A 44,683-nucleotide genomic window follows, 5' to 3' on the forward strand; every position below is an offset into this window, starting at 1 on the left:
GCTCCGTACCGATGTAGTTGTGGTTGAGCATCCGGGCCTCTTCCTGGGCCAGGACGACAACCCGTCGCGCTCGGTCGGTGAACCGCTCGAACATGTCTGCCACCCCTGGAGAGTGACGCCGTCCCGGGTGACAGGAGGCCACCCGGGACGACGTCTTTCGGGACTACCAACGGCGGTTGGTCGTCACGCGCTGACGTAGGCTTCCGAGCCCACCAGCGCGTCACCCAGCTTCATCGACACACCGGTCAGGCGCGCCCGGGACTCGCCGTCCTTCGTCCGCAGCGCGGCGTCGGCGTGCTCGGCGGTCAGCAGCGTGCCGGTCGGCTCGATGTCCTTGAGCTGGCCGCTCAGGTGCACCGGGGCCGCCGCGTAGAGCGTGGCGGACGGGGTCACCAGCTCGAAGTGAGCGTCGAAGTGCAGCTCACCCGGGTAGCGCAGCCGGCTCAGGCTCTCCTCGTTGCCGTCGCCGAGCTGGCCGCCCGAGACGGTGAAGAAGCTGGCCCGCAGCATGACCTTGCCGCCGAGAGCCGGGCTGTTGCCCACCAGCGCCACGCGGGCGAGCTGGGCCAGCACCCCGGAGCCCTGGTCGTGCTTCTCCGGCCCGAAGAGGAGGATCTCGGCACCGGCGGCGAGCGGGTAGTCGCCGGCGAGCTCGATCTCCTCGGTGCGGCCGTTGACCTCGACCTTGATCTTCGCCTCGGTCGAGGCCTGGATGATGATCGACGGGTCGACCAGCATCGAGACGCACGGGCCGATGCTCGACGCGAAGAAGGCGCTCGGCGTGTTGCCGACGGCCTCGTTCTCGTCGTTCGACGGGTACCACGCGGCCGGGAGGTTGGTGCCCCGGACCACGTTGTGCGCCGGCATGACCTCACCCTGGTCGCCGTACGGGCGGCCGAGGAACGGCGAGGTGAGCGGGGTCTTGTACGGCGGAAGGCCGTCCACGATCCCCTTGACGTCGATGACACCCCGGTGGGCCAGCCGCATGGTGCTGGTCTCCAGGATGCCGAACCGCCGGATGTAGAACTCCGCGGGGAAGTTCTTGCCGGGCACGATCTGCTTGATGTGACCGGTGTTCGGCAGGTACGGGTTCGACAGGATCTGGATCCGGTCGTTCAGCGTGTAGCTGAACCCCTTGATGCCGACCTCGGGGGCGCTGATGAGCTCCAGGTTGAAGCTCGCCGTGCCGTCCTCGTCGACGGTGTGCTTGAACCCCGGCATCGGCCACTTGTTCATCTGCACGAAGCCCGACAGGTTGATCGTCTCCCGACGGCCGCCGTAGTAGTCGTCACCGAAGACGACCGTCGCCGCAGCCAGGATGTGCGGCCGCAGCGGCTTCGGCTCGATGTTGAGCGACTCGTAGGTCTCTCTCGCCGTGTCAGTCACGGCTCCACCTCCCTGTTTGCCCCGGATGCCCTGACGCCCTCTGTGACGCTCTGCTCAACCCGGGAGGACCACTGACCCGAACGCTATTGTTTTCTAAAGTGACTGTCAACGGGGCCACAGTGATCGTTTGCGAAATAATGTCCGGTTTCACTGATGGTTCAAGGGGATCATCCACTGGGGAGGGTTGAATCCTCGCAGGCGCATATCCCACTGACGCTATTTGTTCGTATACCGCTTCGGGGCCGCATGGTCGGGGTGCCCCACAGGCTCGGGTGAGGCCGCGCCCGTCCGCGACGGGCCGCCGGCGTCAAGCCGGGGGTGTGCCGGAGGGCAGCCGGTGTCAGCGGTGCGCCGGTCGGATCGGGCGCGGTCAGACCGCGCGGGTCGCCGCGGTGAGCCGGAAGTCCTGGACGCGCAGCATCGGCATGGCCGTACGCGCCACCGCGTCGCCCCAGTCGCGGGCCCGGGTCGGCACGGTCCGGCCCACCTCGGTGACCCGGGCGGCCATCGCCAGGGGGCTGTCGTTGAAGCGGAAGTTGTTGACCGCCCCGACGACCTCGCCGTCGCGCACCAGGTAGACGCCGTCCCGGGTCAGCCCGGTGAGGGCCATGGTGGCGAGGTCCACCTCACGGATGTACCAGAGGCTCGTCACCAGCAGGCCGCGCCGGGTCGTCGCGATCAGGTCGGCGGCCGACGCACCGTCCGGCCCCTCCAGGATGAGGTTGTCCACCGCGGGCGTGAGCGGCATGCCCAACTCGTCCGCGCTGTCGCGGGTGTGCACCAGCGACCGCAGCCGACCCTGGTCCCACCAGCGGGTCGCGCCCAGCGGAAGGCCGTTGTCGAACACCGACCTCGTCGGCGTCGACGCGGGCGCCACCAGGAACGGGGCGCAGCGCAGCCCGTCGGCCGCCGGGTCGCTGCGCAGGGTCAGCGGCACGCCGGCGAGTTGCTCCCCGATCCGGGTCCGGCCGCCCGGTCCGCTGTAGACCGTCCGCCCCTGCGCCGCCGCCCTGGCTCCCGCCGTGGTGTAGGCGTAGTTCATCAGGTCGGCGACGGCGGTCGGCGGCAGCAGGCACTCGTAGCGGCCGGGCGGCACCTCGAAGCGTCGCCGGCCCCAGTGCAGGCGCCGGTCCAGCTCGTCCTGCAGCGCGGCCACCGAGACGTCGCCGAAGTCGGTGGTCACGGCGTTCGTCCAGACCGGGAAGCCGTCCCGGTCGCGCGCGGTCAGCTCCAGGTGCCCGGCGGGCTCGTCGTGGCGCAGCCGCACACCCGTGGAGGTGCCGAGGAACGTGCTGCGCATCCGGTGCTCGGCGTACCCGTGCAGCACCCGGCCACCGCGCCGCGCCCGGCCGAACCCGGCGGCCAACTGGTCGACCAGCCCGGTCAGCACCGTCGGCGGCGCCGCCGGGACCGGGTCCTCCCAGTGCGGCGACCCGGCGCCGGAGGCCGGCAGGGGCCGCGCGTCCGGCGCCGGCGGCGCCTGGCGGGCGGCCGCCCGCGCCGCCTCGACCAGCGTGACCACCTCGGCCCGGTCGGCCGGCCCGCACAGCGACACCGCACCCACCCGGCCGCCCGCGACGGCCACCACCGACACCCGGCGTTCGTCGCCGCTCCCGTTGCCGGTCAGCGCGTTGTCCGCCCAACGCAGGTGCACGTCGGCGCCCTGCTCCACGATCGCCACGCAGTCGTCGCCGCCCGCCGCGCCGAGGGCGATCTCCACCGTCTCCTGCGGGCTCGGGGTCCTCACGCGGGCGCCTCCGTCCGGGTGCTGGTCACGCGTACGCCCCGGAACAGCGCCGAGGGGCAGCCGTGCCCGGCGGCGGCGAGTTGCAGCGGCTGCGCCTTGCCGCACTGCCCCGCGCCGGACAGCAGCCAGGTCTGCGGGCCGCCCACCGCCTCCAGCGACCGCCAGAACTCCAGCGTGGTCCCCGTGTACGCGGCGTCCCGCACCTGGCCGGCCAGGCGGCCGTCCCGGATCCGGTAGAAGCGCTGCCCGGTGAACTGGAAGTTCACCCGCGCCATGTCGATCGAGAAGCTGTTGTCGCCGACGACGTACAGCCCGTCCCGCACCCGGCCGATCAACTCGTGGGTGTCCGGCCCGTCCGGCGCGGGGCGGAGCGAGACGTTCGGCATCCGCTGCACGGGCAGGTGCCGGTACGACTCGGCGTACGCGCAGCCGGTGGAACGGTCCAGCCCGGCCGCGCCGGCGGTCTGCCGGTCGTGTTGCGTGCCGACCAGCACGCCGTCGCGGACGAGCGGCCACGACCGGGCGGCCACGCCGTCGTCGTCGTAGCCGATGGTGGCGAGCCCGTGGGGGGTGGTGCGGTCGGCGACCACGTTCATCGCCGGCGAGCCGTAGCGGAGCGACCCGATGTCGTCGGGGGTGACGAACGAGGTGCCGGCGAAGGCCGCCTCCCGGCCGAGGATCCGGTCCAGCTCGGTGGCGTGCCCGACGGTCTCGTGGATCGTCAGCCAGAGATTGGTCGGGTCGATGACGAGGTCGTACTCCCCCGGCTCGACGGACGGGGCGGCGAGCTTCTCGGCCAGCAGCCCCGGCAGCCGGGCCAGCTCGCCCGCCCAGTCCCAGCCGGTTCCGGTCAGGTACTCCCAGCCGCGGGCGGCCGGCGGCCCGAGGGTGCGCATGGTCTCGAAGGTGCCGCTGTCCGCGTCGATCCGGAACCCGACCACCATCGGGTGCAGCCACGTCCGCCGCTGCCGGATGCGCCGGCCCTCGCTGTCGTGGTACACGGTGGACTCGCGGAACACCTGCAGGTACGCCTCCGCCAGGTCGGCGCCGCCGTCGCGCAGGATCGCGCACCAGCGGGCCAGCAGGGCGGTGCGCTCGGCGGCGGGCACCGCGAAGGGGTCCACCTCGCACGGCGACTCCCACACCGCCGGCCCGTGGACCGGCTCGGGCGCCAGCCGGGGCGGCGCGCCGCGCAGTGGGCGCAGCGTCCGGGCCAGCTCGCAGGCCCGGGCGGCCAGCTCGGCGACGCCCGGCGGGGAGAGGTCCACCCCCGAGGCGAAACCCCAGGTGCCGTCGACGAGGACCCGCACGCCGGCCCCGGTCTCGACGCTCTCCTGGGTGCCCTCCGGCTGCGCGTCGCGGACCCGCTCGCGCAGCGCCCGCACCCGCCGCAGCCGCACGTCGGCGTACGAGGCGCCGAGCCGGCGGGCCCGTTCCAGCGCGGCCAGGGCCAGCTCCCCGGCCGGCAGCGTGTCGAATCCCGGTTCCGTGGCGGCGGCCGGGGCGGGCCCGGCGGTCACCGGAACCGGATGTCGGGGTACTGGGTGGTCCACTCCCCCGCCCGCACGGTACGCAGCGCCTCGGCGACCCGGTCGACCTCGTCACGGGTGCTGTAGACCGCGAAGGAGAGCCGCACCGTGCCGAGCAGCCCCAGGTCGTCGAGGAACGCGCTGGCGCAGTGCACGCCGGACCGCACGGCGATACCGTGCGCGTCCAGGTGGCCGCCCACGTCGTACGGGTGCAGGCCGTCCACCGCGATGGAGACGATGCCGGCCGGATCCGCGGCCGGGTCGCCGACGACCCGCACCCGGTCGACGTCGCGCAGGACGTCGACGGCGTACCGGACCAGGTCCGCGTCGTGTGCCCGCACCGCGTCCCGGTCGAGCCCGTCCAGCCAGGTCAACGCGGTGGCGAGCCCGACCGCGGCGCCGATGTCCGGGGTGCCGGCCTCCAGCCGCGCCGGGACCGGCACGTAGGACACCGGGGCGTCGTGCGAGACCCCCTTGACCGTCCCGCCGCCAACCTGGTACGGCGGGAGGTCGGCGAGCAGCTCGCGCCGGCCGTAGAGCACCCCGGAGCCCATCGGGGCGTACACCTTGTGGCCGGAGAAGCAGTAGAAGTCCGCGCCGATCTCCCGCACGTCGACCGGCAGGTGCGCGACCGCCTGCGCGCCGTCGACGACCACGGGCACGCCCCGGCCGTGCGCCACCCGGACCAGCTCCCGCACGGGGTTGACGGTGCCGAGCACGTTGGAGACGTGGCTGACCGCGACGAGGCGGGTCCGGCGGCCCAGGACGGCGGCCAGGTCCTCCGGCCGGACCGGCCCACCGGCCGGCGACGGCACGACCCGCAGCCTCGCCCCGCTCCGTTCGCAGAGCCGGCGCCACGGCAGCAGGTTGGAGTTGTGCTCCATGCCGGTGACCACGATGTCGTCGCCGGCGCCGACGATCCGCTCGGCGAAGGTGTCGGCGAGCAGGTTCACGGCGTCCGTCGTGCCCCGGGTGAAGACGATCTCGTCGGCGTGGGCGGCGTTCACGAACCGCCGGACCACCTCCCGGGCGTCCTCGTAGCGGCCGGTGGCCCGACGGCTGAGGTCGTAGAAACCGCGCCCGATGTTGCTGTTCGCCGTGGTGTAGAAGTCGACCACCGCGTCGAGGACCGACCGGGGCTTCTGCGTCGTCGCGGCGTTGTCGAGGTAGGCCAGCGGCGGGCCGTGCCCGGCCACGTCGAGGAACGGGAACTCGGCCCGCACCGCGGACAGGGGATGGGCAGCCGTGTCGGTCATGCTGATTCCTCCGTGAAGCTTGCGGTGAAGCGGTCGAGGAAACCCGGCGGGCAGGGGAAGAGCTTCTGCTCCGGGTAGGGCCGCTCGGACGGGGGGATCCACCCCGGCTCGCCGCGCCGGGGCCACCGCCCGGCCCGGTCCGCCAGGTGCGGGCCGTGGAAGAACCAGCAGATCTGGCTGACCTGCTCGGTGAAGACGACGGGATGCACCTCGGGCGAGTACATCGCCATGTGCCCGTACGCGGCCAGGAACTCGCCCGCCACCCCCATCGAGGCGCCGAGCATGACGTGACCGAAGACGTCGTGCACGGCCCGGAAGATGTCGTTGTGCAGCAGCGGTACGCCGCCGACCGTGACACCCGACGGGGCGCACAACGGATGGTCCGGGGCGGGCCCGTCGGGGCCGTGGCCGTCCCGGGTCAGGTAGACGTGCAGCACGCCGGTGCGGGCGAGGCGGTCGACCAGGTCCGCCGCGCCCCGGTACGGCTGCCCGGGGCCCCGCCACGGCTCGACGCGGATCCCCGCCCGGGCCAGCAGGGCAAAGTGGCGCAGGTTCTCCTCGGTGAACCGGCGGTAGCGGGCCGCCAGGTCCGGCCCGAGGTCCCGCCGGGGCGCCCGGTCGAAGTGCCGGGCCACCGTGCGGCAGAAATCCGGGTCGACGCGCACCCGGGTGCCGGGCAACCCACCCAGGTCCCGGCGGGGCAGCTCACCGCGGGCGGCGGCGGCGTCGACGTACGACTGGGCCAGCGCGAGCAGGCCGGGGTGGCCGGCCGGCGGACGGGCCGGGCGTGGCGCGCTCGGGCAGGCCGCGGTCATCCGGCCCTCCCCGACCCGACCCCCGGCGGGCCGGACCCGGCCGCCTCGGGCCGGCCGGCGTCGGCCGGCACGCCGGCGGCGTCGGCGGGGCGGCGCGCGCGCAGACAGAGCGCCGAGCCGGGCAGGGTGAGCACGCCGTCCGCGTCGGCGAAGGCGGCGGCGGCCTCGGCGAGCCGCGCCCAGCCCGCCCGCTCCGCGTCGGCGCCGAGCTGCCGCCGCACCGTGGCGAGCACACCGGGCGGCGTCACGTCGCGGGTGTACGCGAGGTACTCGTCGACGGAGGCGAAGCGCATCGCGATCCCGACGGACTCGGTGCCGACGTCCGTGAAGCCCGCGGCGAGCAGGTCGGCGCGGGTGCGTTCGGCGTCGGACATGCTGAACGGGCCGGGGCGGCCCGGCGGGGGGACCGGCAGGCCCGCGGCCAGCGTCCGGAAGCCCAGCGAGGTCATCGGGTTCGCCTCCGGCGGCCCCCAGACGGCGGCGGCCAGCACGCCGCCGGGAGCCAGGAGGCGGTGCAGGTCCGCGAGGGTGCGCTGCCGGTCCACCGCGAACATCAGCCCCCACCGGCTGAGCACCGCGTCGAAGGAGTGCGCCGGCAGGTCGAGGGCCTCCACGTCGGACTCGGCGAACTCGATCGGGTGGCCGAGGCCGGCGGCGCAGCGGCGGGCCCGGTCGACCATCTCCGGTGCGAGGTCGATGCCGAGCACCCGGCCGGTGGGGGCGACCAGCCGGCCGGCGCTGACCGACGGCTCGCCGGTGCCGCAGCCGACGTCGAGCACCCGGTGACCGGGGCGGAGCCCGGCGGCGCGCAGCAGCCAGTCGGTCACCGGCGCCGCTGCCCGCTCGTAGCGGTCCTGCCAGAAGTCCCACCCGGCGCTGACCGCGTTCCAGGTGTCACGTTGCTCGGCCTTGAAGGCCACGGAGTCGAACCGGACGGCGGTCATGTCGCTCTCCTCGCAGGCGAACTCGGCCTCAGCTCACTATATGATTGACAAGTTGATCGGGCAACGGCGTGAGCTTGCCATCACTTGCCCGCCGCCGACCCCCGGGCCCTCACCGGACGGCGGCCGGGCGCGCCGGACGCTCGCCGTCGAGCAGTTGCAGCAGGTAGTCGCCGTACCCGCTGGCGCGCAGCGGCACCGCCAGGCGGCGCATCGCCGCGTCGTCGAGCAGCCCGGCCCGCCAGGCCGCCTCTTCGACGCAGCCGACCTTGACGCCGTGCCGTTCCTCGATCACGCGCACGTACTCGGCCGCCTTCATCAGGTCACCGAACCGGCCGGTGTCCAGCCACGCGGTGCGCCGCCCGAGCAGCCGCACCTCCAGCCGGCCCTGGCGCAGGTACTCCCGGTTGACGTCGGTGATCTCCAACTCGCCCCGGGCGCTCGGCGTCAGCTCCGCGGCGATGGAGACGACGTCGGCGCCGTACACGTAGAGGCCGGGCACGGCGTACCGGGACGGTGGGACCAGGGGTTTCTCCACGATGTCGCGCACCGCGCCGCACTCGTCGAGGTCGAGCACCCCGTACGGCCGCGGGTCCGCCACCGGGAGCCCGAACACCAGCCCACCGTCCACCCCGGTCAGCTCGGCGAGCTGCCGGTCCAGCTCGGCGGAGTGGATGATGTTGTCGCCGAGGACGAGCATGGCCGGGCCGCCGGCGAGGAAGTCCGCGGCGAGCAGGAGCGCGTGCGCGATGCCGTCCGGGCGCTTTTGCACGGCGTACCGCAGGTCGAGCCCCCACTGGCCGCCGTCGCCGAGCAGGCGCCGGAACAGCGGCTGCTCGTCGGGGCGCGTGATGATGAGGATCTCCCGCACACCGGCCGTCACGAGGGTGCTCAGCGGATAGAAGATCATTGGCTTGTCGTAGACCGGCATCAGTTGCTTGGAGACCGCCCGGGTCACCGGCCACATCCGCGAGCCGGTGCCACCAGCGAGCAAAACACCACGCATTTTTAAAGCGTAGCGCATGGCGCCTGCGCGTGGTGGAAACATCACGTCGGGTGCCGGGCGGGTAGCCTGCCCGAAGATGGCCCGACCGTCGTGGAGGGAGCCGCGATGACCGACGTCGACCAGGAGACCGGGCTGCCGAGCTGGCCCGCAGGCGCCGACAGTGCGTACGTGGCCGCGCGGCGGGCGCTCGCGTCGGCCGAGCAGGACCTGCGGGACCAGCTCGAACGCGTGGCCGCGGCAAGGCGGCGGCTGCCACCCGGCCCGCTGCTGGGCGACTACCGGCTCGCCGAAGGGCCGGCCGACCTGGCCCGGCCCGGGCCGGCCCGGAGCGTCCGGCTGCGCGACCTGTTCGAGGAGCACGAGACCCTCTTCGTCTACCACCTGATGTTCGCGCCGGACGCCGCCGAGGCCTGTCCCATGTGCTCGCTGTGGGTGGACGGCTTCCACGGGGTGCTTCCGCACCTGCGCCGGCACACCGCCGTGGCGGTGGTGGCGAAGGCGCCGCTGCCCCGGCTGCGGGACTGGGCCCGGGGGCGGGGCTGGACCGGCCTGCGGATCCTGTCCAGCCACGGCACGTCCTTCAACGCCGACCTGCGCGCGGAGCACCCGGACGGCACGCAACGGCCGATGGTCAGCGTGCTGCGCGCCGAGGGCGACCGGGTGCGGCACTTCTACTCCGCCCCCGCGAGCTTCCCCGACGGCGGCGAACGCGGCATCGACCTGCTCAGCCCGGTCTGGCACGTCCTCGACCTGCTGCCCCAGGGCCGCGGCGACTGGTACGCCGGCAACGACTACGTCCCCGGCCCGGCGGCGTCCCCCGCACCGGCCTGACGGCCCGCCCTCGGACCGGCCCGGTGGCGTCCCCGGACCGGCACGATCGCGCGTCCGGCCCGGCGGCTCGCCCGGGCCGGCACGACACCGTCCCGGCCCCGCCCGGCGACGGCTGCTCGCCGCCGGGTCACGACCCGGTGGCGAGCAGGTCGGGCAGCCGCACCGCCGCCAGCCGGCGGCCGGCGAAGTCGGCGTACCAGAGCAGCGCGCCGTCCCAGGTCAGGCCGACCGGGCGGCCGGCCACCGGCGCCTGTCCGCGCAGCGTGCCGTGCCGGGCGTCGACCGCCCGCAGCATCGCCCCCTCGAAGTCGGCGTAGACCACCAGGTCACCGGCCACCGTCAGCCCGGACGGCACGCCGGGCACCGGGAACTCACGCTGGACGGTCATCGTGGCGACGTCGCGGAGCTGCACCACCGACGGCCCGCGCAGCCCCATCCACATCGCCACGCCGGTGGTCTCCACCCCGCAGAGCCGGCCGCTGGGCGGGGCCACCTCCTTCTCGCCGAGCGCCTCGCCGGTGAGCGGGTCGATCAGCAGGATCCGCTTCGGCCGGCCGCCGACCTGGCAGAGCGCGCCGCCGCCCACGGTGAGGTCGGCCCGCGCCCGGGGGCAGGACAGGGTCCGCACGACGGCGCCGGCGTCCGGGGCGAGGGCGTAGATCTCGCCGGCCTCCTGGTCGGAGTGCCAGAAGAACTCGCCGTCGAAGGTGAGGCCGCACAGGTAGCGACCCGGGGCGGGCAGCGACCGGACGACCGGCAAGGTCGTGTCGATCTCGCGGATGGCCATGGACGGCCCCTTTCGTGGCAGGCGGGTGGACGGCGGGACGCGGGCGGACAGCCGGCTCAGGGCCCACCCGCCAGCGCCCGGGACAGGTCCTCGGCGAGGTCGTGCGGGTCCTCGATGCCGACCGACAGGCGGATCAGCGAGTCGCCGATGCCCCGCCGCGCGCGGGCCTCGGCCGACAGCGGGCGGTGCGTCATCAGGGCCGGGCACTCCACGAGGGAGTGCACACTCCCGAGGCTGACGCCGCAGGTGAAGAGCGTGAACCGGTCCAGCAGTTGCTCGGCGGGGCCGCCGAGGTAGTCGAAGGAGACGATCGCGCCGGGGGCGCTCATCTGGGCCTTGACGACCGCGTGCTGCGGGTGCTCGGGCAGCCCCGGATAGTGGACGGCGCCGACCGCGGGGCTCGCCCGCAGCCGCTCCACCAGGACGCGCGCGGTGGCGACCTGCCGGTGCACCCGCAGCGACAGGGTGTGCAGCCCCCGGCGGACCAGGAAGCAGTCCAGCGCCCCCGGCACGTTCCCGGCCGTCGTCCGGTACGCCCGGACCGCGGCGTGCAGGTCCGCGTCGCGGTAGACGAGGGCGCCGCCCAGCACGTCCGCGTGGCCGGCGATGGACTTCGTGGTGCTGTACAGCGAGACGTCGGCGCCGAGCGCCAGCGGCTGCTGGAGCACCGGGCTGGCGAAGGTGTTGTCGACCACCACGCGGGCTCCCCGCTCGTGCGCCCGCCGGCTGACCTCGGCGACGTCCACCACGGTGAGCAGCGGGTTGGTCGGCGTCTCGATCCAGACCAGGGCGAGGTCCGGTTCCGCCAGGGCCGCCGTGATCCCCTCCGGGGTGGTCAGGTCGGCGTACCGCACCCGCACGCCCTGCCGCGCGGCCAGGTCGAACAGGCCGTCGGTGCCGGCGTACACGTCGTCGGTGCTCACCACGCACTGCCCGGGCCGCACCAGCGACAGCAGGGTCGCGGCGGCGGCCTGGCCGGAGGAGAAGACGGTGGCGAACTGGGCCCGTTCCAGCCCGGCGAGGCACTCCTCCAGCTCCTCCCGGGTGGGGTTCTCGCCCCGGCCGTAGAAGTAGCGGGGCTCGTCCTGCGCCCGGCGCTCGTAGGTGGTGGAGACGTGGATCGGGGGGACGACGTCCCCGGTGCCCGCCGACGGCCGGCGACCGCCGTGCACCAGCCGGGTGTCGAAGCGCATGCCGCTCACCCCTGCCCCACCGTGGCCGCCCGGAACGGGGCGAACGCCCGGACCAGGCCGGCCGGCACCCGGACCGGCTCGGTGCGCCCGTTCGGCCCGCGCATGCACGCGATGCGCTGGCGCCCCCGGGCGACCAGCAGGTCGTCGCCGCCGAGCCGCAGGTAGTCGAAGCCCAACTCCATCTGGGTCTGGCTGAGCTCGACCAGCCGCATCCGGACCGCGAGTCGGTCGAACGGCGCCAGCTCGGCGAAGAACTCGCACTCGGCCTTCAGGGTGAACAACTTCAGGTCGGCGCGCAGCTCGTCGAGGATCTCCGGCGCGTGCTCGTGCAGGAACATCTCGCGGCACCGACCCTGCCAGCGCAGGTAGTTCACGTAGTACACGTTGCCGACGAGGTTCGTCTCCTCGAAGCCGACGACGTGCCGGTACTCGTAGTAGCGCGGCATGCTCACCGCCCCGCCCCGCCGAGCACGGCGACCACGGTCGGCGCCGATGCTCCCGCCACCGCGACGACCCGGGTGGCGATCCGGACGTCGCCGGCGTCCAGCACCACCCAGCCGTCGGGGAGCGCCCCGGGCAGCAGGGTGAGCCGGCCCTCGGGGCGGCCGGCCTTCTGCAGGCACTCCTCCGCGCACCAGACCCGGGTGGCGGCCACGTCCGGCGGGTCGCCGACCTCCGCGACGAGCAGCGCCGCCACGGCGCCGTGCCGACCCACCAGGTCGTGCCGCACGTCCGCCGGGCGGGCGGCCACCGGCTCGGCGTCGCAGGCGAGCGTCCCGTCCCCGGCGACGGCGAGGTCGAGCGGCGCCGAGTGCGCCACGGAGACGGTGTACGGCAGGTCGACCTCCGGCCGTCCGTCAGGCCGGTGCCGCACCACCACGGGCTGACCCAGCGCGCGGGAGAGCAGCGCGCCGGAGTCGCGGGGCCCGCCGCCGGGCGCGGCGGCGACGGCGATGTCGCCGGGGAACACCTCGGCGAGCCGTCGTTGCAGCAGCGGCCCCAGCAGCGCGGGCGGCCAGGACCCACGCGGCGCGTGCGGACGCACGGCGCGCAGTCGCAGGCCCATCCAGTGCTCGATCACCGCGCCCGTGGCGTCCCGGACGACGACGTCGTACACGTAGGCCGTGCCGTGCTGCTCGCGTTCCCGCGCGGTCATCGTCACGGCCTCGGTGGCCGACAGCTTGGGGCCCGCCGACCAGATCCGGTCGATGCCCTCCGGCAGCAGCGTCGCGTCCGGCACGCAGACCTGGATCCCGTGCATGAACGCGTCCCGGGCGCCCGGGTCGCCGAGCACCAGCCGGCCCGGCAGGAAGGCGCTGAACCAGGAGGCGGCGTCGCTGGTGACCACCTCGGCCTCGGCGACCCGCGCCGCGACCTGCCGGTAGCCCTTGATCCGGCGGAACCGACCGGCCTGGAACAACACGTCGCCGTAGAGGTCGCGGGCCGGGTCGAGCGGTACGGCCGGCAGCTCCGCCGGCGCCGGCGCCGCGGTGTACGCCGGGTAGGTCTCGTCCGGCGCGAACCGGAGCCGGGCGCGGAAGTGGTCGGCCGCGAAACCGGTCGCCGCGCTGCGCAGGACGACGTCGATGACCTGCTCCGACCGGACCAGCGCGGCGATGCGTACGGTCGTGCCGGTGTCCGGGTCGACGACCACCGGGCGGTCGAACCGGACCTCCTCGATCACGGGCACCCCCGGGTGCCGGGCCAGGGCGGTGGCCACCTGGGCCATGGCCTCCAACCCGAGCACCGCCGGGAACAGCAGGTCGCCGTCGAGCCGATGGTCCTCGAGGTACGGATCCGTGGTGCGGGCCAGGTCGACCTCGCAGACCAGCTCGATGCAGTCGTAGCGCACCAGCGGCCGTTCGGTGAAGCGCAGCAGCGGCAGCTCGGAGCGGTGGTAGCGCAGGGTCTCCACGCCGCCGGTGCGCCCGGTGACCACCACCACCGGAGGCAGCGTGTCGTCGGCGACCACCTCGCGCAGGACCCGCAGGCCGTCGTCGGGGCTGATCGGGGTGACACCCGAGCCGCTCAACGACTCGACCACCGACAGCCGCTCCCCCATGCCGACCCCGGACCACACCGACCACTCCAGGCAGACGGCGCGGCACCCCGGCCGCGTCGCGGCCACCTCCCGGGTCAGCTCGGCCAGCGCCTCGTTCGCCGCGGCGTAGTGCGCCTCGCCGTGCAGTCCGGCCCGCCCGATGATGCTGCCGAACGTGACCAGCAGGCGCAGGTGTGCGGGGTCGACCGCGGCGAGGACCGCCCGCAGGCCGTCGACCTTGGCGGCGAACACGCCCCGCAGGGCCGCCTCGTCCAGGTCGACGAGCGCGGCCGGGGTGTTCTGCCCGGCGCCGTGCAGCACGGCGGTCACCGGGCCCCAGTCGGCGGTGACCGCGGCGACCGCGGCGGCCACCGCGGCGGCGTCGGTGACGTCGACGCGCAGGTAGCGCAGGTCGGACGCGGCGTCCGCGAGCCGCTTCAGGTTGCCGGCCAGGGCCTCGTCGGCCGTGGGGTCGGACCGGCCGAGGACGGCCAGCCGGGCGCCGCTCTCCCGGGCCAGCATCAGCGCGGACTCGGCGGTGATGCCCTTGCCGCCGCCGGTCACCAGCAGCACGTCGGCGGAACCCAGCGGCAGCGCGCCCGGCTCGCCGTCGGACGCGGGCAGCGGGCGCAGCACGGGCACCCGGCGGACACCGCCCGGGTCGTACACCACCTCGGTGAAGTCGTCCGTGGCGGCCACGTCGGCGACCACCCGGTCGACCATGGCCGGGTCGAGGGGGGTGGTCACGACGGTGGTCCGCAGCCGGTCGCCCTCCAGCCGGGCGGTCTTGGCCAGCGCCCCCGCCCGCGCCGCCGGCTGCACCACCACCAGCCGCCCGCCGGGCGGTTGGCGCAGCGCGGCCTGGGCCCCGCGCACCGCGGCGGCCAGGTGCTCCTCGCCGGGTTCGTCCGGCAGGCAGACCAGCACGCCGTCGCCGACGCCGGCCGCCTCCAGGGCCCGGCGCAGCGCGTCCGCGAGGGGGTGGTCGGGGCCGGCGAACACCTGCCAGCGGCCGCACGGCTCCGTCGGGTCGGTCACCGGCAGCGGCTCGTCGACCAGGTCGACGACGAAGGTACGCACCCACGGCGCGACCCCGGCGACGAGGTCCGCGCGCTCGTGCGGGGCCTCGCGCTCCCGGGCCTCCAGCGCCTCGGCCATCTCCCGGACGGTGGCGGTGGCGAAGTTGGTCGGTATCGCCACCGCGGACAGCCCCATGGCACGGGCGGCCTCGTTGACGAGCTGGCCGACGGTGATCGAGCTCATGTGCAGGTCGTCGAGGAACCGGCTGTCGTCCCGGAGCACCTCCACCGGCAGCTCGGCGCGCTGCGCCACGAGGTGCCGTACGAGTTCGAGCGCGCCGGTGGTGGCCGGCAGTGGGTCCTCGTCGCCCCGGGCCCGCGCCGGGACCGGGGCGACCGCGGCCGGTGCCGGCCCGGCCAGCTCGGGTGCCGCCTCGCACGGGCTCGCGAAGAAGGTGCGGGCGCGGTGCGGGTCGAACGGTCGGGTCAGCCGGTCCTCGAACAGGGCCGGGTACGCGGCCGGGCCGCCGAGCGCGTACACCGCGCCGACCGCGGCGAGCAGGCCGGACAGCGACTCGGCGTCGGTGTCGACCGCCAGCGCCGGCACGTCCGGCGCCTGCTCGCGGGCCAGCCCGGTGAGCACCCTGCCGGGGCCGACCTCGAGGAACAGGTCGACCTCGGCGGCGGCGCGTCCCAGCGCGGCGGCGAAGCGCACCGGAGCCTCGATCTGCCGGTGCAGGTGCCGCGGCAGGTCGGTGTCCGACGGGAGAACGGCGCCGGTCACCGTCGAGGCCACCCGGCGCAGCAACGGCCCGAACCGGCGGGACCGCAGGCGCTCGGCGAAGGCGGCGGCCGCCGGTGCCATCAGCGGCGAGTGGAAGGCGTGCGGGACCGGCAGCCGGGTGCAGCTCACCCCCGCCGTCGCGGCCCGCCGGGCCACCTCGGCCACGACGTCGTCGGCTCCGGCGACGACCGTCTGCCGGGGCCCGTTGTAGCCGGCGATCACCGCGTTGGTGCCGGCCAGCAGGGCGACCGTCTCCTCCGGACCGGCGGTGACGCCGAGCATCGCCCCCGGCGGGGCGTGCCTGGCCATGGCCTCGCCCCGGAGCGTGACGAGTTCCCGCAGCTCGTCCTCGTCGAGGCAGCCCGCCCAGTGCAGCGTGGTGAGCTCGCCGAGGCTGTGCCCGACGACGACGGTCGCGTCGATGTCGAGCGCGGCGAGGGCGCGCAGCCCGGCCAGCGAGCCCGTGACGATCCGGGGCTGGGCGAACGCGGTCGACCCCGCCATGTCGTCCCCGGGTGGCTCCCCGGCCGCGCGGTAGACGTCGTCCACCTCGGTGAACCGCCGGCGCAGCGCCCCGCCACCCCAGCCGCGGCCGGACCCCTGCCCGGGGAACAGGAAGCCGACCCGGGCCGGCCGGGTGACCCGGCCGACGAAGACGTTCCGCGCCGGGTCGACCAGTGTCCCGGCGCCCTCGGGCGCCAGGGCCCGGACCGCCAGTCCGAGGGCACGGTCGGCCTCCTCCGGCGACCGAGCCACGACCGCCGCCCGGTACGCGCGGCCGCGCTGGCCCCGGTGCAGGGTCGTGGCGAGGTCGCCCAGCTCGGCGAAGGCCAGCCCGGCCACGACCGTCCGCAGGTCGGCCAGCCGGCCGTGCAGCTCGTCGCGGGTGTCCGCGTCGACCAGGAGCAGCTCGGCGTCCTGCACGGACCGGGCGAGTTGCTGTGTCCGCCGGTCCAGCGACCGGCGGCGGGGGCGGGTGGGGCCGTCGACGACGAGGTGGGTGTTGATGCCGCCGAAGCCCATCGCGGTGACGCCGGCCCGCTGCGCGGCGCCGGCCGGCCACGGCTCGGCCCGCCGTACGGCGCGCAGCGCGGGCCGGTCCGCGGCGAGTTCGGGGTGCGGCTCGACGCATCCGACGGTCGGCGGGACGACCTGGTGGTGCACGGCCAGCACGGCCTTGATCAGGCCGGCCACCCCGGCCGCGGCCTTGGTGTGCCCGATCATCCCCTTGATTGACCCGATCGCGGCGGGGGCGGCGTCCGGGTCGGCCGCCCGGCGTTCCTCGCCCAGGGCCCGCAGCTCGGTGCCGTCGCCGACGGCCGTGCCGGTGCCGTGCCCCTCGAACAGCGGCACGGTGTCCACCCCGAACCCGGCCCGCTGGTACGCGCGCCGCAGGGCCAGTCGGTAGCCGGCCGCCTCCGGCCGGGTGATGCCGCCCCGGCCGTCGGAGGAGACGCCCCACCCGGCGACCGAGGCGTAGATGCGCCGGCCCTGCGCGAGCGCGTCCCGCTCCCGCATGAGCACCACCATGCCGCAGCCCTCGCCGGGCCAGAACCCGTTGGACCGGCGGTCGTAGACGCGCATCTCGTCGCCGGCGAGCGCGCCGGTCTTGGCGAAGCCGACCATCTCGAAGGGGTCGATGGACAGGTCCACGCCGCCGGCCACCGCCACGTCGACGTCGAGGTCGGTCAGGCTGCGGCAGGCGGTGACCACCGACAGCAGCGAGGAGGCACAGGCGCCGTCCACCGTGTACCCGCCGCCGTGCAGGTCGAAGTGGTTGCAGATCCGCCCGGCGATGGTGTTGGACAGGCCGCCCGCGAGGCTGTCCTCGGTGATCTCGGCGAACGGCGCCTTGTAGGAGCGCTCCAGGTCGGCGAGGAAGGCCGCCAGGCGGTCGTCGTCCCAGCCCTGCTCGCCGAGGGCGGCGCCCACCACGCGCCGGACGTACGGCCACCGCAGGCGCATCATGCCGGCCCGGGTGAACTCGCCGGTGAGGGTGTTGCCGACGACCACCGCCGTCCGCTCCCGTGGCAGCCCGTCGCCCTCCGGGAACCCGGCGTCGGCGAGTGCCTGCGCGGCCATGTCGAGGGCCAGCCAGTGGGTGAGGTCGGTGGACCGGTACGTGCTCCCGCTGACCTTGAACCCGACCCGGTCGAACTCGTAGCCCTCGATCACGGCCGCGTTGCCGGCGTAGTAGCGGTCGGGGGCGGCCGGGTCCGGGGACCAGTAGTCGGCGGCCCGCATCCGCTCGTCGGGCAGGCGGCGGAACGCGCGCCGCCCGGCGAGGGCGTTCTCCCACAGCTGCCCGGGACCGGCGGCGTCCGGGAAGCGGCAGGCCAGGCCGACGACGGCGATCCTGCTCATGCCCGCACCATCTCGCGGGCCACGGCGGGTGGCACCGTGCCGTCGGCGCTTCCCGGGGCGGCCGGCGGCGTGCCCTTGCCGTCGCGGGCGGCGACGCGCACCGCGTGCAGCGACCAGAGGAAGCCGCCACGGATCAGGCAGACGATGGCGGTGGCGAAGAAGAGGCCGTAGACGATGGACGCGCCGGTGAGCACGCCGTACACCAGGGCCACCCCGCCGCCGAAGGCGAACTGGGACAGCGGCCGCGACGGGGTCGTCCCCGGGTCGGTGATCATGTAGTTGGTGAACAGCACGAACGCCACGCCGGTCATGGTGGCCAGCGCCGACGGGATGGAGGTGTCCAGCACGAGTCCCCGCACCACCGACTGGAGGACGAAGACGCCCAGCCAGCCGGCGATCAGCCACATCCGGCCGGTCAGCTTCGCGTTGAGCATGGTGCCGAAGACGACGATGACCGCGGGGACGATCCAGTCGGCGGGGCCCTCCAGGTACTCGGTGAACTGGTACGGCGGGGAGATCGAGAGCCACGGGAACAGCAGCAGCACCACGGCGATGCCGAAGTTGGACGGGTTCATGAAGTGCCGCAGCCGGCCGTTGACCGGCACCCGGAACAGCCACTTCCCGCTGATGGCCACGGCCACCGCGAAGAGCATCACCGGCAGGCGGTCGTTGACGTACAGCAGCATGTTCACCGCGAGGGCGGTGATGTGCGCGGGGTAGAGGAACTCGACCAGGCCCCGCAGGCCGCCGCCCCGGTAGCGGGGCGGGCGGTGCTCGGCCCGCGCGCCGATCGTCTCCAGCACGAGCTCCACGGCGTAGCCGGTGGCGATCGCGAACAGCGGCCACGCCCATGCCTGCTCGAAGCCGAGCACGGTGTAGCCGGCGATGTTCAGGATGGTGATGGAGATGGCGAACCTGCGCAGCGCGGTGATCCGCGGGTCCTTCGCCGGCTTCTGCGTCATCGCGAGACCTCCCGAGCCTGCGAACCGAGGGTGAGGGTGTGCCGACCGGCGGTGAGCGACAGCTCCTGCTCGTGCGGGACGCCGGACCGGTCCCGCCAGGTGAGGTGGACCGACACCGGGCCGGTCACGTCGCCGAGACCGAGCGACACCTCGTTGCTGCGCCGGCCCGAGTGGCCGCTGCCGCCGTCGACCCGGTCGATGAGCACCCGACCGTCCGGCGTGGTGACCCGGACGTGGGCGCCGACGACCGGCGACCCCGCCCCGGCGAGGGGGCCGGCGGCCGGCGCCTGCTCGTGCAGCAGCCGCAGGGTGAGGAAGGATCCGGTGTCCGGGCTGTCGTTGCGGTAGAAGACCGGCGCGTCCCACTGCCGGGCGACGGCGAAGTCGAGCCGCCCGTCGCCGTCGGCGTCGCCGGTGGCGATGCCCCGGCTGGGCACCCGGTCGGCCAGGCCCAGCTCCTGGCTGAGGTCCTCGTAGCGGCCGTCGGCGCCCCGGACGTGGAAGGCGAGGTGCTGGCCGCCGGCGATGTCGTCGCCCTGCTCGACCTTCGGCCACCAGCGCGGGTTGGACAGCAGGTCGTCGTTGGCGGTGGCCGCCTCCTGCAACTGCGCCCAGCGGTTGACCTCGCCCTTGACGAAACCGGCGGTCTGCACGATGGCCGGTTCGCCGCGGTTGGTGAAGTCGCCGAACTTGACGTCCCAGCTCCAGCCGCTCCAGGCCAGGCCCAGCTCGGCGCTCCGGTCGTGCCACGGCGCCTCGCCGGCCCGCAGCGCCGCGCGCAGCGCTTGGGTGTCGGCGGCGGTGTTGACGAACGCGAAGTTGCTCTCCTGGATGCCGAACGAGGTGGTGATGTTGCCGACGTACAGGTCGAACATGCCGTCGCCGTCGATGTCACCGAAGTCCACGCCCATGCCCTTGAACGAGTCGTGGCCGAGCCGCTTGGACTTCGGGGTCAGGCCGGGCAGCCCGGGGCTCTCGACCAGCGCGAAGGCGATCCGCCCCCGCTCCGACCGGTTGTGCAGCAGCCGGTCCGGCCCGAAGTCGTTCGCCACGTACAGCTCGGGCAGCTGGTCGCCGTCGAGGTCGTTGGCGCCGACGGCGAGGGCCCAGCCGCGGGAGACCTTGGTGTCGAAGACGTCCGGGACCTCGGCGAAGGAGACGCTCGGCGTGGCGCCGGCGGTGGCGCCGGTCCACCGGAACACGTGGTCCTCGCCGCCGTTGAGGCCGTTGGACATGGAGCGGTTCATCGCCACCCCGCCGTGCACGGTGTCGTCGAGGACCGCGCTGTCGGGGAAGTAGTTGCCGATGTAGACGTCGAGCTGCCCGTCGCCGTCGAAGTCGGCCAGCGTGGCGGCGTTGGTGTTCCACTTCGGCCCGTCGTACCGGCTCCCGCCGGTCGCCGCGCCCGGCACCAGCTCGACCGGGTGGTAGGCGGCCCGGGACAGCCCGGTCGCGTCGGCCCGGGCGAGGAAGACCACCGGGGTCCGGCCCCACCAGTACACGAGCAGGTCGGTGCGGCCGTCGGCGTTGAGGTCGCCGGGCAGGCAGCCCATCGGGGCGATGTTCGGGTTCATCGGCAGCGGCGCCGGATCCAGCACGAACGGCTGATAACGCTCGGCGCCGGCGGTCGGGGCCGGGGTCACCACGACGCGGTCGATGCGCGGGTCGGTGACGCACATGTCGTTGGCCAGCCCGTCGCCGTCCAGGTCGTTCATCGCGACGCCGGCGCCGACGGACGAGATCCACGCCGCCAGATGCTGGTACGCGCCGTTGACCCGGCGGATCGACTGCTGCGGCAGCCCGCCCGGCATCGGCAGCGACATCGGCGTGAACCGGTACGGCTGTGCCATGGCGCGCCGCTCGTCGGCGTTCGCCTCCGGCTGCCGGACCAGCACGTACATGCCGGTGAGCAGCACCAGCGCGACCAGCCCGGCGATCTGCCGGCGGAACATAGTGATGATTGCCGACAAGGGTCAGCACCTCCCCAGCGTCACGAACTGCTTGGCGATCCGCTGCCGCCACACCAGGTAGGCCGGCTCCGGCCCGTCCCGGTCGAGGTCGGCCAGCGCGGCCTGGGTGACCGCCGCCGCCTCGGCCGGTGGCGCGCCGCAGAAGACGTCGGTGGCGACTGCGGTGTGCGCGGTGGTCAGTCCGGCGCGCTCCCGGGCCTCCGCCGCGAAGGCGCTGCCCTGGGCCATCGCCGGGGCGTACGCGCCGCTGCGCTCGCGCAGCCGCCGCAGGTCCTCGGGTGGTGCCCCGCCGGCGTACGTGGCGGCCAGCGCCACCCCGCTGTACAGGTCCTCGTGCCGGTCCGGCGGGAACCCGTCGACCGTGTCGGCGATCCGGTCGGTGTCGCCGCCCTCGACGAACCACAGCGCGCGCCCGATGCCCTGGTCCACGACGCGCCCGGTCCACCGCCCGATCGGGTCGCCGGGCCAGGGCAGCACCTCGTCGCGCCGGTGCGACCGCACGTACCGCCGGGTGTGGAAGTACGCCTGGTGGAATCCGTAGCCGTCGAGGGCGAGCCAGCCCAGCAGCCGGTCGGCGGGTTGGATGGCGTGCCGACGCCAGCGGGGCAGGCGGGCCATCGCCCAGCCCACCCCGACATGGACCATGTAGACGTGCCGGGCGGCCGGCCCGGCCAGGAAGCGGGCGACGCGGCGGCCACCGGTCAGCCCGTCCAGGACGGCGAGGCCCATCGCCGCACCCTCGTACGCGAACCCGCGCAGCTCCGGCTCGACGGTCTCCAGCGCCACGGCCGCCTCGTCCGGGCCGCGGGCGCCGACGGCGTGCCCGTAGCCGGTGAGGAAGTGGGCGCCGATCGACTCGAGCCGCTCACGGGTCGGCTCGTCCCGGGCGCGGAAGCCCCGGGTCGCGAAGGTGGTCTGGGCCATCCCCGGCGTCAGGACGTATTGACGAATGGTTCGCCAATTGGCGGGCATGCCGCACTCCTCCCGCAGGTGGGACGCGGTGAAATCAGACGACAGTTGACGAAATGGTTCGTCGAAATCCAGCTCCGAGGGAGCCCCGGATCGCCGTACCGCTACGGACCCATGTTTCACGGCGTTCATCGGATCCACTTCTCCCAACTTGCTCGGCTGACCCGCCAATGGCGCCCCCAGCCGGTTGCCGAGGCGTTCAAGAAATCGTCAAGGAGGACTACGCAGACTCCTCTGCGGTGCCCGATCCACTGCCACAGGGAGCTGATGTGAAATCGACGTCTGGCGTTGCCCGGAGCACGATGGAGCAGTCCCGGGAGGCGGCTGCGGCGCGGGCCATCGACTACATGCGCCGGCATCTGTCGGAGCCGCTGCAGCTGGCCGACCTGGCCCGGGTGGTTCCCTTCAGCCCGTTCCACTTCCACCGGCTGTTCCGTGACGTGACCACGATGACCCCGGCCCGCTTCCTCGCCGCGCTGCGGATGGCGGAGGCCCGCCGGATGCTGCTGCACTCCGGCCTGACGGTGACCGCGATCAGCGGCCACGTCGGCTACACGAGCGCGGGGACCTTCACCACCCAGTTCTCCCGGCTGGTCGGCACGTCGCCGGGGCACTTCCGGCAGATGTCCCGGCTGCTGGCCGGCCGGCCCTGCCACGTCCTGGCGGGCTGGCTGCGCAACGCCGTCACGGAGGCCACCCGGCCCCGGATGGTGCTGCACGTGCCCGACAGCGAGCCCGGCGACCTGGTGCTGGTCGGCCTGCGGGCTGACGGGGAGGCCGCGGACGCGCCGACCGCGTGGGCGGTGGCGCCCGACGGCGCGCAGGTCCCGGTGGTGGCGCGCCCGGGCACGTACCAGGCCCGGGTCGTGCTGGTCCGGGGCGACAGCACGCTGACCCGGGCCCTGGTGGACGAGGAGCCCACCAGCCACCTGGTCGGCACCGCCGAGCTGGTGCTGCCCCAGGACGGCTGCGCGGCCGCCCCGGTCGCCACCGCGCCGCCGCGGCCGACCGACCCGCCGGCGCTGGCCCTCGGCCCGGTGTGCCGGCTCGTCGAGACCTTCACGCGGCTGTCCGGCCCGGTGGGCCGGTCGGGCCCGGCCTGGTCGGCCGGCCGCACCGCGCTGGCCGCGGCGGCCATCGCGTGACCCGGCGGCACGGGCACGCGCGCGTGCCGGCGACAGGACCACGAGGTCGTGACCAGGAAGGCGGTGCCGGGCCATCATGCCGTTCCTTCCCGACCCGGGCGGACCGTCCCCGCTGAGGGTGGTCATCGCCGGTGCCGGCTACGTCGGCACCTGTCTCGCCGTCACCCTCGCCGGCCGCGGCGCCGAGGTGGTCGCCGTCGACAGCGACCCGGGCACCGTCGCGGACCTGCGGGCGGGCCGCTGCCGGCTGCCCGAACCCGGCCTGGCCGGCGCCGTCCGGGACCTCGCCGCCACCGGACGGCTGACGGCCAGCACGTCGTACGACCCGGTCGGTGCGGCGGACGTGGTGATCGTGACGGTCGGCACCCCGACCGACGCCGGCCACGAGATGGTCACCGACCAGCTCGTGGCGGCGTGCGAGCAGATCGCCCCGCGGCTGCGCGCCGGGCAACTGGTGATCCTCAAGTCGACGGTCTCCCCCGGCACCACCCGGACCCTCGTCGCACCCCTGCTGGAGAGCGGCGGGCTGGTGCACGAACGTGACTTCGGGCTGGCCTTCTGCCCGGAGCGACTCGCCGAGGGGGTGGCGCTGGCGCAGGTGCGGACGCTGCCGGTGGTGGTGGGCGGGTGCGGCCCGCACAGCGCCGCCGCGGCCGAACGGTTCTGGCGGTCCGCGCTCGGCGTCGACGTCCGGCAGGTGCCGTCGGCCGAGGCGGCCGAGGTGGTCAAGCTCGCGACCAACTGGTGGATCGACGCGAACGTGGCGATCGCCAACGAGCTCGCCCGGTACTGCGCGGTGCTGGGGGTGGACGTCCTCGACGTCATCGGCGCGGCGAACACCCTGCCCAAGGGCAGCAGCATGGTGAACCTGCTGCTGCCGGGGGTGGGTGTCGGCGGCTCCTGCCTGACGAAGGACCCGTGGATGGCGTGGCGGGACGGCCGGGACCGCGGCGTGCCCCTGCGCACGGTCGAGACCGCGCGCGCGGTCAACGACGACATGCCCCGGCACACCGCCGCCGTCATCGCCGACGAGCTGGTCAAGCTGGGGCGGGACCGGTCCGACACGACGATCGCCGTGCTCGGTGCGGCGTTCAAGAACGACACCGGGGACGTCCGCAACACTCCGGTGCGCGGGGTCGTGGCGGCGCTGCGCGACAGCGGCTTCCGGGTCCGGATCTTCGACCCGCTGGCCGACCCCGCCGAGATCGTCGCCCGGTTCGGCACCGCACCGGCGGCGAGCCTGGACGAGGCGGTGAGCGGGGCGGGCTGCCTGGCCTTCCTCGCCGGGCACCGCCAGTTCCACGAGCTCGACTTCGGCGCCCTGGCGGAGCGGGTGGACGAGCCCTGCCTGGTCTTCGACGGCCGCATGCACCTCTCGCCGGCGCGCATCCGCGAGCTGCACCGGTTCGGCTTCGCCTACCGCGGCGTTGGAAGGTGAGGAACAGTGCCCAGATCCCTGGTCACCGGCGGCTTCGGCTTCGTCGGCAGTCACGTCGTGGAACGGCTGGTCCGCCGGGGTGACGAGGTCGTCGTCTACGACCTCGCCGACCCGCCGCCCGACCTGGAGCACCCGCCGGGCGCGATCCGGCACGTCCGCGGCGACGTCCGGGACGCCGACGGGCTGGCGGCTGCCGCCACCGGGGTGGACGAGGTCTACCACCTCGCGGCGGTCGTCGGCGTCGACCGGTACCTCAGCCGGCCGCTGGACGTGGTCGAGATCAACGTGGACGGCACCCGGAACGCGTTGCGCGCCGCGCTGCGCACCGGCGCCCGGGTCGTGGTGTCCAGCACGAGCGAGGTGTACGGGCGTAATCCGCGGGTGCCGTGGCGGGAGGACGACGACCGGGTGCTCGGCAGCACGGCGACGGACCGGTGGTCGTACTCGACGAGCAAGGCGGCGGCCGAGCACCTGGCGTTCGCGTTCCACCGGCAGGAGGGCCTGCCGGTGACGGTCCTGCGATACTTCAACGTCTACGGCCCGCGCCAGCGCCCGGCCTACGTGCTGAGCCGCACCGTCGCCCGCCTGCTGCGGGGCGTTCCGCCCGTGGTGTACGACGACGGCCGCCAGACGCGGTGCTTCACCTGGATCGACGAGGCGGCCGAGGCGACCCTGCTGGCCGCCGCCCACCCGCGCGCCGTCGGCGAGTGTTTCAACATCGGCAGCAGCGTGGAGACCACCGTCGCCGAGGCGATCCGGCTGGCCGGCACGGTGGCCGGGGTGCCGGTGGCAGCCCAGACCGCGGACACCGGAGCCGGGCTCGGCGCCCGCTACCAGGACATCCCCCGCCGGGTTCCGGACTGCGGCAAGGCCGCCGCGCTGCTGGACTGGCGGGCCCGCGTGCCGTTGGTGACCGGCCTGCGCCGGACCGTCGAGTGGGCCCGCCGCAACCCGTGGTGGACCGCGCAGGCCGACGACGGACTGGTCGTCAGGTAGGCCGGGCCGGTGCGTCGGCCGTCACCGCCGGCGGGTGGCGGTCGGGGTCGGTCCGGCCAGGCACGGAAATGAACCGGGAAATATTCCGACGAATACGTGAACGGCTCACGAGATCGCCGACGACCGTCCGGTTCCAGCATTTTCGACAAACTGACGAATAGATCGTTGCGAACAGGAGACTGCCACGGCCGTCATGCCGCAGCCAGCGTCCCGTCGGCAATGCGATTGGCTCGTAAAGATCGACCGTCGAGCCGCTCGACCCGGGCGGTCAGCCCTTTGACGAGGTGGCGGAGCCGCCGGTGCGCGTCGCCACGAAAAGGCCCCGGCCGGTCAACCAGCCCTCGACATACGTGGACTCGCAGCCGGCCGCCGCGAACGCCGAGTCGTACTCCTCGCGGGTGAACATGGTGAGCAGGCCGACCTGGCTGAACTCCCGGATCCCGGCGGCGTCGCCGACGAGCCAGCGCTCCTCCATCCGGGTCACCCGCCCCTGCCGGGTGGACCGCGACACCCGCGCCACCGTGCGGCCCTCCTCGCGCACCAGGTCGCCGCCGACGTACCCGTCGATGAACCGCTCCGGGAACCACCACGGCTCGAGCACCAGCATGCCGCCCGGTGCCAGGTGGGTCGACATCGTGGCCACGGCGGCCCGCATCTCGGCCACCGTGCCGAGGAAGTTGACCGCGGTGAACAGGCAGGTCACCGCGTCGAACGTGACGCCGAGGTCGAACGCCCGCATGTCCCCGGCGTGCAGGCGCACCCCGGGCAGCCGGTGTCGGGCGAGCGCCAGCATCGCCGGGGCCAGTTCGAGCCCCTCCACGTGGGGGAAGCGGGCGGCGAAGGTCTCGAGGTGCGCACCCGTGCCGCAGCCGACGTCGAGCAGCCGGACGGCGTCGGGGCGGGCGGCCAGGATCCTGTCGGCCACGTCCGTCGCCTCGTCGTGCCAGCTCTTGCCGCGGGCGCGGTAGGCGGCCTCGTACACCTCGGCGTGCTCCGGTCCGAACATCTCTCCCCCTCGCGACGCGGCCGCCCGGTCCGTCAGTCGCCCGGGCGGTACCGACGGCCCGACCGGTCGAACCTGCGGCTTCTATAACCCCGGTCTGATATTGTCGTACCCGTGCACGCGTTCGACATCCTGGGCGATCCCGTCCGCCGGCGCATCATCGAGCTGCTGGCGGACGGCGAACTGTCGGCCGGCGAGGTCGGTGCGGTCGTGCAGCGCGAGTTCGGCATCTCCCAGCCCGGTGTCTCCCAGCACCTGCGGGTGCTGCGCGAGAACGGCTTCGCCACCGTCCGCCCGCAGGGCACCCGGCGGCTCTACGCGGTCGACCCCGCCCCTCTCCAGGAGCTCGACCGGTGGCTGGAGCGCTACCGGCGCTTCTGGAACCAGCGCCTCGACGCCCTGGGCACGGAGATCGCGCGCGGTCGCGCGCGGTCGACCGAGGACCGCACCGGCCGGTCGGCCGGGCGCCGGCCGCGCCCCCGGGCCGCCGACGAGGACTGAGCGGTACGGGTGGCCGCGCGCGGCGCGGCCGGGGCACGGGCGAAGGACCGCGAGGGGACACACCCGTCGGCGTGCCGCCAGCGCGCCGGCCATCCGCCCTGGGGACGCGATGAGCCGAGGCGAGGGGCCCCGGGGTCACCCGCGCCGCCGTCACCGCCCCTGGTGGGCGCCGACCGGGGCCGACGGGTGTCGGCCCCGGCGGCGGGCCAGCGGTCAGCCGGCGCTCCGGGCGGCGAAGTCCGGCAGCAGGCGGACGACCTCGTCGGGACCCGGCATGGCGGCGATCTCGGCCGCCACGGCCCGAGCCCCCTTCCGGTAACTCTCGTCGGTCAGCAGGCGCTTCGCGGCGCTCGCCACCGTGTCGGGGCTGATGTCGTCGGTCAGCAGGTGGTCGCCGGCGCCGGCCTGCGCCACCGCCTGGGCGTTGGCGAACGAGTCCCCCGCCCACGGGAAGGACAGCTGCGGCACCCCGACGCCGAAGGCGCCGAGAGTGGTGCCGCTGCCTCCGTGGTGCACCACCAGGTCGACGTGGGGCAGCAGGGCCGCCTGCGGCACCCACGACTCCAGCCGCACGTTGGCCGGCACGTCGCCCAGGCCGCTGACATCGAGGGACGGGCCGCTGGCGACCAGGACGTCGGCGTCGAGGCCGGCAAGCCCGTCGATCGCCGCCCGCAGCACCTCGACGGTGCCGCCGCTGGCCGTGCCGAGCGTCAGGTAGACCAGTGGGCGGGCGGTGTCGCGCGAGGACACCCAGGCCGGGAGGTCGCCCTGCCCGGTGAAGGGCACCGGGCGCAGCTCGTGGCGGCGCGGACGGGCCCGGAAGTCCGGCTCCTGCAGCGACGGCGGGAAGATGTCGATGAAGGGGTTGCCGAAGCCGTCGATGCGCCCGGCCGGCAGGTCGACGCCGAGCCGCTGGGCCAACCCGTGCACCTCCTGCTCGATGGAGCGGGTCAGCTCGTCCGGCGTGTCGCGGCCGACGCCGTGGCAGACGGCCGGGATGCCCGCCTTGCGGGCGGCCAGACCAGCGGCGTAGTTGCTGATCCCCTGCACCACGAGGTCGGGACGCACCCGGTCGATCACCGGCTGGAGCTCGTCGAAGATGCGTTGCGGGATGACGCGCCCGAAGACGATCTGCGGCAGCTCGCTGAGCTGCTCGGGGGTCAGCCCTTCGGGGCTGTCCGTGTCGAAGCGGATCCGCAGCGCCGCCAGGAAACCGTCGAAGACAGGCATCCCCGTGGCGACCGGGTCGAAGCCCAGCTTCCGCAGGGTGCCCGCGAAGGCCTCGCCGGTGGCGAAGGTGACTTCGTGGCCCGCCGCACGGGCCGCCGTGGCCAGTGGCAGCAGGGGATAGGTGTGGCCATGGGTTCCGAGACTGGAGAACAACACGCGCACCGCGATCACTCGCCTTTCCGGAGCTGAGAGGAGGCGACCTTGCACTTCAGTCATATGTAGCACGCGGGATGTCGCCTCAGGATGGTCCACCTTGCTGAGCTGGCGACCGAGCACACTGGTAACCGGATCCGCACGGGCCGACCTTGTTGTGTGGACAACACCCCCTCTACTACGCTTGAAACTATAAAGTGATCTAGGTAGTGGAGGCTGCGGATGGACAGCGGCGACAGCCAGGGCCTGCGTGCGTTCGTGCACGACTCACCGGAGGAGACGGAGACCACCCAGCGCCTGACGAAGCTCTTGACCAACTCCCCCATCCCGACGGAGGAACTGGTCAACAACCTCCCCCTGTTCCTGCGCCGCCACCAGATGACCGACCTGCTCTCCATGGACGCGCTCTACCGTGAGGTCCTCGACGTCCCGGGCGTGATCATGGAATTCGGCGTCCGGTTCGGCCGCCACCTCGCCACCTTCGCCGCCCTGCGCGGTGTCTACGAGCCCTACAACCCGCTGCGGCGCATCGTCGGCTTCGACACCTTCACCGGCTTCCCCGACGTCAACGACGTCGACCGCGTCGGCCCGACGGCGTACGAGGGCCGCTTCGCCGTGCCCGGCGGCTATCCGGCGTACCTGAAGGAGGTGCTGGACGCGCACGAGTGCAGCGACTTCTTCGGCCACGTGACGCGGCGCAGCGTGCTCGTCGAGGGGGACGTCCGGGAGACGGTGCCGCGCTACCTCGCGGAGAACCCGCAGACCGTCATCGCGCTGGCGTACTTCGACCTCGACCTCTACGAGCCGACGAAGGCCGTGCTGGAGGCGATCCGGCCCTACCTCACCAAGGGCAGCATCGTCGCCTTCGACGAGCTCGACAATCCGAAGTGGCCCGGTGAGAACATCGCGATGCGGGAGGTGCTCGGGCTGGACCACGCCCCGCTGCGCCTGCTGCCGGGCCGCCCGGCGCCCGCGTACCTGCGGTGGGGCGACTGACCGGCGACACCTGCCGAGGGGCCCGGGACGGCGACACCCGGCGGGAACCGCGGCGCTCGCGCGCGATTGACCGGACTACGTATAAACTATAACTTACGTTCGTGCCGACTTATGGAGGAGGATGGGCGGACCCCGTCTGACCCGCCCATCCGCCGCGCAGCGACAGTGAGGACGAGACATGACTCAGGAGAAGACCGCACCGGCCGCGAAGAGCACGACCACCAAGAGCACCGCCGCGAAGAAGCCGAAGCCCCCGAACTACGACCCGTTCGTCCGGCACAGCGTCACTGTCAAGGCCGACCGCAAGACCGCCTTCACGACGTTCCTCGAAGGCTTCCCCGAGTGGTGGCCGAACAACTTCCGCACCACGAAGGTCGGGGCCCCGCTGGGCGTCGACAAGAAGGGCGGTCGCTGGTACGAGATCGACGAGCAGGGCGAGGAGCACACCTTCGGCCTGATCCGGAAGGTGGACTCCCCGGACACGCTGGTCATCGGCTGGCGGCTCAACGGCTTCGGCCGGATCGACCCGGACAACGCGAGCGAGTTCACCGTGACCTTCGTGGCCGACGGCCAGAAGAAGACCCGGGTGGACGTCGAGCACACCCACTTCGACCGGATGGGCACCAAGCACGCCAAGCGGGTCCGCAACGGCATGGACAAGGGCTGGCCGACGATCCTCCAGTCGTTCCAGAACAAGATCGACGAGGAAGGGGCGAAGAAGTGAACGGCCCGGTGGCATCAGGTCAGGCGACGGAGCGGGCCCTCGGCCGGCGCACCATCCCGGCCGGCGAGGCCCGCAGCATCATCATCCGGCAGCGGTACGACGCGCCCGTCGACGAGGTCTGGAGCGCCTGCACCGACCCGAACCGCATCAACCGCTGGTTCATCGAGCCCAAGGGCGACCTCCGCGAGGGCGGCAACTTCGCCCTGCAGGGCAACGCCAGCGGCGACATCCTGCGCTGTGAGCCGCCGCGGCGGCTCACCATCAGCTGGGTGTACGAGGGCAAGCCGGACAGCGAGGTGGAGCTGCGACTCAGCGAGGAGGGCGACGGCACCCTGCTGGAACTCGAGCACGCGACGACCTCGGAGCAGATGCTCGTGGAGGTCGGCATCGGCTGGGAGATGGCCCTCGACTTCCTCGGCATGTTCATCCGGGGCGAGCTGCCGGGCGGCCCGGTCCCGGAGGACGCGGCCGAGGAGTTCGAGCCGAGCCCCGAGATGATGCGGATCTCGCAGGAGCGCGGCGAGGCCTGGGCCGCGCTGATCCACTCCCGCTCGTAGCCGGGGCGGGAGCTGCTCGACCGACCACGACGCGGCCCCGGACGGACGTGAGTCCGTCCGGGGCCGTCGTCTGTCCGCCGGCCCGTAACGGCTCCCCGGACGGCGCAAAGGCCAGGGAACGGCCCGCCCGGCGCCCGGGGCACCGACCGCCCGGACGGACCCGTCGTGGTCGCCGGCCGGTAACGGCTTCCCGGACGGCGCCGATGCCTGGGAAGGGGCCGCCTCCGCCCGGCCGGTTGCGCACGGCGGAGCCCAACGGGACACGCCGCGACGGCCCCGGGCGCCTGCCGGGAGAGGCAGGGGGCACCGGGGCCGTCGGGGAGGGGTGTCAGCGCTGCTTGCGGCTGTAGAGCCAGATGGTGGGCGGGGCGAGCACCGCGACGAGGATGACGCAGGCCAGCAGGCCGGCGCCCATCTCGCCCGAGGTCACCGTGCCGTGCATCAGCCCCCGGGTGGCGGTCGCGGCGTGGGTGACCGGGTTCAGCTTCACCACCGCCTCCAGCCAACCCGGCATCGTCTGCGACGGGGCCAGGATGTTGCTGCCGAAGAGCAGCACGAACTGCAGGAGGTTGACCACACCGGCGGCGGCGGCCGGCTGCGGGATCAGCACCGCGAACAGCATCCACAGCCAGTTGACGCTGAAGGTGAACAGTTGCAGGTAGAGCAGGGCGAGCACCACGCCGGACAGGCCGCCCTCCGCCCGGAAGCCCAGTAGCAGGCCCACCGACAGCGGCACGACCGACGTCAGGGCGTACCGCACGGCGTCGCCGGCCATGGCCCCGACCAGCACGGCGGGCTGCCAGATGGGCGTGCTGCGAACCCGGTCGAACATGCCGGTCGCGATGTCCCGGTTGAGCGTCAACGCGCTCATCATGCTCGACGACACCAGCGACAGGACGATCACGCCAGGGAGGAAGAACTGCAGGTATTCCCGGGGCGACCCGGCGATCGCGCCACCGAGCAGGTAGGTGAAGACCAGCGTCAGGACGATCGGGAAGACCACCGCGGTGCCCAGGTGGTCGTGCACGTAGCGGAGCTTGATCAGATTCCGCCAGGCGAACGTGCGGACGGCGAACAGCGCGCCGGGACGTGGTGGCCGTTCCGCGCCGGCCACCGACCGGCTGAAGATCTCGGCCGGCAGCGGCCGCACCTCCGTGCTGGGTGTCGTCATGCCCGTACCTCTGCTTCCTCTTCTTCGCTGGCGTCGAGCGTCGAGTGACCGGTGAGGGCGAGGAACACCGTGTCCAGCGAGGGCTGGCCGAGCGTGAAGTCGTCGACATGGATGCCGGCCCGCGCCAGCTCGCCCAGGGCCAGCGCCGCCCGGTCGGGATCGGTCACCCGCACGGACAGCCGCGCCGGATCGGCGTCGAGGTCGACGGAGGCGCCGACGGCCCCGGCGAGCAGGGTGCCCGCGTCGGCCCGGCGCTCGGGGTCACGCAGCCGGACCTCGAGCACGCCGGCGGCGCGGCTCGCCTTCAGCTCCGGCGGCGTGCCCTGGGCCACGATGCGGCCGTGGTCGATGAGCGTCAGCTCGTCGGCGAGGTGGTCCGCCTCGTCGAGGTACTGCGTGGTCAGCAGGACGGTGCCCCCCTCCCGGACCAACCCCCGGATCATCTCCCAGACCTCGCTGCGGCTGCGCGGGTCGAGGCCGGTGGTCGGCTCGTCGAGGAACAGCAGCTCGGGGGCGACCACCATGCTCGCGGCCACGTCGATGCGCCGCCGCTGCCCGCCGGAGAAGGTGCTCACCAGCCGGTTGCCGACCTCGCTGAGGTCGAACGCCTCCATCAGCTGCTCCGCCCGCGCGGCCGCGGACGCGTGTCTGAGGCCCTGCAGGCGGCCGGCGAGGATCAGGTTCTGCATGCCGGTCAGGTCCTCGTCGAGGGACATGGTCTGGCCGGTGAGGCCGATGCGGCGCCGGACCTCGGCGGCCTCGCGGACCACGTCGTGCCCGAGCACGGACGCGGTGCCGGAGGTCGGTCGCATCAGCGTGGCGAGCACCTTGATGGCCGTCGTCTTACCGGCCCCGTTCGGGCCCAGCACCCCGTGGATCGTCCCGGCGCGCACCACCAGGTCCAGTCCGTCGACCGCGCGCGTCTGCCCGAAGACCTTTACCAGCTCGCGGGTCTCGATGGCCAAGGCCGGATTGGTAGTCATGCTCACTCCTGTCGCGTCACAGGCGAACTCGGGCAGCTGGATCACGAAGTCCCGTCGAGGCAAAACTACAAGAGCCGCTTATATCAGTCAAGGCTGCTATTAGTCGCGGGCCGAATTCAGTCGGGCGGGTCCAGCCAGAGGTTCGCCGCGTCGTACCAGCGGTCCACGTGCGGCAGCGGGATCGCGCCCCGCACCCGGGAACTGGTCAGGTGCGCGATGGTCGGCTCGCAGGCCAGGATCGGCACGATCGCCACGTCCTGGAGCACCTGCCGGTCGACCCGGTGCCACAACTCCTCCGCCTCGGCCTCCGTCCGGGCGGACAGCGCGCGGTCGATCAGGTCGTCGACGACCGGGTTGTGGTAGCCGCCGTAGTTGGCGGTGCCGGCGGCGGTGTTGGACTGGAACATGGGCTGGACGTACGACCGCCCGTTGTTGCCGAACCAGTCCGGCATCCAGGCGGCCGGGGTGATGTCCCACTCCCCCGCCGCCGCGCGGGCCGGGTCCTGGAGGATGCGGTAGTACTCGTCGGTCTGGTCGATCTCCACCAGCCGGACGTCGACGCCGCCCGCGCCCAGGTCCTCGGCGATCGCCTTGGCCACCTGGCCGTGCACCGCGTCGATCCGGTAGATCATGGTGAGCCGCAGCCCGTCGGGGTACCCGGCCTCGGCGAGCAGTTCCCGGCAGCGGGCCCGGTCGCCCCGGTCCCCGGGCGTCGGGTACGGGTCGTACTCGCGGTGGCCGAAGTTGCCCGGCGGGATGGCCGTGTGCGCGGGCCGGGTCACCGTGCCGATGTCCATGTCGTCGAAGAACCGGACCAGCCGCGCCTTGTCCACGGCGTACGCGATCGCCAGCCGGACGCCCCGCTTGCGCAGCGCCCCCCGCTCGTGGGGGCTGTGCAGGTTGAACGCCAGGTAGGGGTTCAGGGCCCAGCCGAGGTTCCGGTCGGCGTCGGTGGCGCGCCGGCGGGGGCTGCCCACGGCGGCGCCCCACGACAGGTCGGCCGCCCCGCTCTCGATCTCGGCGCGGACCCGCTCGTCGCTCACCCTCGCCATCCGGACCTCGATGCGGTCCACGTAGCGGCGGCGGATCGGGTCGGCGTCGGCCCGCCAGGCGGGGTTGTGGTCCATGGTCAGGTGGCTGCCCCGGGCATAGCTGGTGATGCGGTACGGCCCGTTGGAGCGGACCAGCCGCGCGAAGTCCGGACCGTCCGGGACGAGGTCGTCGAACTCCCGCGGGGCGGCGGAGGCGAACGGCATCGCCAGCAGGTTGAGCATGTCGTTGGCGGGGCGCAGCAGCTCGATCACCAGGGTCCGGTCGTCCTTGGCCCACAGGCCGCGGATCTCGTGGCTGTTCTGGTAGTCGGCCAACTCGGCGGCGGTGGGCGTACGACCGGCGAAGCGCGCGCGGTAGCCCTCGGCGAACTCCGCCATGCCGGCGACGGTGCTCGTGTAGTAGGCGATGGCGCCGGCCCCGGCGACCGGGTTGGCCATCCGCTTGAAGCCGCGCACGAAGTCCCCGGCGGTCACCGGCCGGGGCGGGTCGGTGTCCCACCGGACCCCGTCGCGCAGGCGGATCGTGTACGTGCGGCCGTCCTCGCTGAGCCCGCCGTTGTCCACCGTGGGCAGTTCGGCGGCCACGTCGGGAACCGGCACCAGCGCGGCGGCGTCCTCGGTGGTCGGGTAGCTGAACAGTTGCCGGGCGAAGAGCCGGATGACCTGGTGGGAGAAGGCGTAGTAGGCGGCGGCGGGGTCCAGGTGGTCGAGGCCACCGGGCCCGTAGTAGCGCAGCGTGCCGCCGTGGCGAGGCTGGTGGTCGTGGTCCGGCACGGGTCTGCCGCCCCTTCCCTGGGTCAGGCCGGCACGCCGACCGCGACGGACATGACCGACGAGGTGCCGACGACCCGGTCCAGGCGCAGCCCGGCCGCGGTGAACAGCGGTTCCAGCTCGGCGGCGGTGCGTTCCTGGCCGGTGCGCGCGGCGAGCATCATGAAGTCCATCTCCTTGCTCTGGTGCGCGTCGTTGCCCTCGGGGACGACCGCGTCGATCACGAGCACCCGGCCGTGCGCGGGCATGACCCGGCGGCAGTTCGTCAGGATCCGGACGCTGTCCTCGTCGCCCCAGTTGTGCAGGATGCGCTTGAGCACGTGCACGTCGGCGTGGGGCACCTCGCGGAGGAAGTCGCCCTCGACCACCTTCCAGCGCCCCGCCACGTCCGGGGCGTCCAGCCGGTGCCGGGCGACCACCTCCGCGCGGTCCAGCAGCACGCCCTGCAGGCCGGGGTGCTCGCGCAGGACGGTGAGCAGGAAGCCGCCCCGACCGCCGCCGACGTCCGCCACGGTGCCGGTGGCGGGGAAGTCGCCGACGCGGGCGAGGATGAGGTGTTCCGCCGCGCTGACCGTCTCCATGCCCTCGTAGTAGAGCGCCTCGACCTCGGCGTCGCCGTCGAAGTAGGCGTCCAGCGAGCTGCCGAAGATGTCGGCGAAGGCGGGCCGTTCCGGCCCCAGCGCGCTCGCCACCCGGTGGCTCATCGTCCAGAACATCGTGTCGGTGAACATCAGGATGCCGGCCCGCGCCGGCACCGGCGAGTCCGACCGCAGCGCCGCGCCCTTGTCGGTGAGCGCGAACCGGCCGTCGGATTCGCGGACCACGTCGCGGACCGCCAGCAGGCGCAGCACCCGCCGGAGCGCGTCCGCGTCGGTGCCCGTCGCGGCGGCGAGCTCGGCGGGCGTACGGGGGCCGTCGACCAGGTGGTCGGCGACGCCGATGGTGGCGGCGGCCCGCAGGGCCGCCGCGTAGGTGTAGCCCATCGCCTCCTCGTAGAGGGCCAGCGCCGACTGCAACCTGTCCATGTCCCCTCCGGCCCGTGATGGCGGACTCTGCCGCTGCACTGCGTCGAATGCTATACCTGAGTCAAGTGCCTGTCAGGTGCCGCGAGGGCCAGGAGCGCAACTTGCGCGATAGTCCTGACCATATCCGCTTGAGAAAGTGATTGCAGTTCCCGGCCCGGAACGCCGCCGAGCTCCGGGCCCGCCGTCGGCTACGAAGGGATCACCGTGAGCCGTACCGTGGAGTCCCCTGGCCCGGCCACCGTGTCGGCGTCACCGGCGCAGAGTCCGCTGCGCACCGCGTCCTGGGCCCGCATCCGCGAGCTGTTCGCCCTGGACCCGACGACCGTGCACCTCAACACGGGGACGGTCGGCGCGATGCCGTACGAGGTGCTGGACACCGTGGACCGGGTGACCCGGCAGTGGACCGGCGGCCTGCTCGACGTCTACCGCCCGGCGATGTTCACCGAGTACCGGGACGCCATCGCCAGGACGTTCGGCGTGGACGGGGACGAGATCGTGATCTGCCACAACGCCACCGAGGGGGTCGCCCGGGTCATCCACGGCCTCGACCTGCGCGAGGGCGACGAGGTGGTGACGACCACGCACGAGTGCTACTCCGTGCTGTCCAACTTCAACCTGCTGCGCAACCGGTTCGGGGTGGTGCTCAAGACCGTCACCCCGCCGTCCGGCCACGAGGTGCGCGCGGAGGAGATCGTCGAGCTGGTCGAAGCCGCGATCACGCCCCGGACGAAGGTGCTCTCGTTCGCCGCGATCACCCTCTTCACCGGGACGATGTTCCCGATCCGGCGGCTGTGCGAGCTTGCGCACCGGCACGGGCTGACCACCGTCATCGACGGCGCGCTGATCCCCGGCATGCTCGACATCGACCTGCGCGCGACCGGGGCGGACTTCATCACCTGCTCCGGGTCGAAGTTCCAGTGCGGCCCGCTGGGCACCGGCCTGATCTACGTCCGCAACAAGGTCGTCGCCGAGCACAACCCGCTGCCGCTGCCCACGTTCTGGCCGCTCATCTCGACCTGGTACCCGATGATGGGCAGCCCGCCGCCGCGGACCAGCACCGCCGTGGAGAGCTACAACATGGGCGACTTCCTGCAGAGCGCCGGCAGCGCCAACCTGGCGCGGGGCGCCGCCCTGGCCCGGGCCTTCGAGCTGTGGGACGACATCGGCCGCGACCGCATCGAGGCGTACATCATGGACCTCGCCGAGTACGCCCGCGGCCGGCTCATCGACGCGTTCGGCGCCGAGGCGATGTACTCCCCCGGCGCCGACCCGCGGCTGCGCTCGCCGCTGCTCGCGTTCAACCCTTTCCGGCGGCCCGAGGACGCCTGGAATATCAAGAAGTTCATCGGCTTCGTCAAGCGCCTGGAGACCGAGCACCGGATCTGGACCCGCTGGACGGAGTTCGACGTGCCCGGCTCACCGCACCAGCACTACGCGGCGCGCATCACCACCCACCTGTTCAACAACCGGCAAGAGATCGACCACACCGTACGGACGATGGTCCGCCTCGCCGAGGAGATGTCCTGAAGTGACGCAGGCGCGCAGTGCACCGACGACGAACGACACCCGGCGGTGGGGCACCCTGCGGCTGCTCGGGCCGGCCGCCGTCCACCAGGCGGACCCGGCGGCCGCCTGGTCGCCGGCCGAGCGCCAGTTGCTGCGGCTGTGCACCCGGCAGCTGATCAGCTACCGCCCGGAACCCGACCCGGGCGACTGGCGCGCCCTCGCGCCGGTCGCCGACCTGGCCGCCGACGTCCCGTCGACCTACAACGCCGGCCTGGGCGCCAGCCACCGCAGCTACGTGGTGCACCTGCGCCCCGGGGTGCTCTGGGACACGCCGACCCCCCGCCCGGTGACGGCGCACGACGTCGTACGCGGCTTCAAACGGCTGGCCAACCCGCTCACCCGGCACCCCGCGCTGGCGTACTTCCGGGGCACCCTGCGGGGCATGGGCCGGTACTGCGACGAGTACGCCGCGGCGGTCGCCGGCCGCCCGGTCACCGCCGCGCTGCTCGCCGGCTTCCAGGACGCCCACGACATCCCCGGGGTGTTCGCGGTCGACGACGAGACGGTGGTCTTCGAGCTGGACCGCCCGGCGCTGGACTTCGTCGACATGCTGGCCCAGAGCGGCGCCTCCCCGGCGCCGGCGGAGTACGACGCCCACCTGCCGGGCAGCGTCGACCTGCACGAGCACCTGGTCGCCAACGGCCCGTACCGCGTCGTGTCGTGGCGCCCGGGGGGCACGATCCGGCTGGAGCCGAACCCGGCGTGGCGCGCGGAGACCGACCCGATCCGCCAGCAGCGGTTCGACGCCGTCGAGTTCCGCGTCGCCGCGGGCGGACCGAGTGAACTGACCGACCGGCTCGCCGCCGACGACGCCGACCTGCCGTGGGGCGTGCCGAGCGGCCCGGTGCCCGGTCAGCGGCTCGACCCGTGCCTGGTGTTCAACCTGCGCGACCCCGCCAACCCGGCCGTCGCCGACGCCGCGGTGCGCCGGGTCGTCGCCGGGGCGGTCGACCGGGCGGCGCTGGTGCGCATCGCCCGGGCCGCCGACCCGTGGTCCGAGGTCCGCGCCGCGCACACCGTCGTGCCCCCCGGCAACGACGGACACCGGCAGCCCGACCCGCTCGCCGACCCGACCCCCGACGCCGACGCGGACCCGCGCGAGCGGCTCGCCGCCGCGGGGCACCCGGACGGGCTCACCCTGACCGCGGTGCATCCCGACACGGCCGAGGACCTGGCGCTGGCCCGGTCGTGGGCGGCCGACCTCGGCGCCGCCGGCATCGACGTACGCCTGGTCGCGCTCGACGACGCCAACCACCGGGCCCTGCTCGCCGGCACGGGCGACGCGCCCGCCCTCCGGTGGGACCTGGCGGTGGCCGTGTTCACCGCGCCCTGGGCCTACGGCAACGCCCGGGTGTTCCTGCAACCGCTGGTCGGCGAGGGGCCCGGCAATCCCGGCGGCTACCGCGACGCCCGGGTCGACGGGCTGGTCGAGCGCGCGCTGGACGCCGCCGACCCGCGCGAGGCAATCGCGCGGTGGCAGGAGGTGGAACGGCTGCTGCTCGCCGACGCCGCGGTCGTACCCCTGCTGTTCCGGCGGGCCACGGACGCCGCGCCGCGTGGGCCCCGGGTGCGGCGCGCGACCGCCCTGCCGGCGCTCGCCGGCCTGCCCGACCTCGCCGACGTGCGGCTCGGGGTGGACCGGTGACCGGTGCCGCCGCCGACGCGGTGGTCGCCGACTACCTCGCGCTCGGGCTGCGGATGGGCCGGCTCGTCGAGGGCTACGTCGACTGCTGGTTCGGTGACCCGGCCCTCGCCGAGCGGGTCGCCGCGGAGCCGGCGCCGGACCCGGCGGAGCTGGCCGGGCAGGCCCGCGACCTGCTGCGCCGCCTGGGCGACGCGGACCTCGACGCGGAGCGGCGGCGGTTCCTCGCCGCGCAACTGACCGCGGTGGAGTGCGCGGCCCGGCGGGCGGCGGGCGAGCAGATCGGCTTCCTGGCCGAGGTGGAGACCTACTTCGACGTCGAGGTGGGGCTGGGCGACCCGGACCGGTACGCCGCCGCCCACGACGCCATCGACGCGCTGCTGCCGGGCACCGGCCCGCTGATGGACAAGGTCGAGGCGTTCTACGCCCGCAACGTGGTGCCGCCGGAGCGGCTGGGCCACGCCGTGCGGGCCGTCGCCGACGCGCTGCGCGCCCGCGCCCGGCCGCTGCTCGGCCTGCCCGACGCCGAGCGGGTCGACATCGAGGTGGTACGCGACCGGCCGTGGAACGCGTTCAACCGGTACCACGGCGGCTTCCGCTCGACGGTGACGCTGAACGAGACGGCGGGGCGGACCATCGCCGTACTGCCGCTGATGGCCACCCACGAGGCATACCCGGGCCATCACACCGAGCACTGCCTCAAGGAGGCCGGCCTGGTGCTCGCCCGGGGCTGGGACGAGCACCGGATCGCCCTGGTCAACACCCCGCAGTGCCTGGTGGCGGAGGGCACGGCCGAACACGCGGCGGCGGCGCTGCTCGGGCCCGGCTGGGGACGGTGGACCACCGAGGTGCTGGCCGACGAGGGGGTGCCCGTCGAGGGCGAACTCGTCGAGCGGATGGTGGGGCTCGTCAACGAGCTGATGCCGGCCCGGCAGGACGCGGCGATCCTGCTGCACGACCGGGGGGCGTCGATCGACGACGCGGTGGAGCACCTGCACCGGTGGCTGCTGCTGCCGCGCGACCGGGCCGAGCAGATCGCCACCTTCCTGACGGACCCGCTGTGGCGGGCCTACTCGGTGACGTACATCGAGGGGGCCCGGCTGGTCGGCGGGTGGCTCGGCGCCCGGCCGGCCGGCGAGCCGCTCGTCGCGCGGTACCGCACCCTGCTGACCGAGCAGCTACGTCCCGCGCAGCTCCGCGACGGCACCGTCCCCGCGGGCGCGCGTCCGGTGCCCGCCGCCGGCTGAGCGCCCGCGACGCCGACCGCCGCCCCGCCCACCGGGCGGTGCCGTGCGCGGCCGGTGGATGCGCGGGCGGGGTTTCAGCGGGCGCGGGCCAGGTGCGCCTCCACCGCGTCGGCGGCCCGGACCGCGCCGCCGGCCCGGTGGACGTGGCCCCGCATGGCCTCGACCCGGGCGATCAGCGCGGGGTCGGCCGTGACGGCCCCGACGGCGGCGAGCAGCGTGTCGCCGTCGGCCTTCTCTCCGGGCAGCACCGCGCCGAGGCCGAGCTGGTCGACGCGCCGGGCCATCGGCTGCACGTCGAAGGACTGCGGCACGACCACCAGCGGGCGCCCCCAGTACAGCGCCTCCATGAGGGTGCCCATGCCGCCGTGCGTCACGCAGACAGTCGCCTGTTCGAGCACCTTGACGTGCGGGACCCAGCGGTGCGCCTCGACGTTGGGCGGCAGGTCGCCGAGAGCCGCGGGGTCGACCTGGCCGCCCAGCGTCATCACCACGTGCCACGGCTGGCCGTCGAACGCCCGCGCGCAGTCGCGGAAGAAGCCGGGCCGGTCGTTGAAGGTGGTGCCGAGCGACACCAGCACCACCGGCAGGTCGTCGGCCGGGCGGCTCCACTCGCCGAGGAACCGCCGGTCGTCGAAGCACGGCCCGACGAAGACGAAGCGGTCGTCGAAGGTGTCGCCGGCGATCTGGAACGCCTTCGGCACGAAGACCAGGTTGAGCTCCTCCACGTGGTTCCAGCACTCCACGACGGACCGGGAGAGACCGTGCTCGGCCAGCAGGTCCCGCAGGGTGTCGCGGAACACCGGCAGGTCGAGCGGGTCGATCGTGCCGGCCAGGGTGACCATGTCCTGGGAGAACGAGTAGTGCTCGTTCGACGCGAACGCCGCGCTGAGCCGGACGGCCGGCCGCCGCCAGCGGGCGGCCAGCAACTGCCCGGCGATGAACGGGAAGTCGTCGTAGAGAACCAGGTCCGGCACGTCGCCGTCGAGCGCCGCGGCGGTGGCTCGGAGCACCGAGACGTTCTCGCGCAGGTACATCAGGTGGGGGCGGACGCCGAGGTCGTCCGAGCCGAACACCTCGGCGGCGTCCGCGTCGATGATCTCCGACTGGTAGGGGACGACCGTCGCGCCGGCGGCGCGGACCGGCTCGGCGAACCCGCCGGCGGTGACGTAGCTGACCCGGTGCCCGCGCCGGACCAGCTCGGTGACCACGGTGAGGGTGGGCAGGATCAGGCCGTGGCTGGCGACGTTGACGATCAGGAGGTGGGCCATCGTCGACTCCGTCCGTGGTCGGGGTCCCGGGCGCGTCGGCGCGGGTCGGGTCAGGACATCCAGGCGTCCGGGGCGGCGCCGCCCCGGCCGAGTGGCGGGAACAGCTCGTCGAGCCGGGCGAGCTCGGCCACGGACAGCGGCCGGTGCAGGGCCCGCAGGGCGCCGTCCAGGTGTTCGGGGGTACGCGGCCCGACGACCGCGGCGGTCACCGCCGGCCGGTGCAGCACCCAGGCCATGCCGACCTCCGCCGGGTCCCGGCCGGCCTCGGCGCAGAACTTCTCGTACGCGGCGAGGGTCGCGCGGTGGTGCTCGACCGCCTCGGCGGCCCGTCCCTGCGCGGACTTGACCGCGGTGCCGTCGGCCAGCTTCCGCAGCACGCCGCCGAGCAGCCCGCCGTGCAGCGGTGACCAGACGAGCACCCCGATGCCCTCGGCGGCGGCGGCCGGGAGCACCTCCAGTTCGACGTACCGGCTGACCAGGTTGTAGACGCACTGCTCGCTGACCAGCCCGAGCAGCCGGTGCCGGCGCGCGGCCTCCTGGGCGCTCACCAGGTCCCAGCCGGCGAAGTTCGAGGAGCCGACGTAGCGGACCTTGCCCTGCCGGACGAGCTGCTCCATGGCCTGCCAGATCTCGTCCCAGCCGACCTCCCGGTCGACGTGGTGCATCTGGTAGAGGTCGATGGTGTCGGTCTGGAGCCGGCGCAGCGACGCCTCGCAGGCCGCGACGACGTGTCGGGCCGACAGGCCCCGGGCGTTGGGGCCGTCCCCCATCGGGTTGCCGACCTTGGTCGCGAGGACCACCTCGTCCCGGCGGGCCGGGTCCTTGGCGAGCCAGCGCCCGATCATCTCCTCGGTCCAGCCCCGGTGCACCCGCCAGCCGTAGATGTCGGCGGTGTCGACCAGGTTGATCCCCTGCGCGACGGCGTGGTCGAGCAGCCGGTGGGCGTCGGCCTCGTCGACCCGGCCGCCGAAGTTGACGGTCCCGATCGCGACCCGGCTCACCCGCAGGCCGGTGCGCCCGAGCCGGACATGCAGCGACGACACCCCGGACCTCCCGTGCACCCGGTGCCGGACGCGGCGTCCGGCGACCCGTTGAAGATATACATTTCTCAACTCCTTCACCTCGACGGTTGCAAGTTCCGCAATCAGGAAGAACGCCTGGCGGGCGATATCGACAGGGCTCCCTTGACGACCCTCCTAGGGGACTTGAGAATCATGTGGCAACTAGCGAGAGGGGCGTCATGATCCCGCTGTCCAAGGTCGCCATGTCTCCGGACGTCGGCACCCGCGTCTCCGCCGTCCTGAACAGTGGCCGGCTGGAGCACGGGCCGACCGTCGCCGAGTACGAGGCGGCCGTGGGCAGCCGCCTCGGCAACCCCCGGGTGGTCTCGGTCAACTGCGGGACGGCCGGGCTCCACCTGGCCCTGAGCCTCGCCGCGCGGCCGGGGGCCGACGAGCCGGAGCACGACGGCCCGGGCGAGGTGCTCACCACGCCGCTGACCTTCGAGGGCACGAACTGGCCCATCCTCGCCAACGGGCTGCGCATCCGGTGGGTGGACGTCGACCCGGCCACCCTCAACATGGACCTCGACGACCTGGCCGCGAAGATCTCGCCCGCCACCCGGGCCATCGTGGTGGTCCACTGGCTCGGCTACCCGGTGGACCTCAACCGGCTGCGCGCCGTCGTGGACCGGGCCACGGCGGGGTACGACCGCCGCCCGCTGGTCGTCGAGGACTGCGCGCAGGCGTGGGGCGCCACCTACCGGGGCGCGCCGCTGGGCACGCACGGCAACGTCTGCGTGTACAGCACCGGCGCCATCAAGATCCTGACGACCGGCAGCGGCGGCTTCGTCGTGCTGCCCGACGACGACCTGTACGACCGGCTCCGGCTGCGCCGCTGGCTCGGCATCGAGCGGGCGTCGGACCGGATCACCGGCGACTACGACGTCGCCGAGTGGGGCTACCGGTTCATCCTCAACGAGATCGGCGGGGCGATCGGCCTGTCCAACCTGGAACGGGTCGACGAGCTGCTGCGCCGGCACCGGGAGAACGCCGCGTTCTACGACAAGGAACTGGCCGGCCTCGACGGCGTCGAGCAGACCGAGCGCGCCGACGACCGGGAGCCCGCCTTCTGGATGTACCCGCTGAAGGTCCGCGACCGCCCCGCCTTCATGCGCCGGCTGCGCGATGCCGGCATCGCCACCAGCGTCGTGTCACGCCGCAACGACGCGCACAGCTGCGTCGCGTCGGCCCGTACCACCCTGCCCGGGCTCGACCGGGTCGCGGACCGCGTGGTCCACATCCCGGTGGGCTGGTGGCTCACCGAGGACGACCGGTCCCACGTCGTCGAAACGATCAAGTCCGGCTGGTGACCCCCGCCGCAACCCTGAACAGAAGGGCTCCGACATGCGCGTGCTGTTCGTCTCCTCCCCCGGTATCGGCCACCTCTTCCCGCTGATCCAGCTCGCCTGGGGCTTCCGCACGGCCGGCCACGACGTGCTGATCGCGGTCGCCGAGCACGCCGACCGGGCCGCCGCCGCCGGCCTGGAGGTGGTCGACGTGGCGCCCGACTTCAGCGCGGTCAAGGTCTTCGAGCAGGTGGCGAAGGACAACCCGCGCTTCGCCGAGACCGTCGCCACGCGTCCCGCCATCGACCTGGAGGAGTGGGGGGTGCAGATCGCGGCGGTGAACCGCCCGCTGGTCGACGGCACCATCGCCCTGACCGACGACTTCCGGCCCGACCTGGTGGTCTACGAGCAGGGCGCCACCGTCGGGCTGCTGGCCGCCGACCGCGCCGGGGTGCCGGCCGTGCAGCGCAACCAGAGCGCCTGGCGGACCCGGGGCATGCACCGCTCGATCGCCTCCTTCCTCACCGACCTCATGGGCAAGCACCAGGTCAGCCTGCCCGAGCCGGTGGCGACGATCGAGTCGTTCCCGCCGAGCCTGCTGCTGGAGGCGGAGCCCGAGGGCTGGTTCATGCGCTGGGTGCCGTACGGCGGCGGCGCCGTCCTCGGCGACCGGCTGCCGCCGGTGCCGGCCCGGCCCGAGGTGGCGATCACCATGGGCACCATCGAGCTCCAGGCGTTCGGCATCGGCGCCGTGGAGCCCATCATCGCCGCCGCCGGCGAGGTGGACGCCGACTTCGTGCTCGCCCTCGGCGACCTCGACATCAGCCCGCTGGGCACGCTGCCGCGCAACGTCCGGTCGGTCGGCTGGACGCCGCTGCACACCCTGCTGCGTACGTGCACCGCAGTGGTGCACCACGGCGGCGGTGGCACGGTGATGACCGCCATCGACGCCGGCATCCCGCAGCTGCTCGCCCCGGACCCGCGCGACCAGTTCCAGCACACCGCCCGGGAGGCCGTCAGCCGGCGCGGCATCGGCCTGGTCAGCACGTCGGACAAGGTCGACGCGGACCTGCTGCGCCGGCTCGTCGGGGACGAGTCGCTGCGCACCGCGGCCCGGGAGGTACGCGAGGAGATGGTCGCGCTGCCCACGCCCGCGGAGACGGTGCGGCGCATCGTCGAGCGCATCTCGGGTTGAGCCGGTCGCGGGGGCCCGCCCCCCCCCCCCCCCGGGCGCGGGGGGCCGGGCCGCCCCCGGGCGGGGGGGCCCC

The 44,683-nt window shown here is 73.9% G+C and carries 34 protein-coding genes and 1 pseudogene; 13 read left to right on the forward strand and 22 right to left on the reverse strand.

Features of this window, described 5'->3' with window-relative positions; translation table 11 throughout:
* Positions 1-183 precede the first annotated feature (183 nt).
* The 7 genes and pseudogenes from ABZ793_RS29625 to rfbA form a co-directional block, all read right to left on the reverse strand.
* Positions 184-1,386, reverse strand: a complete 1,203-nt coding sequence (locus ABZ793_RS29625; RefSeq protein WP_350687465.1) for a DUF6004 family protein — start codon at positions 1,384-1,386, stop codon at positions 184-186.
* Positions 1,387-1,756: 370 nt separating this feature from the next.
* Positions 1,757-3,106: a metallopeptidase TldD-related protein gene (locus ABZ793_RS29630; protein ID WP_357463045.1), complete on the reverse strand. Its 1,350-nt coding sequence runs from the start codon at positions 3,104-3,106 to the stop codon at positions 1,757-1,759.
* Positions 3,107-3,129: 23 nt separating this feature from the next.
* Complete coding sequence (locus tag ABZ793_RS29635) at positions 3,130-4,686, reverse strand: TldD/PmbA family protein (RefSeq protein ID WP_357462966.1); 1,557 nt, start codon at positions 4,684-4,686, stop codon at positions 3,130-3,132.
* On the reverse strand, positions 4,650-5,918 hold the full coding sequence (locus ABZ793_RS29640) for a cysteine desulfurase (protein WP_357462969.1): 1,269 nt from the start codon (positions 5,916-5,918) through the stop codon (positions 4,650-4,652). Before ABZ793_RS29640 ends, ABZ793_RS29635 begins: the two co-directional genes overlap by 37 nt.
* Positions 5,915-6,733 carry a crotonobetainyl-CoA--carnitine CoA-transferase gene (locus tag ABZ793_RS29645; RefSeq protein WP_357462972.1) on the reverse strand — a complete coding sequence of 273 codons (819 nt, stop codon included), beginning with the start codon at positions 6,731-6,733 and terminating at the stop codon, positions 5,915-5,917. The genes ABZ793_RS29640 and ABZ793_RS29645 overlap by 4 nt, the downstream gene beginning before the upstream one ends.
* Before the next feature lie 92 nt (positions 6,734-6,825).
* A pseudogene (locus ABZ793_RS29650) lies at positions 6,826-7,677 on the reverse strand (class I SAM-dependent methyltransferase); the annotation flags it as partial.
* A 109-nt stretch (positions 7,678-7,786) separates the two neighbouring features.
* Positions 7,787-8,680, reverse strand: coding sequence for a glucose-1-phosphate thymidylyltransferase RfbA (rfbA, locus tag ABZ793_RS29655; RefSeq protein ID WP_357462975.1), 894 nt, complete (start codon positions 8,678-8,680; stop codon positions 7,787-7,789).
* Positions 8,681-8,785: 105 nt separating this feature from the next.
* Between rfbA and ABZ793_RS29660 the strand changes: the two genes are divergently transcribed.
* Positions 8,786-9,511, forward strand: coding sequence for a DUF899 family protein (locus ABZ793_RS29660; protein ID WP_357462978.1), 726 nt, complete (start codon positions 8,786-8,788; stop codon positions 9,509-9,511).
* A 127-nt stretch (positions 9,512-9,638) separates the two neighbouring features.
* On the opposite strand, the gene ABZ793_RS29665 is transcribed toward ABZ793_RS29660, so the two are convergent.
* From ABZ793_RS29665 to ABZ793_RS29695, 7 genes are read right to left on the reverse strand one after another with little or no spacing between them, the layout of a single operon-like run.
* Positions 9,639-10,298 (reverse strand): hypothetical protein, encoded by a 660-nt coding sequence (locus tag ABZ793_RS29665; protein ID WP_357462981.1) that lies wholly within the window; start codon positions 10,296-10,298, stop codon positions 9,639-9,641.
* Between the two features lie 56 nt (positions 10,299-10,354).
* A complete protein-coding gene (locus tag ABZ793_RS29670; protein ID WP_357462983.1) occupies positions 10,355-11,491 on the reverse strand; it encodes a PLP-dependent aspartate aminotransferase family protein in 1,137 nt (378 codons plus the stop codon).
* Positions 11,492-11,496: 5 nt separating this feature from the next.
* Positions 11,497-11,937, reverse strand: a complete 441-nt coding sequence (locus tag ABZ793_RS29675; protein ID WP_357463048.1) for an acyl-CoA thioesterase — start codon at positions 11,935-11,937, stop codon at positions 11,497-11,499.
* Between the two features lie 2 nt (positions 11,938-11,939).
* Entirely contained in the window at positions 11,940-17,699 is a 5,760-nt protein-coding gene (locus tag ABZ793_RS29680) for an SDR family NAD(P)-dependent oxidoreductase (protein WP_357462986.1), read from the reverse strand.
* Positions 17,696-18,661: an enediyne biosynthesis protein gene (locus tag ABZ793_RS29685; protein ID WP_357462988.1), complete on the reverse strand. Its 966-nt coding sequence runs from the start codon at positions 18,659-18,661 to the stop codon at positions 17,696-17,698. The genes ABZ793_RS29680 and ABZ793_RS29685 overlap by 4 nt, the downstream gene beginning before the upstream one ends.
* Positions 18,658-20,631, reverse strand: a complete 1,974-nt coding sequence (locus tag ABZ793_RS29690; RefSeq protein WP_357462991.1) for a CRTAC1 family protein — start codon at positions 20,629-20,631, stop codon at positions 18,658-18,660. Before ABZ793_RS29690 ends, ABZ793_RS29685 begins: the two co-directional genes overlap by 4 nt.
* 3 nt (positions 20,632-20,634) lie before the next feature.
* Positions 20,635-21,603 (reverse strand): DUF1702 family protein, encoded by a 969-nt coding sequence (locus ABZ793_RS29695; RefSeq protein ID WP_357462994.1) that lies wholly within the window; start codon positions 21,601-21,603, stop codon positions 20,635-20,637.
* A 299-nt stretch (positions 21,604-21,902) separates the two neighbouring features.
* On the opposite strand from ABZ793_RS29695, the gene ABZ793_RS29700 reads away from it, so the two are divergent.
* From ABZ793_RS29700 to ABZ793_RS29710, 3 genes are all read left to right on the forward strand, one after another.
* The gene (locus tag ABZ793_RS29700; protein WP_357463051.1) at positions 21,903-22,745 is read left to right on the forward strand and encodes an AraC family transcriptional regulator; all 843 of its coding nucleotides are present in this window, start codon (positions 21,903-21,905) and stop codon (positions 22,743-22,745) included.
* A gap of 118 nt (positions 22,746-22,863) precedes the next feature.
* Positions 22,864-24,183, forward strand: a complete 1,320-nt coding sequence (locus ABZ793_RS29705) for a nucleotide sugar dehydrogenase (protein ID WP_357463054.1) — start codon at positions 22,864-22,866, stop codon at positions 24,181-24,183.
* A 6-nt stretch (positions 24,184-24,189) separates the two neighbouring features.
* Complete coding sequence (locus ABZ793_RS29710) at positions 24,190-25,179, forward strand: NAD-dependent epimerase/dehydratase family protein (RefSeq protein ID WP_357462997.1); 990 nt, start codon at positions 24,190-24,192, stop codon at positions 25,177-25,179.
* A gap of 268 nt (positions 25,180-25,447) precedes the next feature.
* Here ABZ793_RS29710 and ABZ793_RS29715 read toward each other — a convergent pair whose 3' ends face one another.
* Entirely contained in the window at positions 25,448-26,185 is a 738-nt protein-coding gene (locus tag ABZ793_RS29715; RefSeq protein WP_357463000.1) for a class I SAM-dependent methyltransferase, read from the reverse strand.
* 111 nt (positions 26,186-26,296) lie between these two features.
* Between ABZ793_RS29715 and ABZ793_RS29720 the strand changes: the two genes are divergently transcribed.
* Positions 26,297-26,683 (forward strand): metalloregulator ArsR/SmtB family transcription factor, encoded by a 387-nt coding sequence (locus tag ABZ793_RS29720; RefSeq protein ID WP_357463003.1) that lies wholly within the window; start codon positions 26,297-26,299, stop codon positions 26,681-26,683.
* A gap of 213 nt (positions 26,684-26,896) precedes the next feature.
* Here ABZ793_RS29720 and ABZ793_RS29725 read toward each other — a convergent pair whose 3' ends face one another.
* Positions 26,897-28,084 (reverse strand): glycosyltransferase, encoded by a 1,188-nt coding sequence (locus ABZ793_RS29725; RefSeq protein ID WP_357463006.1) that lies wholly within the window; start codon positions 28,082-28,084, stop codon positions 26,897-26,899.
* A gap of 204 nt (positions 28,085-28,288) precedes the next feature.
* Here ABZ793_RS29725 and ABZ793_RS29730 point away from each other — a divergent pair, with 204 nt between their 5' ends.
* The 3 genes from ABZ793_RS29730 to ABZ793_RS29740 all read left to right on the forward strand — a co-directional run bounded on the left by ABZ793_RS29730 (position 28,289) and on the right by ABZ793_RS29740 (position 30,343).
* Positions 28,289-29,062, forward strand: coding sequence for a class I SAM-dependent methyltransferase (locus ABZ793_RS29730; protein WP_357463008.1), 774 nt, complete (start codon positions 28,289-28,291; stop codon positions 29,060-29,062).
* 178 nt (positions 29,063-29,240) lie between these two features.
* Entirely contained in the window at positions 29,241-29,786 is a 546-nt protein-coding gene (locus ABZ793_RS29735) for an SRPBCC family protein (RefSeq protein ID WP_357463010.1), read from the forward strand.
* An 8-nt stretch (positions 29,787-29,794) separates the two neighbouring features.
* The gene (locus tag ABZ793_RS29740) at positions 29,795-30,343 is read left to right on the forward strand and encodes an SRPBCC family protein (protein WP_357463013.1); all 549 of its coding nucleotides are present in this window, start codon (positions 29,795-29,797) and stop codon (positions 30,341-30,343) included.
* Positions 30,344-30,671: 328 nt separating this feature from the next.
* Here the strand turns inward: ABZ793_RS29740 and ABZ793_RS29745 are convergent, their stop codons facing one another.
* From ABZ793_RS29745 to ABZ793_RS29760, 4 genes are all read right to left on the reverse strand, one after another.
* Entirely contained in the window at positions 30,672-31,514 is an 843-nt protein-coding gene (locus ABZ793_RS29745) for an ABC transporter permease (protein ID WP_357463016.1), read from the reverse strand.
* Entirely contained in the window at positions 31,511-32,497 is a 987-nt protein-coding gene (locus tag ABZ793_RS29750; RefSeq protein ID WP_357463019.1) for an ATP-binding cassette domain-containing protein, read from the reverse strand. Before ABZ793_RS29750 ends, ABZ793_RS29745 begins: the two co-directional genes overlap by 4 nt.
* Before the next feature lie 116 nt (positions 32,498-32,613).
* Positions 32,614-34,323: an ABC transporter substrate-binding protein gene (locus tag ABZ793_RS29755; protein WP_357463022.1), complete on the reverse strand. Its 1,710-nt coding sequence runs from the start codon at positions 34,321-34,323 to the stop codon at positions 32,614-32,616.
* A gap of 23 nt (positions 34,324-34,346) precedes the next feature.
* Positions 34,347-35,345, reverse strand: coding sequence for a methyltransferase (locus ABZ793_RS29760; protein ID WP_357463025.1), 999 nt, complete (start codon positions 35,343-35,345; stop codon positions 34,347-34,349).
* A gap of 204 nt (positions 35,346-35,549) precedes the next feature.
* Here ABZ793_RS29760 and ABZ793_RS29765 point away from each other — a divergent pair, with 204 nt between their 5' ends.
* Genes ABZ793_RS29765 through ABZ793_RS29775 form a run of 3 tightly spaced genes read left to right on the forward strand, consistent with a single transcriptional unit; the run spans position 35,550 to position 39,800 of the window.
* Entirely contained in the window at positions 35,550-36,872 is a 1,323-nt protein-coding gene (locus ABZ793_RS29765; protein WP_357463028.1) for an aminotransferase class V-fold PLP-dependent enzyme, read from the forward strand.
* Position 36,873: 1 nt separating this feature from the next.
* Positions 36,874-38,556, forward strand: coding sequence for an ABC transporter substrate-binding protein (locus ABZ793_RS29770; protein WP_357463031.1), 1,683 nt, complete (start codon positions 36,874-36,876; stop codon positions 38,554-38,556).
* A 53-nt stretch (positions 38,557-38,609) separates the two neighbouring features.
* Positions 38,610-39,800: a DUF885 domain-containing protein gene (locus tag ABZ793_RS29775; protein ID WP_357463057.1), complete on the forward strand. Its 1,191-nt coding sequence runs from the start codon at positions 38,610-38,612 to the stop codon at positions 39,798-39,800.
* 74 nt (positions 39,801-39,874) lie between these two features.
* Here ABZ793_RS29775 and ABZ793_RS29780 read toward each other — a convergent pair whose 3' ends face one another.
* Both ABZ793_RS29780 and ABZ793_RS29785 read right to left on the reverse strand, forming a co-directional pair.
* Positions 39,875-41,068 carry a macrolide family glycosyltransferase gene (locus ABZ793_RS29780; protein ID WP_357463034.1) on the reverse strand — a complete coding sequence of 398 codons (1,194 nt, stop codon included), beginning with the start codon at positions 41,066-41,068 and terminating at the stop codon, positions 39,875-39,877.
* Between the two features lie 50 nt (positions 41,069-41,118).
* Positions 41,119-42,111 carry an aldo/keto reductase gene (locus tag ABZ793_RS29785; protein WP_357463037.1) on the reverse strand — a complete coding sequence of 331 codons (993 nt, stop codon included), beginning with the start codon at positions 42,109-42,111 and terminating at the stop codon, positions 41,119-41,121.
* 197 nt (positions 42,112-42,308) lie between these two features.
* Here ABZ793_RS29785 and ABZ793_RS29790 point away from each other — a divergent pair, with 197 nt between their 5' ends.
* Positions 42,309-43,439 (forward strand): DegT/DnrJ/EryC1/StrS family aminotransferase, encoded by a 1,131-nt coding sequence (locus ABZ793_RS29790; RefSeq protein ID WP_357463040.1) that lies wholly within the window; start codon positions 42,309-42,311, stop codon positions 43,437-43,439.
* 34 nt (positions 43,440-43,473) lie between these two features.
* Positions 43,474-44,610: a nucleotide disphospho-sugar-binding domain-containing protein gene (locus ABZ793_RS29795; protein ID WP_357463042.1), complete on the forward strand. Its 1,137-nt coding sequence runs from the start codon at positions 43,474-43,476 to the stop codon at positions 44,608-44,610.
* The last annotated feature ends 73 nt before the right edge of the window (positions 44,611-44,683 follow it).

Source organism: Micromonospora sp. NPDC047465 (genome assembly GCF_040643125.1).
Classification (GTDB): domain Bacteria; phylum Actinomycetota; class Actinomycetes; order Mycobacteriales; family Micromonosporaceae; genus Micromonospora.

Coding starts and splice junctions, on each gene's coding strand:
- ABZ793_RS29670 (WP_357462983.1), bottom strand. CDS start 11,491: ATGCGCTTCGACACCCGGCTGGTGCACGGCGGTCGCCGGCCGTCGGCG.
- ABZ793_RS29715 (WP_357463000.1), bottom strand. CDS start 26,185: ATGTTCGGACCGGAGCACGCCGAGGTGTACGAGGCCGCCTACCGCGCC.
- ABZ793_RS29775 (WP_357463057.1), top strand. CDS start 38,610: ATGGGCCGGCTCGTCGAGGGCTACGTCGACTGCTGGTTCGGTGACCCG.
- ABZ793_RS29795 (WP_357463042.1), top strand. CDS start 43,474: ATGCGCGTGCTGTTCGTCTCCTCCCCCGGTATCGGCCACCTCTTCCCG.
- ABZ793_RS29745 (WP_357463016.1), bottom strand. CDS start 31,514: ATGACGACACCCAGCACGGAGGTGCGGCCGCTGCCGGCCGAGATCTTC.
- ABZ793_RS29675 (WP_357463048.1), bottom strand. CDS start 11,937: ATGCCGCGCTACTACGAGTACCGGCACGTCGTCGGCTTCGAGGAGACG.
- ABZ793_RS29665 (WP_357462981.1), bottom strand. CDS start 10,298: ATGGCCATCCGCGAGATCGACACGACCTTGCCGGTCGTCCGGTCGCTG.
- ABZ793_RS29735 (WP_357463010.1), top strand. CDS start 29,241: ATGACTCAGGAGAAGACCGCACCGGCCGCGAAGAGCACGACCACCAAG.
- ABZ793_RS29760 (WP_357463025.1), bottom strand. CDS start 35,345: ATGGACAGGTTGCAGTCGGCGCTGGCCCTCTACGAGGAGGCGATGGGC.
- ABZ793_RS29645 (WP_357462972.1), bottom strand. CDS start 6,733: ATGACCGCGGCCTGCCCGAGCGCGCCACGCCCGGCCCGTCCGCCGGCC.
- ABZ793_RS29700 (WP_357463051.1), top strand. CDS start 21,903: ATGGAGCAGTCCCGGGAGGCGGCTGCGGCGCGGGCCATCGACTACATG.
- ABZ793_RS29780 (WP_357463034.1), bottom strand. CDS start 41,068: ATGGCCCACCTCCTGATCGTCAACGTCGCCAGCCACGGCCTGATCCTG.
- ABZ793_RS29730 (WP_357463008.1), top strand. CDS start 28,289: ATGGACAGCGGCGACAGCCAGGGCCTGCGTGCGTTCGTGCACGACTCA.
- ABZ793_RS29680 (WP_357462986.1), bottom strand. CDS start 17,699: ATGAGCAGGATCGCCGTCGTCGGCCTGGCCTGCCGCTTCCCGGACGCC.
- rfbA (WP_357462975.1), bottom strand. CDS start 8,680: ATGCGTGGTGTTTTGCTCGCTGGTGGCACCGGCTCGCGGATGTGGCCG.
- ABZ793_RS29660 (WP_357462978.1), top strand. CDS start 8,786: ATGACCGACGTCGACCAGGAGACCGGGCTGCCGAGCTGGCCCGCAGGC.
- ABZ793_RS29685 (WP_357462988.1), bottom strand. CDS start 18,661: ATGACGCAGAAGCCGGCGAAGGACCCGCGGATCACCGCGCTGCGCAGG.
- ABZ793_RS29695 (WP_357462994.1), bottom strand. CDS start 21,603: ATGCCCGCCAATTGGCGAACCATTCGTCAATACGTCCTGACGCCGGGG.
- ABZ793_RS29750 (WP_357463019.1), bottom strand. CDS start 32,497: ATGACTACCAATCCGGCCTTGGCCATCGAGACCCGCGAGCTGGTAAAG.
- ABZ793_RS29640 (WP_357462969.1), bottom strand. CDS start 5,918: ATGACCGACACGGCTGCCCATCCCCTGTCCGCGGTGCGGGCCGAGTTC.
- ABZ793_RS29790 (WP_357463040.1), top strand. CDS start 42,309: ATGATCCCGCTGTCCAAGGTCGCCATGTCTCCGGACGTCGGCACCCGC.